The following is a 49,670-nucleotide window of genomic DNA, read 5'->3' on the forward strand; positions in this document are numbered from 1 at the left end:
CCAGCCAGCACGACGACTTGATAATCTGGATGGGTTTTTAGAAACTGCGCGATCGCATCTGCCATTGTTTCATCCCACAGCACTTGGGCAGTGAAAAATCGCTCAAAGTTGGCGCTGGAACCATGACCGGCTACTTGATGTTGTTGAAAAGCCTGTTGTACCATTTGGCGATATTCAGTGTTATCGGTACGAATTTCAGCATCTGGTGGAATATAGCGCCGTTCCGCGGCTGTCAGGCTTGCTAATCCTTGTCGGGCAACTTTGCGGGTGACTTCGCTGGGAGTATTTAAGGCTAAGACAGGCAGTTTCTTTTCCTTAGCAAAACCCAGAATTGGGGCGTAATATTCCCAAGAAAAACCCCAGCGTTTTTTATATTCACTTTGTTCGATTAGCTGAGTTTCTGTTATCTTCCCCGCCAGATAGCGATCGAGTACGCCTTGATAGGGACGCTGGAACATCTCCATTGCAATGGCAATTTTCCGATTTCGTCGATAGAGTTCCTGAATTATCTTCAGTTGAGCTTGGTGATCTTCAGGGCTATCGTGGGTTTCCCCTAAATAAATGACGTTTACCTTTGCAAGTTGTTGCAAAACTTCGGGTGCAGTATAGCTTTGCTGCGTTTGAGGGCTGGAGATTGTTTGGGAATAAGCAGGCAAGGCACAGAGGAGGAAAATCAACAGCGACCAAGCGCAGAATTGGGTGAATGAGTATTTTTTCATAAAGATATTGTGGCAGGAGAGCATCCCGATCGGCTTGCTTATTTCCAGCTACACGGAAAACCCGTTCTCTTGGGGAAAACGGGTTTCTTGACGTTCAGTTTTTGCAACGATTGATTTAAACCCCTTCAACTTCCGCTACCATCAACAGCGTCTTCAGTACAGAATCTGGGTTTAAACTGATCGAATCAATCCCCAGTTCTACCAAGAATCGAGCAAATTCCGGGTAGTCGCTGGGCGCTTGACCGCAGATACCAATTTTGCGATTCGTTTTCTTAGCGGCAGCGATCGCCATCTTCACCATCCGCTTCACTGCTTCGTTACGTTCGTCAAAAATATGCGCCACTAACGCAGAATCCCGATCTAAACCTAACGTTAGCTGCGTTAAGTCGTTAGAACCGATGGAGAAACCATCAAAAACTTCGGCAAATTCTTCAGCCATAATTACGTTACTGGGCAACTCGCACATCACGTAAACTTGCAAACCGTTTTTGCCTTGTTCCAAGCCATGCTTCGCCATCTCTGCTAACACCTTGCGCCCTTCTTCGGGAGTGCGGCAGAAAGGAATCATCGGGATAACATTTGTTAAACCCATTTCATCTCGCACCCGCTTCAAGGCTTGGCACTCTAAAGCAAAAGCATCGCGATAGTTTTCATCATAGTAACGAGACGCCCCTCGCCAGCTAAGCATTGGGTTTTCTTCTTTGGGTTCAAATTGCCTGCCTCCCAAAAGATTAGCGTATTCATTACTCTTGAAATCGCTCATTCGCACAACCACTGGATTGGGATAAAAAGCGGCAGCAATCCTTGCGGCTCCTTGAGCTAACTTATCGACAAAATATTGAGGTTTATGTTCATAAGCTGCCGTCATTTCCGCAATTTTTTCTTTAGCTTCTACATCCTCCAATTTGTCGTAAGAAATCAAAGCTAAAGGATGGGCTTTGATGTGATTAGCAATGATGAATTCCAGCCTAGCTAATCCTACCCCATCATTAGGAATCGCTGAGAGGCTAAATGCTTCTTCAGGATTGCCTACATTCATCATAATTTTAGTGCGAGTGCGGGGTAGGTTCTCCAGCGGAATTTCTTGAACTTCGTAGGATAATAATCCGGAATAAACCCGTCCTTCTTCTCCCTCAGAACAAGAAACCGTAATTTCTTGACCTGTTTTTAAAATATCTGTACCATTTCCGCAACCCACAATGGCTGGAATTCCCATTTCTCTTGCAATAATTGCCGCGTGACAGGTACGCCCCCCTTTATTCGTAATAATCGCGCTAGCTTTTTTCATGATTGGTTCCCAATCAGGGTCAGTTTTATCAGTGACTAAAACTTCCCCGGCTTGGAACAAATCAATTTTGTTCGCATCGAGAATTACCCTGGCTTTGCCCTGCCCGATTGCCTCTCCAACGCTACGCCCTGTTAGTAAAGGTACCGCCTGCTGCCCTCCTACCAGATGATAGCTACGCAGAACTGTTTTACTCTTTTGCGATTGCACTGTTTCTGGGCGAGCTTGGACGATGAAAAGCTCATTAGTAACGCCATCTTTTGCCCACTCAATATCCATCGGCATATCTTTGCCGTGGACATCGCTGTAATGATTTTCAATCAAGCAAGCCCACTCGGCGAGTTGCAAAATTTCCTCATCGTTAAGGGCGAATTTCCGTTGATCGCTTAAGGGCACTCGCTCATTCTTAGTGATTTTACAGCCCCCCTGATCGCACACTAATTTGAATTCTTTGCTGCCCAGTCGTTTGTCAATAATTGGGCGGAATCCATCTTTTAAGGTGGGCTTGAAAACCAGATATTCATCGGGGTTGACTGCCCCTTGAACTACATTTTCCCCTAACCCGTAAGCGGCTGTAATTAAGGCGGCATTTTTAAAGCCGGTTTCGGTATCAATCGAGAACATGACACCAGAGGAGGCTAAATCCGAACGCACCATTTTTTGCACGCCGACGGAAAGCGCAACATCAAAATGGTCGAAGTTCTTGATGTGGCGGTAAGAAATCGCACGGTCGGTAAATAGGGAGGCAAAGCATCGATGACAAGCTGCCAAAACTCCTGGAGCGGTTTGAACGTTTAGGAAGGTTTCTTGTTGACCGGCAAAACTAGCATCGGGCAAATCTTCAGCGGTGGCAGAGGAGCGAACAGCTACATCCATGTCAGAGCCATAAAGCTTGCACATCTGTTGGTAAGCTGCGGTAATTGCTGTCCGTAGTTCCTCAGGGAAAGGCGTATGCATTAACAATGCTCGTGCCTTTTTTCCGCGTTCCCGCAGGTTGTCGAGGTCTTCAACATCCAAGTCAGAAAAGAGCGATCGCAGCTTGTCTTCTAATCCCGCTGATTGAATGAAATAGCGGTAGGCATACGCCGTTGTGGCAAACCCGTTGGGAACATTGACTCCCTGGCGGGTTAACTGCTGAATCATTTCCCCTAAGGAAGCATTTTTTCCGCCTACCAAAGGGACATCGATAATTCCAACTTCATCGAACCAGAGAATTAGCGATCGCTCTTTGGATAAGTGCAATGACCTTTCTGCCGCTGCTGTAACCATAGCTTTTTCTCCTTTTGTAGCTTTAGTCTAGCGATGGCGAGGCTGAGAATGGGTAAATTAGATCACTTCTTCATTAATTTTGTAATTTCTTTGGGATCACTGCGAAATCAGCCGGTTTTGGTTATAATTTCCAGAGATTAAAGCTGCCAATTAGCAAAAATGTCCTCAATAACAGGTCGGAATAAAGCTTAAAGAATTCAGGATAAATACTGAGGGATCGAGAATAAAGGTAAACAGAGTTTATGACTTTCGCCTTTTCTGCTCAAACTTTTTTACTGTTTAATTAATTATTCCGATTTCCAGCCAAGTCCTTGTAGGCTGAGAATTGTTCTCTTGATTCCTTACCGAGGTACAAGGCAAAACGATAAAAGCCTCCCTATCTTCTTGCACGCACAACAAAATAGCAGACCAAATGGAAAAAATTCCCCCATCTCTGTGAAGTTCGGGGGTAAGGAAGGAGCTGTTGTAGAGCAATCAAAAAGGGTAGGCGATCGCGTTTGCGATCGGAGATTGGGAATGTTACAAGCGAGCATGCCCTGTATTGCTGAGATACGCCCCCACGTTTCTAGCGTGGGGCTACATAAACGAAGTTTGCCGGGAGCAGACTAAGAATTTTAGCCTGCTCCCGGCAGATGTTGTCCTCGCAAGCCCCACCCTTCAGGGTGTAGGCACATACATTGGGATGCTCCCAGTTAGCAGTTCCCTATCACCCAAGTACCACGTTTCCAATCTCCAGGCACTTGTCTCAAACTTTATATCTCAACCGGGTTACTTTCTATTTGACGATGGCTTGATTGAACAGCGATCAAACCATTCCTGGTAAGTTGCCTGATGTTCTGCGTCTTCTAGAATGATTTCCACTCGGACTTTGGCACACCCATGCCCACGCTGATGCGCGATCGCATCTAAAATGCGACTGGCTGTTCTCGGCGAATCGAAGTCACCTCTGACTGTTGGCTGAGTGTCAGTTGTAGATTTAGCGCCGAAACTAGCTGCTTCAATTAGCTCAAGACCTGGAATTTCTCCTTGCCCTAAATCAATTTCTGCAAGTTGTTTGTGTTCGGGGCTGATTTGTTCAACAATTAGAATCTCTCGGCGGACTGGCACTTCTACCATGCGCGTTTCGATTTCTTTGCGAACGATCACTTCACCGACTTTATGTTTGTTACTATCAATGACTAATCGTTCTTCTAACAACCGGAAGATTTCTTCCTCGACAACTTCTGACTCTGTACTAAAAGTATTAGAAGCATCCTCTGGCATACTAGTTTGCTCCAGTTCTTCGGGGTGATTATTTAATTCATCTGGCGTTGCTATGAAAGAAGCAGTTGAGGCATCTGTTACTTCCCACTCAGCTTTCGTTGAGATTGGTGAAGTTTCTAAAGGCTCTACATCCGTTGTTTTTTCTAAGGGTACATATTCAGGCAAATACTGGGTTTCCGCTTTGCTAATGTCTACAAACAGAGTTTTTGTAGACGAGTCAACCTGCTGGATATGCTTGCTTCGGATGAGAAATAATGGGGCATTTTGATTTAGCCCTTCTTGAGATATCACTAAGTTCAGCTGACGGTCTGAATCGAGATTTACATCCTTCACCTTCCCTAACAGCAAGTTTTCCCGATCTCTGACTGCAAAAGATTTAAGTTTACTTTGCAATTTATTTAGCAAGACATTAATTCTGACATCGTTTCGCCTTGCTCCTTGCCCTTGTGCTAGCATTTGATGGTTCATTTTAAAAACTTCCTAAACGATCTTGAAGCAAAATTCGATTTTTTATTCCATTTATGAACGGGTGTTTATATAGATAACAAGCAAGTCCTCATCCCAGTTTGAAGTTTAGATTTTGGATTAGGCATGGGGAAAGGGGATCTTTACCAGGAGCATATTCGCTTTGTTAGTAACGAATTTTCGATTGCGTTGTGTGACTAATCGTTACCCAACCGACAAAAGACAATGGTAATACAATCCCATATCCGCCATTTCAAAATTTGCAGCCCTTTTCCTAAACTCAAAAGTTTCTAGCAAGACTTGACGAATAAACACCCGATAATGCTTAAGCGTTTTATTGAAAATTAGGTGGTTGTATAGTTGGCATCCATCCAACAGCGAGGTAGGCTTTCCCCAGAAGGAAAAATTAATTCTTTCTTCTCAAAAGAAGCTTTTTCCTGTTCCTCCTGCCCTGCTTGATCTCGCCCAGAAATTGCATCATTATTAGGGTTGAACAGCTCCTCAATATCGAGAACTTCTATCAAATCGCCGGTTTGTTTGTTTTTGAGAAACATGAAGACTTTCTAAATTAGGTTATCAAGTGCAAGTTAGTGGTAGGAAAACCCTACCTCTAAAGGTGCAGGCAGAGCTAATAATTTGCCCTGCCTGCATGGTTTTTACTCGCTTAAATCATCGGTGACTTAATCGCTCGTTGGAGGGCTTCTTAAATCCGATCGGAAGGTAAGTTAGTAGGGCGGTTAATAGTAGCTTGCCCGTCCGTATTCACATCTAACTCTTCACGACGAATCGTTTCTTCTGCGTCAACTGTTTCGTGATCTACAACTTTCTTAACTCTGACTTCCTCACGCACAAAAGCTTCTTTGTGAATGTCAGGAGTTTCTTCGTAGATTTCCACGCGGGCAACTTCCCCTTCGCGGAAATCAGCTTCGCCAGGAGTTACGGCTGTTCCAGCATCTGCTGGAGTAACTCGCTCAATCACCACTCGCTCTTTTTCAACTGGTACTGACACTCGTGCAGTTTCGGTTTCAATGTGCTTACCAACCGTAACTTCCCCGGTTTTAACGCGAGTTTTGTTAGCAATCAACCGCTCTTGGTACAGTCTGAGAGTTTGATGATCCCGATCGTTCAGTCCGTACAAATTCGGCTCTTGCTGATAGTTGTAGGTACTCCGATCGTAAGCGTCAATGTTAGGCGTAGCCGCTGCATAGGAGGTATCAACAACAGGTGCTGCATCAACGTTAGCAGAGGTAGCAGAGGCTCCAGTAGAGGGAGTGCGATAAACGCCTCTTACCCGTTCTTCATAGTCGTAATCAGTCCTGGTAGCTTCGTTGAACTCTGGTAAAGCTTCTGCTTGCTCTCTGGTCATGCCAATGGCATAAACCCGATCCGTGTTGTAATCGATTCGCGAACGACCAATTGGTAGTAAAACTTTTTTGCCAAAAATCCAAAAGCCTAGGTCAACAACTAAATAACGGAAATGACCTTCTTCATCAACTAGAACATCGCTAACGGTTCCAATTTTATCGTCGGTACTACTTTCTGAATAGACCCCCATTCCATGAAGGTCATCTCCTTCAAAAGTCTCGCTGTAGTTTGGATCAAAGTCAGTGAGTTTTAAAAGAGGCATGGTTTTGTTTCCTCAAAATTATTTCTATATTGGCGATTTTATTAATTTTATTAAGTGTTTCCATCTCCCTAGCGACTGAATTAACTCGCGTTAAGTAACTCCTGCAAAAATTAAATCAAAGGATTTCAATATTTAAACTTGAGTTATTGAAAATGTAACTTGGTGGTTGAGCTTGAGTTTTTTAGGCAGTAACTGATAGCTAAAAATATTAAGAAATATTAATTAAGAGCAAGTTAAGATAAACAAATGCGTATTCCTAAGGGCTGAAAAACAAGTAAGAATTAAATCAGAAATAGCTAATAGTATCTAAGAAGTTCAAAAATTAATCTGCCTAACGGTAGAAAATGAGGATGTATAATCAGTCGTGGTTCAAGCAGGTGCAAAAGCACCGTGTGATCGCAGTCATTCGCGCACCGCAGATGGAGCTGGGTCGCCAAATGGCTCATGCGGTTGCGTCTGGGGGAATGCAGTTGATTGAAATTACTTGGAATAGCGACAACCCCGCAGAATTGATTGGTGATTTGCGATCGCAATTACCCGCGTGTACGATTGGCACGGGCACTGTATTAAATCGGGAACAGCTTAAAGACGCGATCGCTGCCGGTGCCCAGTTCGTCTTTACTCCCCACGTTGACCCAATCTTAATTCAGATAGCAATGGATAGCGGCGTGCCGATGGTGCCGGGGGCGCTGTCTCCAACGGAAATTGTCACCGCGTGGCAAGCCGGTGCCAGTTGTGTCAAAGTGTTCCCCGTCCAAGCGGTAGGCGGTGCCAGCTACATCAAAAGTCTGCAAGGGCCATTAGGACATATTCCCTTAATTCCGACTGGGGGGGTCACGGTAGAAAATGCTAAAGCCTTTCTCGCGGCTGGAGCGATCGCGGTCGGACTTTCCGGCAGTTTATTTCCCCAAAACTGGGAAGCCAATGCGTCGTCCTCTGGATGGGAGGCGATCGCCAAACGCGCTCAAACTCTGATGCAATTAGTGAATGACCCGACAAGCTGAGTTACGATTGAGCTAATAAAAGACCGACATTAGTTGCTCCTAGCAGCTAATCAGAGCTTTTCGCTGAATTTTTCTAACCGACCCACCGAGTGAGATGATTTGCCATGAAAAGCATCATTTCTGCTAATTTGCTGCATCGCCCAGTTGCATTTTTTGCTGGGGCGGTGGTGGCGCTTACGGCTTTGGATGCTGCTTTCGCACCCGCGATCGCTCAAACAAAGCAGCCGATTGTGGCTGCAAAAATGCAGGAATTGCAACAATCCGATCAACGCTGGATTCAGATTGACCTATCTAAGCAACGACTGGTTGCCTGGGAAGGTGGAAAACCCGTCTATGCAGTGGTTGTTTCTACCGGCAAACGTTCAACTCCCACTCGCACCGGCACGTTTGCGATTAAATCGAAACATCGGTCTGCCAGGATGCGCGGGGCTGATTATGATGTTCCGAATGTTCCTTACACGATGTATTACCACGGTGGTTATGCCATCCACGGTGCTTATTGGCATCGCCGGTTTGGAACTCCCGTTAGCCACGGTTGCATCAATGTAGCCGTTAATCATTCTAAATGGCTATTTAACTGGGCTGCGGTGGGGACGCCCGTCGTTGTCCATAAGTAAGAAGGAAAGTAAATAAAAATAAATAGTTTTTTTGGCTCTAGAACCCTCTTTTATGGAAAAATCTGGAATAGATTCCCAAAATCTATCTAAAGATGGTTTTAGCTAACTATCAGATAGGGAAACCTAACCTTAGCTACTTTCCTAGACCCGAAAGTGAGGTGTGTCATTAAAAGCCAAATTTGCTTTGCTTGGTTACGTCGTTCTGGAACCTTCTGGGCAAGTATTGCCCTGATCTTTGCGACTTTGTTTTCTTGGTCAACGCCCGCTCTGTCAGCATCAAAGTCAGTCAGGGCAAGGGAGACAGCCGAACAGCCATCGACGAGAAGATCGGTGCGATCGCGCAGAGCCATGCGGAAGCGCATCCGAGTTCGGAGAACAGCCGCCAGCAACAGGGTTCGCCGAGGCAGAAGAATTGCCAGCAACAAGGCTCGCGTTCGTAGAAGAGTCGCCAGCAACAGGGTTCGTCGTACAAGAGTCGCCAGTAACAGTCTTCGCGCTCGGCGATCGCAACGGCGCTGGATTGAAGTAAACCTTTCAAAGCAACGGTTAATTGCCTGGGAAGGTGGAAGACGGGTTTATTCTGTCCGAATTTCCAGTGGTAAGCGCTCCACCCCCACTCGCGTCGGGACTTTCAGGATTCAATCAAAGCACCGCACGGCTCGGATGCGAGGAAGAGACTACAACGTTCCCAATGTGCCCTACACGATGTACTACTCCGGCGGCTATGCCATTCATGGAGCGTACTGGCATAACCGCTTTGGTACCCCAGTCAGCCACGGCTGTGTCAATGTGCCAGTCGCTCAAGCTCGCAAGTTGTACAGCTTCGCCTCACATGGCACAAAGGTGGTTGTCCGTCGTTAAGGGGTAACGGGTAATATCAAATGCGTCATCAAAGAACCCCACCCCCTCCCCGCAAGCAGGGAGGGGAGCCGGAGCCGGAGTGGGAGCGGGAGCAAAAGGCGATCGCTCTCTAGGTGGTGGGTTTCTTCTTAATTGCGGGTAATTAACCGGATCAAACCTAGCTCAGCTCAACGACCGGCTGATTGTCCAATAAAGTTTGATTGGTCAGCAGGTCTTCAACGGTGATTCGCAGGAAGCGATCGCGATCGACGCGAAACAGAAGTTTAATGCGATCGCTTCCTGGATACCCCGGTGGTGTCAAATTGGCAATGGTACGGGCACCCTGGCGGTCGTTGAGGGGTTGTACCGATGTCTGGTCGCTGCCCAAACGACGAGTGATTAAGCGATCGCCATCGAAATACACTTCAGTTCCACCTGTTTCAGCACCTAACTCTCCGACAATTAATTCGATGCTGGGTTGGTTTTCCACCGAAGCACCTAGAACTAATTCCACAGGTTGGCTCATCGGGTAAGCTTGGCCTGAATTAATCAGTTGATGCCAGTTATGGCGGTTATTCCGGCGATCCCAGTAGCGGATGCCATAGCTGTGGTAGAGAAAATCTTGCAGTTCGACGCCTTGACTCAGTTGCAGGGCACCTTGCGCGATCGCTTCAAACGGGCGATCGCAACGAATTTTGCTGGAGTCAAAGTATTGCTGCACCCACGTCTGTACGGCGGGGATTTGTACAGTCCCGCCCACTAATAAGACAGCATCAATATCTGACACTTCGATGCCTTGCCGACGCGCTTGCTGCAACACTTGAGTCATTGACTCGTCTAAGCGAGCAAAAAATTGGTGTTCTGTGAGGATGGCTTCAAAGCGATCGCGATTGAGTTCTAATTCGTAACTCTCAAAAGTTTCATCATTAAAATAAACCTCGTTCGCCTCGGTTTGCACAGATAACTGAATCTTTAACCGTTCTGCCAGTCGTGTCGTCAAAGGTGTCGGCTTCAATCCCTGAGTTTTGGCAAAATAATCAACAACCCAGTTGTCCAGATCCGAACCGCCTAAATTTTGTCCAGCTTTCGCTAATACCCGCGCAGTTTTTGCCTTCTGTCCGGACTTTTCAGCTAGCTGTTTTTTTCCCCATTTGAGAATAAAACCCAGTGGCTTCTGAGTTTCTGTCATATCCAGCCGCACCAGGGAAAGATCCAGCGTCCCGCCGCCAAAATCTACCACCAGCACCACACCCCCATCTTTCATTCCATAGCCCAAGGCAGCTGCTGTCGGTTCATCCAACATCCGCACTTGTTCTACTGGAAGAGTTTGGCATACCTGCCCCAGCCACTTGCGGTAAGCTTCAAAACTGTCTACTGGCACCGTTAATACCAGAGACTGTCCGACGTCGGGGTTAACGGCATTGAGTTTCTCAATCAGGTGGTTGAGGAACCATTGCCCGACTTGCTCAAAAGTAACGAACTGTCCATCCAGTTCTGGGAGAAATCCCTGAATATCAGCACCAATGCCTCGTTTAAAGCTGCGGAAAAAGCGGGCATCGGTGGTGAGGTCGAGACCGCGATCGCGTACAGCTTGCCCCACCACCACCGTCGAGAGTGCCGCATCCTCAACATAGAGCAAACTGGGAATTAGGGGGGGATTCTGCCCAGCGATGACCGATAACCCAGGTAAACTCACGGTTTCTGGTTGCTGGAGGGCTGGATTCCAGCGAGCGATAACCGTATTGCTAGTTCCAAAATCAATTGCGATCGCCATTCAGCTTCACACCGACAAACCGGCATCACGTCCTCAAGGATTTTATCAACGAATCTCCCTGTTTCCCTTCAAACTCAGTTTTCCTGCTTTTTTTGTCTAACTTAAAGGCTACTAAACCTCTATGCTGTCGAGGTTATAGCTTTTTTAGTAGTTTAATATACATTTTCTTGCCTTTTGTCGATTTCTCTGGTATTTTAACAACTCCCTCTTTGGACGCATGGCAAGTAAAAGAAACATTTTTTAACATAGAAGTGTCAAGGGGAATGTCAGGAGTTATCAAAAGTCCTCAAGCCCTTTAATCGCTAGATGACCATTCAGTATTTTTAGAAAAAGGGCTGAAAAGATGAATAACCAGCAACCAACAGAAGCTGCTAATTTCTTAGCAAACTTCAAAATTGGTCTATGGTTCTTCGGTATTTCCTTCTGGCTATTTGGGATTACCGATAGAAGTATTGCTTCATTATCAGATGGATATCTTTCTGTCATTGACATCGCGCAACTAGGCACGGCGACGTTTTTCTTTGTAAGTTGGTTGCTTTTAAAGCCAACCTCAAGGCAAAAGCAGGTTTAAGACAGGTGGCATTCGGAGGGTTTTTCCAGAGGGTATCGAGTGCCATTGGCACTTGATGAAGTAGACGATCCCAAATGCGATCGCTTCTATACAAGCTTCCAAGCACCATTAGGAGTGCTAAAGCCAAGCATAAATCAATAGAAAAATCTCAATCTTTTGAATTATTATGTCTAGCAATATTCTTCAAAACACTGATTTTAAACTCATAAACAATAATCAATACCTAGAGATTTCTCTATTTATCACCAACTTCAAGAATGGAATTTGGGTATTTGGAATTCCCTCTTGGCTATTCGGACTCACCGATAGAACGGTTGCTTCCTTTGCTGATGGCTATTTATCAGTAATAGAAGTTATCCACTTATTTACAGCTTCTTTTTTCTTCCTAAGTTGGCTGTACTTAAGACCCGATCAAAACTTAACGGGCGATAGTTTAGGCACAATCCAAAACTACCAAGGCGATGCAAATCCTTACCAAGATGAAGGATATTTATCTACAGTTCAAGATAGAATGCTTGAATTGCAAGAGCAGCATCAGCATATGATAGGGCAGGAATATATTCTACCTTTTCCCTACGTCTGCCAAATCTATCATTTATTAAATTTAAAACATCTGGAAAGTATTCACAACTTTAGCCTGAATAATTTACGGGTTATTAATGTGAGTCATTTCCAGCCTACAGCCATCGGTGGAATGGTGAAATTTCAAACTGTTTTAGATTCTCCAATCAATCCTTTAAGAATTTGGAGACAACCAATCGTTGAAGTGGACTTAACATTGCATAGTCCCTATACGGTTGAACTCAGCATTCCGGTTTACAATGGCAAAAGGATCGTTGTAATTTTCAATGCCATTCCGCTCAGCGACACCGAACATAAGTTCCTCGTAGACATTTACAGTGACTTAGAGTGGCCCAGACCTTTATTGCAATTTATCTTGCATTTTGCCTCTTGTTTGACACTCTTTGAAGATTTGCCTTACCTACAGAAACTAGCTGAAAGAAATATACAGCGGTTGGTCAGCTTAAATAGGGTTTCAAATCATGAAACAATGTGGCTCTTTCAAAGATTTGTAGACCTCTACGGTTCGAGTATAGAATCCTCGGAAACCAAAGCAATTAAAGCGATTGATGCGTCGCAAGAAGCTACTCTTTTAAGCTAAGACAGCGGAATCTAAGGGGTGCTGGGTTTCGTTTCAAGGGTTCAGGCTACGGAATTTCGGCTAAAGATAGGTGCTATTCAGGTTCAGTTGAATGGCACTGATTTCAGTCTTAAACTAAGGCTCTAAACTAAAGTTTGGGCTGAAAGCTCGTAACCCGTCAAAACGGGTTCAACGCTCACTCAGTCAGTTTAATTTAGCTTGATATTGCTTCTGGGTGTGGAATTTATCTCCAGGCTCATGGCGGCGGTTCTATTCAGATTCAGTTTCTTGCTTGTTGCACAAAGTATCCAGCAAACGGGATCTATCTGTTTGCAAGTCAAATAAATGTAACCCAAACTTCTCTGATAGTTCCTCAGACACCTTTATTCCCCTGACGCTGCTGCCGTGCGAGTCTAGCGGGGGTGAAAAAATTGCAATGCCCATTTGCTGTGGCACAACCACAATCAGTCCGCCCGATACTCCACTTTTAGCGGGAAGACCCACTTTATACGCCCACTCTCCGGCAAAGTCATACATCCCGCAAGTGTACATGACTGTCAAAATATCTCTGATATAACGGGAATCAACCGCACGCTCCTGGGTGATCGGGTTCATGCCGTTGTTCGCGAGAGTCGCTGCCATCACTGCCAAATCGCGGCAATTCACCATCAAAGAACACTGCTGGAAGTACAAATCCAGTGCCTCGTCAATTTTCGCGTCGATCATGCCAAAATTGAGCATCAGATGCGCCATTGCTCGGTTGCGATGCCCGGTCGTTCGCTCTGACATGAACACGGACATATCAATAAATAGGTTGTGTCCAACGTAACGCTGAAACATATCCAGCATCCGGTTTAAGCGCTCAGTTGGTCCCACTCCTTTAATTAAACTGGTGGTAGCGATCGCTCCCGCATTTACCATTGGGTTATAGGGTCGCTTTGAGGATTCATCCAGCTTAATAATGGAGTTAAAAGCATCGCCAGTGGGTTCCACTCCCACCCTTTTTACAACGTAATCGCGCCCATGATCTTCCAGCGCCATTCCGTATACAAATGCTTTGGAAATCGACTGAAGGGTGAACAACTGTTCCCAATCGCCAATTTCATAAACTTGACCATCCACGGTAACAATACATATCCCGAACCAATCCGGATTTGCCTTGGCGAGTTCCGGGATATAGTTTGCCAATACACCTTCATGAATTGACTTGTACTTGGTGTGCAAGTCGTTGAGAAAGTCTTGCAGGATGGCACTTGCCATTGGTAATTGGTAATAAGGAATGGGTAATCGCTAATTGTTTCGGGTGACATTAGCGATTAGAAATTAACGTAAACTTGCCGCCGCTTGTTTGATGGGTTCAAGCAAATCTAACGGTACCTGAAGCATATTCAGCGCACTGCGATCTGGAGTTTTTGGATCGGGACTGGGGCCATGATAATCGCTGCCGCCTGTCATCAGTAAGCCATATTCAGCGCACAACTTTTTGAGATTTTGAATTTCTTTGGCGCTGTGGTTGGGATGATAAACCTCAACGCCCATTAACCCAGCAGCAACCAATTCTTTCAGCACTTCCTTCACATCACCGCCTCGGAACAGGTAGGGATGCGCCCACACAGGCACGGCACCGCAAGAACGTAACATGGCAATCCCTTCAACAATCGAGAATTTCTCGTAATGCACATAAGCTGGTTTATCATCCCCCAGCAGACGATCGAAAGCTTCCCGCGATGACTGAAAATAACCTGCTTTTACGAGGGCAGTCGCAATATGAGGACGCCCTGGTGCCATGCCTTCGCCTAATTCAGGTAACTGAATCGGGTAGCCTAATTCTGCCAATTTAGCGACCATTTGTTGCGATCGCCGTTTCCGTCCTTCTAGGCGATCGCTTAAAGGTTCCCGCAGCTTCTGTTCATCCGGGTAAAAGCCCAAAATATGTAAGGAACAATTGTTGTGAACGGTGCTGAGTTCCAATCCGGGGACAATTTCCAGGTTATGCAGTTTGGCAGCAGCAAACGCCTCATCCCAGCCATTCATCGTATCGTGATCGGTGATAGCAAGGGCGCGGACTCCGGCACTCATCGCCGCGTTAACGAGTTCGCTGGGTGTGAGGGTGCCGTCTGAGTATGTGGTGTGGCAGTGTAGTTCTAGCATTCTTTAATTGTCGCTTGATTCACGCTCAGTAAGATTGTGGCGGACTAAACTCAATCGAAAGATGTCTTGGCAAAACTCTAGCGCTGTTTTCAAGTCGCTGGTTTGCTGAGGATACGCAACTTCTGGACGAGTAATAACCACTAAGGGAATGCCTAACTCTGCGGCAACTTTGCGCTTGATCTCTTCTCCCCCAGCCGTTCCTGATGCTTTCGTAACCACAAGGGAAATGTCCCACTGTCGCCACAGCGCCATTTCCAATTCCGCAGAGATGGGGGGGCGAATCGCAATCAGTTTATCGGGTGTAAACCCTGATTGTAAAGCTGCTTCCAGCGCTGTTACGGAAGGAAGAATTCGGGCAAATAAAGTAGACTTTTCTTGCCAAGGACGGAACCGGGACAAGCTTCGATAACCAATTGTCAGTAGCACCCGTTGCCCTTGTAGGTAGTCTCCAGATAAAAGCGTGTCGAAACTATCTAGCTCTATTACCAGCTGCTTCTGTAAGCTTGCATCAATAACCGGACGCTCGTAGCGGAGATAGGGAATCTGTTGCTTTTGGGCAGTTGCGATCGCTATCTTGGAAATCTCCGCCGCATAGGGATGAGACGCATCCAAAATCGCCACAATTCCCTGCTCTTTTAAAAACCAATCCAACTGCGCTGCATCCAGATAGCCCACCCAAATTTGCAAGGAGGGTATTGATGGATACAGCGTTCTAGCGGCTTCTGTAGTGACAGTAACAATGCAGGGTAGATGGAAACGAGCGATCGCTTTTGCTAACTCAGCACTCTCCTGAGTGCCCCCAATTAGCCACAGGCGTTGCTCAAAGGATGAAGAATTCATTGTTTCTGATTCATCCCTCACCCTTTATCCTTCTTCTATCCCTTGAGTGCTTTTCTAAAGTTCTGACGATAGGATTTATTGCCAATTATCAAAGCAGGCCATAACAGAGCCAGAACGAGCCGACCTTGGCTGAAATTCGTTCGGCGGAACCCCTTCCAGAATCTCCATCCGCCGTATCCATAAGCCCCTAGAAATAATAAGCCTAATAACGTACCCATTCAAACAATCCTCATTAACCCATTAAAACTGACTGCATTTTTGTCGCCACCAGCAACTGTTAATCTTTCCAACACTGTTTGAGACATCCACCTTGGGCAGTTCCAGAAGATTAGAACATTCTGCTTCATCTCTCAAGTGTAAGCTAGACTACGCAATTGATTCCGGCTACACGGCAAAGTAGCATTGATTCAGTTCTAACCTATCCGAGGTTGAGTTGTAGCTGCACCCTCAAGATGTAACAAAAGCAATTTTCTGGATTGAGGAGCCAGCAGATACCAGCAATCAACGAGATAATTAGGGAGTCGCCGCTAAATTTAACATCTGCTTTAAAATGAAAGCCTTAAAGGATTTGCCCAGAGTCAAGGCTGCACTCTAATCTTATGAGGGATACCTTAAATTTCAAGGGTATAGGAGACTAAAAGACAAGACTTAGGTCAACTTAAATCATCAAGGTCACGCCCGTACCATAACAAAGAATCTGGAGGACTTATGCGAGCAGTGCTGATGGCTGGCGGTTCGGGAACGCGGCTGAGACCGCTGACGTGCGATCTTCCCAAACCGATGGTGCCGATTCTGAATCGACCGATTGCAGAACACATTATCAATCTGCTCAAGCGGCATCAGATTACAGAGGTTATTGCCACTCTGCACTATCTCCCTGATGTCATGCGAGACTACTTCCAGGACGGCAGCGACTTTGGAGTGCAGATCACCTATGCGATTGAAGAAGACCAGCCTTTAGGTACGGCTGGTTGCGTCAAGAACATTGCTGAGTTACTAGATGAAACCTTTTTAGTCATTAGCGGCGACAGCATTACTGATTTTGATTTAACACAGGCAATTGAATTTCACAAAAAACAGAAGTCAAAAGCAACCCTGATTTTAACCCAAGTTCCCAACCCGATTGAATTTGGCGTAGTAATTACAGATGAAAAACAGAGAATTCGTCGGTTTTTAGAAAAGCCTTCTTCTAGCGAAATTTTCTCCGATACTGTCAACACCGGCACCTACATTCTGGAACCAGAAGTCCTGCAATACCTCCCCAGCAATCAAGAATCTGACTTCTCGAAAGACTTATTCCCATTGCTATTGGAACAAGACGAGCCGATGTACGGCTACGTTGCCCAAGGATATTGGTGCGATGTAGGTCATTTAGATGCTTACCGAGAGTCTCAATATGATGGCTTACATCAAAAAGTTAAATTAGACTTTGCTTACGAGCAAGTGTCTCCCGGACTGTGGATAGGTCAGAACACTCATATCGACCCATCAGCCAAAATTGAAGCGCCTGCACTGATCGGGAATAACTGCCGGATTGGGGCACGAGTGCATATCGAACCAGGAACCTCAATTGGTGACAATGTGACGATTGGAGCTGACGCAAACTTGAAGCGTCCAATTGTCTGGAATGGAGCGATTATTGGCGAGGAAGCGCATCTGCGGGCTTGCGTAATTGGCCGTGGTACCAGAGTCGATAGGCGATCGCACGTTTTGGAAGGAGCCGTCGTGGGTTCGCTCTCTACCGTTGGGGAAGAAGCGCAAGTTTCGCCCCAGGTGCGTGTTTGGCCTAGCAAACAAATTGAATCGGGCGCGACATTAAACATTAACTTGATTTGGGGTCACACGGCTCATCGCAATTTGTTTGGGCAACGCGGTGTGAGTGGGTTAGCGAATATCGACATCACTCCAGAATTTGCTGTCAAACTAGGTGCAGCTTACGGTTCCACATTAAAGCCCGGTTCCCAGATCACCATCTCCCGCGACCAGCGGAATATTTCCCGCATGGTCAGTCGCGCTTTGATTGCGGGTTTGATGTCGGTGGGTATTCACGTGCAAAACCTGGAAGCAACGGCAATCCCAATTTCCCGCACCGTCATTCCCACTTACTCGGTTGCCGGAGGTATCCACGTGCGGGTGCATCCAGATCGACCCGACCACATTTTGATCGAATTTTTCGATCGCAAGGGCATCAATATCTCGAAATCCCAAGAGAAAAAAATTGAGGGAGCTTATTTTAAGGAAGACTTGCGGCGAGTCCAGATTCAAGAAACTGGAAATGTCGCCTACCCCAGCCAGGTGCTAGATGTTTACAGCACGGCGTTTGAGAACCATCTAAATACGGGGGCAATTCGTAATTCAGGCTCGAAGGTAGTCATTGACTACGTTTATGCAGTTTCAGGAGCCATCCTGCCGCAACTGTTGGCAAAATTTGGCTGCGATGCTGTGGTACTGAATGCCAGCTTGAATCAAACGGGACTGGCTGCGGCAGAACGAGAAGCGTTGCTTAATCAGCTGGGTCATGTGGTAGAAGCGCTAAAAGCAAATTTTGGCGTCCAGGTATCAGCAAACGGAGAACAGTTAATTTTGGTGGATGAATCGGGTACGCCGATTCGCGGTGAAATGTTGACAGCGCTGATGGTTAACATGATTCTCACCGCACATCCCAGAGGAACGGTGGTGGTGCCGGTGCATAGCAGCAGTGCGGTAGAACAGATTGCTCGTCGCCACGATGCTAAGGTGATTCGCACGAAGGCAAATCCCACGGCGTTGATGGAAGCGTCTCAAGCGAATCCAAATGTGGTACTGGGTGGCAGTGGGGAAATGGGCTTTATTTTTCCACAGCTGCATCCGGGGTTTGATGCCATGTTCTGCATTGCCAAGATGATGGAGATGCTGACGATGCAAGAGCGAAATCTGGCGGCAATCCGCGCCGATCTCCCCCGCGTTTACCACAAGAGTTACACGGTGCGCTGCCCCTGGACGGCAAAAGGAGCCTTGATGCGCCATTTAGTAGAAACCCACCCAGCCGAACATCTGGAATTAGTGGATGGAGTGAAGATTTGCAACTACCAGGATGATAGCTGGGTACTAGTGTTGCCGGATGCGGGTGAGCCGCTGGTGCATATCTTCGCCAATAGTAATGACCGGGATTGGGTTGATGAAACCTTACGGGAGTATCGCGGTCGGGTTCAATCGTTTGTTGACCAAGAGGAAGGTGTGGAGGAAGTTAAATTGCAATTGGTGTAGGGTGTTAGGTAATCGGTAATCGGTGAAGAGCGATCGCTCCTTCATCCTTGGTTATTCGCTGATGACGAATGACGAATTGCGAATAACCAATTACCCGTTACCATACCCACTTTTGGGTCTTCTTTGGTACATTTGTTCTATTATGAATGAGACCGCTCGGTTCAGCGCGAGGATCTTGGAGTTATGAACAGCTGCATTTTAATGGCGGAGATTATCAGGGAACCGCAACTTCGTTACACGCCGGATACCCAAACGGCGGTTACGGAGATGATGGTACAGTTTCCTGGACTGCGGGCGGAAGACCCCCCGGCAACGGTGAAGGTCGTCGGCTGGGGCAATTTAGCGCAAGAAATTCAGGGAAGTTTCAAGAAGGGCGATCGCGTCATCCTTGAAGGTCGCCTGACGATGAACACCATTGACCGACAAGAAGGTTTTAAAGAAAAACGCGCCGAGTTGACGGTTTCCCGGATTCACAAAGTGGCAATCGATACAGATTTTGACACTTCGGTAGCCGAATCGGCTCCTCCCAGCAATGTCGTTCCAATGGGGTCGCGTCGTCCTAGCTCCGCACCCGCTGATGACAGCGATGGGGGAATGTCTGGAGACTTCCCAACAGAGGAAACACCGCCCAGTCGCGTTCCCACACGAACGGGCAGCCGTTCTACCCCACCGCCTCAAGGAGATATCGACGACATCCCCTTTTAGCCGTTATGGGTCATGAGTCATTAGTCTTTGGCAACATATTCATGGCTAAGGGCTAATCACTCGTAACTAATCGCTATTTGTGAAGATAATCGCCCAAAAAATCAAAGGGATCTTCGTCATCCCAGCAAGGTTCAGGCCACAGCCAGATGAGGTTGTGGTTAATATCTGCTTCAATTTCCTCACTGTCATCTCGTTCAAATAGCACTGCCAGTGCTGTCACGTCTCGCTCTCGCAAAGGCATGAGCGATGCGCCTTGAGTGCCTAAGTCATAGCTTTTCTTGGTTGAAAGGCCATAGGATATCAGAGCGTTTTCCCCAGCCACATAGCGCGCGGAAGGCTCGCTCTCAAGCTTTGACCTACAGAGGGCGAGTTCTAGGGGGAAGGTGGTGCTGTCGTTGCTAGATGAAGGGATAAGCATGGGTGCATACCGTAACAGCGTGGCAGCAGCTATATAAGCGAAGCGATCGCGCAAAAACCTAGAGCAGTCTTTCAATTCTGCGTAGATTCTGCGTAGAAGTGCTTCGCCTTCGCCTTTCCCGGCGGCAGAACGTTTTGCTTTCCAGCCTTGTTTTGCTTGCCGTTCCGGTTGCCAGCGATCTTTCTGATCCGTCGCAGTAAATGCACAACCCCTTACACCACAAAAGAGCGTAAGACCCCTTAATCAAGATAATTACTTTCTGGGTAGGAAGTTGTATTCTAACTTTCTGCTCTGCAACTGTCTATCTATCAATTTATGTAGGCACAAATTATCTAGGCACAAAGTAGTGCCACTTCTACAAGGCAAACTAAGCTTTACAAAAATTTACAACTAAGCCCTAATTATGAGGCGAACTCTGAGGAAGTGAAGTAATTTTGTTTAAGTAGCTCTGTTCACTCCTCCTCAAAAAATAGCCTGTGTTTCAACTTTTATACGTTCTGGTTCATGCAATCCAGCCAGTTTTAGTACCTCTATGCTTTTTGTGTGCGTGGATGTTGCTCCTTTTGATTGGCTGGAGTTTATTTAGTACGATCTCCGCGAGTTTTACCAAAGCGAAGCAAATGCACAGCGTACCCTGTACCAATTGCCGATATTTTACCGGCGATTACCGGCTCAAGTGTACCGTGCAACCCAGTATTGCCCAGACTGAAGAAGCGATTAACTGCTCTGACTATCGTCCAATTCCGGGTTTTTCGTTCCATTCTCAAGACACAATTTGACACTGCTCGGCGTAAACGCGCGAGATTCTTTCTTCAACCAGTCGATTTGCTCGTTGATGTCACCACCCGCGAGTAGAGATCGGTCTGTCCGAAAGCGTTAATTCCGGCGTGCCCCGCCGTATTTAAATCAATACCTGTTTGCCTTAAAGCTTTAGCCAAAATGTTTAGTGCGGCGTTGTGGTCGCGGTCTAATACAGTTCCACAGCCACATACATGAGTCCTGACTGATAGCGACTTCTTAACTGTCGCACCGCAGTTAGAACAATCTTGGGATGTATATTGAGGAGCAACAGCAACTACTGTTTTTCCGTACACCTTCCCTAAATACTGCAACCATTGGGCGAACTGTGACCAAGCTGCATCACTAATGCTTTTGGCAAGCTTGTGGTTTTTCACCATATTCTTCACCTGCAAGTCTTCGTAGGCTACGAAATCGCTAGATTTCACCACGCACAACGCCGTTTTTACGGCGAAGTCTTTACGCTGTCTACTGACTTTTAGGTGTTTTCTTCCTAGCCGATTAATGGCTTTCCGGCGGTTGGCTGATCCTTTCTTTTTCTTAGAAACTCTTCGTTGCAAGCGCTTCAGGGCTTTCTCGCTTTTTTGAAGATGGCGAGGGTTTGGAACAGTTTCTCCTGTGCTGTCGGTGTAGAAATGGGCTAATCCCACATCCAGCCCAACCGCTTTGCCCGTAGGAACGATTTCTTCTACTCGTTCTACATTGATGCAGAACTGGCTGTAGTAGCCGTCAGCGCGACGGATTACCCGCACTCGCTGAATCTCTTCGGAAGCGTAGAAATATAGGTCGCGAGAGCCGACTAACTTAAACGTTCCAGCTTTAAAGCCATCCGTGAAAGTCAAGTGTCTCTTATCGGAAGAAAGCTTCCACCCGCTAGTCTTGTACTCTACAGAGCGAGTACACTTCTTGAACTGCGGGAATCCTTTCTTCCCAGGCGAGTTCGCTTTGCAATTAGCAAAGAAACGTTGAATTGCAATCAGGGCGCGTTCAGCCGAGGCTTGACGCGCCATTGAGTTAAGCTTGCCTGCCCAATCAAACTCTTTGGCTAATACAGCACATTGTTTGTAGAGGTCAGAGAGCTTAATTCCTTGATTGTCCATCCAGTACCGGAGTGCTTTGTTGCGGATAAACTGCGCGGTTCGGATCATGTCGTCAATGACCCGATACTGCTCATGTCTACCTTTTAACTTGAACTCTAATACAATCATGGGAATATCCTACTGTGTTTATAGCAACTTATTGCTATAAACACAGAAAAATTGCCTTAGAAGGACGGGGCTTTAAACCCGTAATTTTTGGGTAAGATTACTGCGGGTGTTTTTTTACTCTCTGAATCGAGAATGCTAATTCAAAAGCTCCATGACTGCGAAGAATTTATTGCCGGTGATGCCACTCAGTTGAGGGAGTTATTGCATCCAGATAAACAGCCGGTAGAATTGCGTTACAGCTTGGCTCACGCGATTCTGCCGGTGGGACAAACTTCGACGCCGCACTCGCTAACAACTTCCGAGGTTTACTACATCCTTAGCGGTGCTGGTGAGATGCACATTGATGAAGAAACGCAGTTGGTAGAACCTGGAGATATGGTTTATATTCCGCCGAATGCCAAGCAATTTATTCACAGTTGCGGAACTGAACCGTTGGTGTTTATCTGCATTGTCGATCCGGCGTGGCGTAAGGAAGACGAAACAATTTACGACGCTTGAGTACACAAACGCAGGCAAAATTTATAATTTGCCTGCTACAGACATTTTGTTGCAAGCGATCGCATTACTTTTGAATTGCTTCCTGGCTCGGAAATACCTGATTCATTCAATTTAAATCTTTAAAACAACAACAGCACTCCAACCAGACTCGCTAAGTGATTTCCTCTTATGGGCAATTCGACGTGGAGTTGCACTAACTTAAAAAGTTTAGTTGTATCGCTCCCTAGTCACTAGCTTAGGAAATATCAGCCTTCTGGATGAGTGCTGCTGTTGTGGGATGAGACAGATGTTAGATGAAACAGCGTTTTTACCTCTCAAGTCGTATGTGAACCGCGCTGTAGAATCTGTCAGGGAAGCTGTTTAGCTTCATATTTTTACTTTAGCAGGCATTTTCAGAAGCACCCGTAAATGAAACCAAAATTCATGTTTTTGCAGGGAGATACTATTCAGATTATGAAACAAAGTTAAGTGGGAATCGCGGGTATGCAAGGATACGAGCGCGATCGCATCTACGAAACCCATACAAGCCCGTAGCGGAGAATCCTAGGGCGATAGGAACCTTCGGAACGTGGATTAAGTAGGGGCATGGCGCAGAAAAAGCCCCTACCCAAAAAATCGGAGGTTAATCAATCAACCGTTAACCGCTCATTACGAATCTTCAATCGAGGTTGGCTAAGTTCACCTTGGCTTCTGGAGCCTGGTAGATACCACCAGAAACTTGTAACTTCTGTAAAAACTCTTGCGTTAACTTAAGGAATGCTTTAGAGCCAGATGAATTGGGGTTGTTGAGACTCACCGGGGTAAAACTATCAACTGCCTTAGAGACATTTACATCCATTGGAATGCGGGTTTTGAAAATTTGAGCCGGGGTAAAATCTTCAGTAACTCGCTGCATCACTTGCTGGTAATATCTTCCACTCAGAATGTTCCCTGACATAATAAAGACAATTCCCATCAGGCGGAGATTGAGTAAGCCATCCAAATTATGACTTTCTTTGAGCTTATTAATCCGTCTTTCTAGCAGTTGAATTCCTACAACGGATAAAGGTTCTGGTCTAGCTGGCAGCAAGTAGAAATTACTAGCGACAATCCCACTACGAGTCAAAAGATTGTAGCCAGGAGCGCAGTCCAGAATAATGAAGTCGTAATCTTTAATTATCGGCTGTAAAATCCCTCTGACTAATTGCTTTTCAAACTCATTCCAAACTTGAATGAAGTTACTATTTCCATCCCTTAGCGCTCTTTCATGGAGCATTTCAGACACTAAAAATTCATCGTAGAGATCGATATCCCCCGGCAATAAATCCAGCCCTTTAACTGTGCAAACGTAAGGCTGAATAATATCTTGGATTGAAAGATTAGTTGGAAGATCGGGTTTAACTGCTTTATAAACCAGCTGTCTCAACGTGCGTTTCTCTTTCCGGCTCTTTCCAAAGTCCTGTGGGGACATCAGGCTGAGCGTAGCACTGATTTGCGTGTCTAAATCGACGACTAGAACCCGTTTCCCATGATGTTTGGCTAAACAAGTCGCCAAGTTGACACTGAGAGTCGTCTTACCGACGCCGCCTTTCATGTTTACCGTTGCAATTACATATCCCATTTGTTAGCTCCTCTCAAGCCTACGCCCCGCTAAATACAAAGCGAATCGCAGTCACTCAATCCCTGGTCAACTGTTACAGCCTTAATAATAATCTTGGATTCGCCGTCGTAAGGCAATAGCGCGATATGAGAGTTGCGACGATTTGGGATCGCGGTGTTCCGTTCGTCAGGTACATCGCCCATTAAAGCGGAATCTCTCCAGAATAACGATAGCAAGCGCGATCGCTTCTCTTACCCTACAGCGTTTGCCAAGCGATCGCGCTTAAATCAACTCTCCCAGATTTCTGAAAATTCTGTAAACTTTTATAAATAAAGCAAAAGAGCAATCAATATCTATGACAACTAATAGTGGATTTGGCAAAGTTCAAAAAAGCAAAAAAACTCCCAAAAACTCCGCCAAACGCGCCGAAGCCTCCAAGCAGTACGACAAGATGAAGGGGGACGGAGTACCAGAATTCAATATTTACATTCGCATCCAAGGTAAAAAAAACTGGTTTCCAGTCGGTTCCCTGGCGGTGAATCGCACCAGCAAAATTAATCAAGCCATCTTCGACACTCAGGAAGACTTACGCCAAGGAGCCTTCCGTCTGTTTCCCGTCCTCCGCAAGAACCAGAACAATTTGGAATACGGCTATCGTCTCAAGGGTTCTGAATATGCAGATGAGCCAATCCAAGTTGCCGTTCCTCCTCAGCCATCTGTACCAAACGCGATCCAAGCAACGCTCGATAAGTTGAAGAATCGCTTCTCTGCTCTCCTGAAACGCAATTAATTTATTTAGTTGAAGGATGCGATCTCTCGTTTAGGATGTCCGTAAGCGCTACTCGCATAGAATATGCCGTTCTTAGCGGCTGTTTGCGTAGCCGGGAAGAAAACGCGATCGCATCCAACTCACTTCTGCCACTGCCAGTTGAGCAGACGCTAAACTTTAAAAGGAACTTGACCCATGTCCTTAAGAAGCGGTCAATACCCTAATACGAAAAACCTCGCTCTGAGGACAATCAGATAGGTTTAAGGTTTCAATGAGTGCCGTGGAGAGGAAGAACACAATTGAACTTCAACCCTGAGCTTTGCCGAAATGAGAGTGAAGTAGAAAGTAAACTCATCGTTCAATATCTGCTGCCACAGCTAGGATATACTCCAGAAACTTGGCATCAAGAGATTGCCGTTGGCAGTATTCGATTAGACTTTTTGGCATTTGCAGCGCAAGTCATCCCATTTGTGTTGGATGACAACTCGCCATTAAGCGTTGTAATGGAAGCAAAGCATCCCAATCAAAACTTAAATAGACATACTGGCAGACTCAAGCGCTACTTAATGAGTTTGAATGTAGAATATGGATTGTTAACAAATGGCAAGGAACTCAGAATTTATAAAAAAAATCAGGATAATATTCAGCTAGTATTTCACTGTTCCGGCAGAGAGATTAGCTCTAAAATAGACAATATAAAAACTATTATTGGTAGAAATAACTTAAATGAAAAAACTACTGAATATCCAACCAATATCAAAATTAATCTTGAAAACGCTCAAAATGAACCTTTGTTAGAGGAAAAAACATTACAACCTGAATTAATTAATTCTCAACTCAGATCCACACCAATTATTCAACAAAAAAGGCAACATACTGTGAAAACAATTGCGGTTTACCACAACAAAGGCGGCGTAGGCAAAACAACAACCGTTGTTAACCTAGCCGCTGCTATCAGAAAGAAAGGCAAAAAAGTCCTGATTGTTGACTTAGATAGTCAAGCTAACACTACCTTTGCCGCAGGTTTAGCAAAATTTGATGATGAAGAACTAGATGAGCTAAAAGATTGCAATGTTCGTCATCTATTGAGGTCAGAAGAGTTTTACCCTATAAACGAAGTTGCTAAGAAATCTCAGTATAGTAACCCTGAAATTGATGTGTTGCCTTCCCACATCAGTTTAATGCAATACGAAATTGAGCTAAACCAACAAGATTCTAGTAAACTAATGCTCCTGCAAAAACTAAAAGCAGTAGAGGCTCAATACGATGTTGTAATTATTGATACGCCACCATCTTTAAACCTTTATGCCAGAATTGCTCTAATCACCGCTGACTATCTAATTATTCCTTCCGATCTAAAACCCTTTGCTAATCAAGGGTTAGTAAACGTCAAGGATTTTGTTAAAACAAATAATGAGTTCAGAAAATTTCTCAATAAACCAGCTATTGAAATATTAGGTGTTCTTCCTAGTAAAATATCTACGAATTCAAGATTTGTTCAATATACTTTACCACGGCGCTTAGAGGTAATTCCCAAACGCTACGATTTGAAAGTAATGGAAAGCGTTATTTATGAAAGAGAGGAGCTGGCAAAGTGTACCGAAAAAGTTCAGATTGTAGGTAACATGGAAATACCAGATCCAATCTCGGTGCTTGATTTCAAGCCGGATTCTACCTCCGCTCAGGAATTTAATTTACTAGCAGAAGAAGTTTTGCGAGCAATAGGACTAACTGTATGAAATTATCTACTTCGCTCGTAGGAGTAAAAAAAATCAACTCTAATGTTCCTCGTTCAGAATTTTCAGAGGATGAGTTAAATCTGACTGCTGAGTTAATTCTAAAAGCTGAAGGTATTATTAATCCTCTAGTTATTCGCAGAACCAGTCGGGAATCCTATGAGGTAGTTAACGGACACTTTGAATACTACGCCGCTGTTAAGGCTCGTGAGATAGATCCCCGTAAAGGAGAAATGATTGGAGCTTTCATTATTGAATCAGAAAATGAGGAAGTTCTCATGGATCAGATTAAAGTCCTGAGAAATCGAGATTTTAATAATGAATCCCAAGTTGCTGACACACAGCCTTTAAATACGGTTGAATCATCAAATAAGGTAATACAATTTGAAAGTTTATTGCCTGAAATTGAAAGTTTGATAGATAGAAAACTTCAACTGATTAGCAGCAGGATCAGCGAACATATTGATGAATTTGTTCAAAAAATTGAACCGCTCCTGAATCAGCCAGAAAAAGTAGAACAGAAGGAAGGTGATAAGACTCCAATTGAAAAACCAGACTACGATATAATGAAACTTTCGCAGTTAAAATCAATCGCGAAAGAACGGAATATAGAAGGACGTACAAAAATGACAAAAAAAGAGCAATTTATTACAGCTCTTAACAAAGCTGATGCAAGTCGAAAGTAACTAATAACCTCATTATTTAACTTGGTGAAACGCATTAAACGCGGTGTTTCGCCAGCTAGCTGGGAACAGCGATCGCTCCAATTAACTTCCTCATCAATTAGCCGCTTCTCGAACTTGCTCAGCGTAATCTTTGGGGCGAATTTTACGAAAAGTTTGAAGAGCGAATTGCCGCAAGCTGGTAGGCAAATAAGACAGCACGATCCCAAACGTTGCTTGACGCGAACTTCCCAAAATTTGACTAGATTCTTGCAAAAGTTTGCGTCCTTCTAAAGTTTCGCCATTTTCAATCAGTCTTAAACCCAGCGCTTTCCGGGTTCCGGCAAGTTTATTTAATCGGGCTTTTTCTAATTGCTGCTCCGGGAATTTGTAACTATTTAGGCAGAAGGATTTTGCTTTCAAAAAGTGAATATTTTGTTTTAGGCTGGTTTGCCCCCCGTGCATTCGATATTCCATGAGGAATTCTGGTAGGAAGTATCCATTCTTGCCTGCGATCGCTAACCTCACCAGTAAATCAAAATCCTCACAACCATCTGCTTCCGGGCGCATATAATCAACTTCTTTCAAACACTCCATCCGAAAGAGCGTAGAACCAACCTGTAAGCTTTGTTTTTGGAAAGTTTCCGTAATTAAATCCGGAATCATTCCCTCGTTGAGTTTGTCCTTCCCCCACTTAGCAGAATTTTCTAAAGTAGCTGATTCATTTCTTTCCCCTCTGGCATCTATAATCCAGTGGTTTGTACAAACAAAATCTATGGTTGGATTAGCGTCTAAAACAGCTACCGTTTTTTCTAAAAATTCAGGCGTTAATGCATCATCATCGTCAAATTTAATAAAATAAGTTCCACCAGCGGCATCAAAACCAGAACGCATATTTCGGCTGCGCTTAATATTAACCGGGTGCCGGATATAGCGAATTCTCGGATCGTTCCATTGACTCACTACTGCTGGGGTGTCATCAGTAGAACCATCGTCACAGATGATTAGTTCAAAATCTGTATAAGTTTGAGCCAGTACGCTATTTACTGCATAAGGCAACAAATTAGCTCGATTGTAGGTAGGGATGGAAATGCTAACTTTGGGCATAAGCTGAAGTTGTTACTGATTATTTTTACGCAGTAGAGACACGCTCTGGCAAGTCTAGTATGAGGCGAAAGTCTATAGTATCGATATTATCCCTCTCCGTAAAATCTAACCAAACGCTCAGTCTACGATGAAGATTTTAATGCTCTCTTCCACCTTTCCCTATCCGCCAACACGGGGGGGAACGCAAGTAAGGACGTTTAATTTACTCAAGTATCTCAAGTCTAGCCATGCGATTACTCTAATTACGCAGCGCAGTGGAGATGTTACGGACGAAGAAATAAAAGGACTGCAAGAGTGGGTGGACGAGTTGGTGGTTTTTCCGCGCCCACAGGAAAGTTCTCAAGGAGGCGTGTTGGGGAAACTGCGGCGCTTCAGTACGTTTTTGCAGGAGGGAACACCCCCCAGCGTGCTGTCTCTCTACTCGCCAGAGATTCAGAAATGGGTGGATGAAGCAGTTGCTGCTGGCAAGTTTGAGGCGATTACTTGCGAACATTGCGTGAATGAAATCTATGTGCGTCCTGAGTGGCGGCGCAAGGATGGGAAAACCTCAGCGCTGCGGACGCTGGTAAATATTCATAGTTCTGTCTACGGGACGTGCAAGAACCAGCTGGAAACGGGGACATCTGAGAAGCCATTGCGAGACAAGCTGAATTTGCCGCTGTTGCGCCGCTATGAGCAGCGCTACTGTTCTAAATTTTCGGCAATTGTGGTGACGACGGAGGAAGATAAGCAACAAATTCAGGAATTTAATCCCAACGCCCACATTCAAGTGATTCCGAATGGGGTAGATTTTACTCAGTTTCCCATGCGTTCTGCCGATCCGGGAGGACACCGATTAATTTTTATTGGGGCGATGGATAACACGCCGAATATTGATGCGGTGCGCTTTTTTAGCTTGGAGGTGTTCCCGGAGGTTCAGAAGCGATATCCGGATGCGACGCTGGAACTGGTGGGCGCTCGTCCTGGAACGGAAGTTGTAGATTTAGGGAAGCGTCCTGGGATTACGGTTACGGGGCGCGTGCCTTCAATGGCAGAGTATTTGCACAAGTCTTGCGTCTGCGTGGTGCCGATGCGGACAGGATTTGGGATCAAAAATAAAACGCTGGAGGCAATGGCAGCTGGGGTGCCCGTAGTGGGGAGCGATCGCGGTTTGGAAGGATTAGCGGTGGACGGGGAAAGTGTGCCGTTACGCGCGTTACGCGCTAATCGGGTGGAAGAGTATGTGGATGCGATCGCTAAGTTGTTTGAAGATGCGGATCTCAGAGAGCAGTTATCGAAAAATGCGCGATCGCTCATCGAAACCGAATATACGTGGGAAAGCGCCGGATCTCGTTACGAACAGGTACTGCTTTCACCTTAAAGCCCTCGTTAACGGGAAAGTAGAATTTCTCCCTCCTCGTGCCTCTCTCTATTCCCCGCTAGTGAGGGAAGACAAGCAAGAAGGAAGGATTAAATGTTTCCCAGTAAGCTGCTTTACGCCGCCTTAGCCGCAGGGCGTCCTCGCTTCGATAGAAGTTAAACCCTTGCGCTGGTACCACTCCTCTCAACCTAGCAAGAAGCGGGCCGGGGGGGCGTTCGCATCTCTAAGCATCGCCAGGATTGAGCTGCATCATTTTCCAGGTAGTAAAAGTTCCAATCGGACTCCACAAAACATAGGGAACTAGCAACAGAGACGCCCAACCGGAAATCGGCAAGACTGTTAGTGCCAGAATTAAACCTAAAACGGAACCAATTGCACCAATAATTGTGCCAACTTTGAGACTGCGTAACCTCAGCATCATAGGGTTGTAGGCGACAATTGCAATTTCTACTAAAAGATAGAACGCCATTAGTCCCCAATTTTTGGTGCGTTCCCAGACAATATAAGCTGACCAAGCACCGCAAATAAAAACCACTGTCCAGATCAGTGGAATTAATGGCTCAAAAGTTAGCCACCTGGGTCGTTGCAGGCGTTTGAACCACTTAACATCATTTGGCGTAATGATGTTACTCCCCATCGCCACTAAAAGAGTCACGCCCCCAATCACCATCCAAGATTTAATAACCATTCCCCTTCCCTTCGCTCCACCAGACCTTGCAAGCCCTTTGTAGCGATTGTGTCAAGTTCAGGAGGAACCTGTAATCACCCCCTAGTCTGAAACTAAGTAGTGATCGCGCTTAATTTATGTTCTGGGGAGTTGGGAGGGCGATTGCTGGTGTTGTGGTTGGGGAATGCGATCGCTACTATTCTAGCGGTGTCTATTTGCTGTGTAGCAATATCTTGATGAGTGACACATACAATATAGAATGTAGACGATTTTTCCCTAAAAAATTATGACTGTTCGCTCAAACCAACCTCCTGTAGAAAATTTTCCGGCAGTGATGTCAAGACTTTATAGTCAGTCTGAGGATGTCAGAATTGCTGCGCTTCCTGAAATATTGCAATACGGTCAGCTAGGGAAAGATTTATTAATCAAAATCATCGAAACCGAAAAAGGAGCGTTACTAGAATCAGCTTTTGAATTATTTATCGATGTATCAAGCAAGAAATATGAGCAATTAACTATAGAACTAAATAAGTCTAATGAATCTTTAAATGATGTTACTAAAAAAATAGATAAAGAAATTAGTCAATTAAATTCTCATGTTAGCCAGTTGGATAAAGAAATTAATCAATTAAAGTTTCAGATTAACCAGTTGCAAAAAGAAATTGAAAATTTAGAAAACAATAAAAATAGGTTAACACAGAAAAGTAATGAATTGAGCCAGTATAGACTCCATGAAGAAGCAAAAGAAAAAGATAAAATTAAAGCTCGTATGAATTATGTCATAAAAAAAGGGAAGAAGTAGAAGAGGAAATTCAAAAAACTTTCTCACGACTTAACATTAGTAGCCAATCTAATATTAAGCAAATTTATACTCTTCAGTATCATCCTCATTTTTTGCCTAATATAACTATTTTTATAAGACTCAAAATTATAGTTTCAACACAGCTTGAGATAGAAACTGATAAAATTACTTTAAATACAAATTTTGCTCACGCTCTTAGAGCTGATGAGCTTGATGGCAAAGAAGTTATATTAGCTATAGAAGAGGAGTTCGATATAGAAATTACTGATGAATATATATATAATTATACAGGTTTAAGTGGTTATCCTAATTTCACTATGAAAGATATTTTTGAATATATAATTTCTCATAAAAAGCAGAATATAGAGGCTATCTAGCTATAAATTGGGGATAATTAAGTATAGTATTTGCTGCTACTCCACTAAGATATTTTCTGCCTCACCCAAGCGCGAAATGACTTCAATAAGGCAATTTCTCCCATAGTTTTACTTTGCTCGATAAAATTACTGATTTCAGTTACCGATACGATGGGAAAGGCAATGCTGTATTCGCACTCGATATATTTTCCTTCTGTTAGCTGATAGAATTTTAAATCTCGTCCGTTGTATCTCCAGAGTTCAGTGACACCCAGCGCTGAGTAAATCTCAAACTTGTTAACAGAACTGCTGGTAATATCGATTTCAATTGCTAAATCTGGCGGCAGATCTGTTTCTAAATCCAGTTTTTGCTTACCTCTTACGGCTGGTTCGTTTTGGATATAGTAACAATTATCTGGTTCTATGCCTCGATTGGCTATTTTTCTCTTCAAAGTAGTAGAACCAGCGCTTTTAATTTCTATTTGTAATTCTTCAGCTAAGGCGAAGATTAAGCGGTCAAATTGTATTTTGGGGTTTTCATGTTCAAAAAGCGGGGTCATAAGTTCTAGAGTGCTTCCGTCATAAGCAAACCGCCAGCCTCTATCCTCACCTGTTTCTATCAGCAAGGCTTCTAAAGTTTCCCAGCTAATGTTGGGTAGTAAGGTTCTTTGTTCGGCTGGAGTTGAGGTGATAATCATCACTAAATTCGCCCAATTATTAATAGTGGATAAGGTGGGCATTACACTTAAAGAGGCGGTTGAAACCGCAGCTACACAGACAAAACCTGCCTACGCAGGTTTCAAAACCTTGTGTTTCTTTAAGTCCGCGCAGGCGGACTTCGTTTGTGTAGCCGCGAATTACATTCGCCAGGGCTTAAGTTAACTTAGCCGAAGATACTGCCAAAAAATTCGACAGCTTCTTTTAAAGATGCGATGAAAAGATCAATCTCTTCGCGGGTGTTGTAGAAATACAAACTTGCCCGTGCAGTAGATTGCACTTTCAAGTAACGGTGTAAAGGTTGGGTGCAGTGGTGTCCGGCACGGATGGCGATGCCAGCTTGATCTAAAATGGTAGACAAGTCGTGAGGGTGGACATCTCCAGCGGTGAATGCAGCCAGCGCGGCTCTACCTTCTCCAGTGCTGGTGGGTTGTGGCCCATAAGTTTTGATTTCTGGGATTTGCTGCAACTGTTGGAAGAGATAAGCTGTTAACTCGGCTTCGTAGGTATGGATATTGTGCATCCCAATACCACTAAGATAATCTACAGCTGCACCGAGCGCGATAGCTTCCCCAATTGAGGGCGTTCCGGCTTCAAACTTATGCGGCAAATCTGCATAAGTAGCATGGTCGAGAAATACATCTGCAATCATCTCCCCACCGCCTAAAAAGGGAGGCATGGAACGCAGCAAATCTAGCTTACCGTAGAGGAAGCCAATCCCAGTCGGAGCGCACATTTTGTGACCGGAGGCGACTAGCCAATCGCAGTCTATGGCTTGCACGTCTAACACCATGTGAGGTGCAGCTTGGCAAGCGTCAATTAAGACTTTGGCACCGTATTTGTGAGCAATTTCGGTTATCGATTTAACTGGGTTAATACATCCCAATGTGTTAGAGACATAAACAGTGCTAACCAGTTTGGTTTTGTCGGAAATTAGAGATTTGAAGTGTTCTAAATCAAAAATTCCGTCTGGCGTTAGTTCTACAAATTTCAGCACCGCGCCCGTTCTTTGCGCCACGAACTGCCAAGGAATTAGATTGCTGTGGTGTTCCATTACGGAGAGGATGATTTCATCCCCTCGCTGCAAATTGTTCATTCCCCAACTGTAAGCGATTAAGTTAATCGCTTCGCTGGCGTTGCGGGTGTAGATAATTTCTTGACGCGAGGCAGCATTTACAAAAGCAGCAACTTTGTCTCTAGCACCTTCGTAGGCATCTGTGGCTTTGGCGCTGAGGGTGTGAACGCCCCGATGTACGTTTGAATTGTACTGCTCATAGTAATCCCGAATGGCGTTTAACACCGCCAGAGGTTTTTGGGATGTGGCGGCATTGTCTAGATAAACTAGGGGTTTGCCGTTGACTTCTTGGTGCAGAATTGGGAAATCTGCACGGACTTTATCGGCTAGTGTTCTATCTTTGGTAAGAGTCATGGGTAAAAAGGTAATGGGTAATTGATAATTGGTAATTGGTAACTGGTAAAAGTTATTTCTTCAAAATTACATTACTTATTACCGATTACCTATTCCAGACTATTCGAGGGTTCTACAAGCGACACATCGAGAGAGACTTGTTTGCAGAGATGCGATAGGAATCTGGTTGATAATTTCTATCGCAAAAGCGTCAACTAACAAGTTGTTAGCACTCACCTTGTCTAAACCACGACTTTGCAGGTAAAAGACTTCCTCATCATCCAACTGACTTACCGTGGCACCGTGAGTACATTTCACGTTATCGGCAATGATTTCCAGTTGGGGTTTGGTATCGACTCTCGCTTTAGGCGACAACAGCAAGTTACGATTTAATTGTCCCGCATCCGTCAATTGTGCTGCTTTGGCAACTAAGACTTTACCGTTAAATACGGAATGAGCCTTGTCAGCCACAATACACTTTTGTAATTGACGAGTTGTGCTGTGGGGATGGTTGAGAATAATCGCGCTGTGAGTATCGCCAATCTGTTCCCCAGAGATCATGGTTAAACCATTGAGGGTAGTTTCAGTTTGTTCGCCCAACTGATAAATTTCTAGGTTGTGGCGGGATATTTTGCCACCCAAACTCACTGCATTGCAAGTGTAGCGGCTGTTACGAGATTGCGCGATCGCACTCTTGCCAATATGAAACGCTGCGCCACTATCTCGTTGAATCCGGTTGTGGCGAACTTCAGCATTTTCTTCTACCCAAATCTCTGTAACCGTATTGATTAAATACGGATGAGTTTTATCCGCACACCAGTCGCCGACTGGCAAATAATCTTCTATTAGGGTTACTTGAGAGTTAGATTCAGCGACGACCAAACAGCGTGGCTGAGATAGGGTAGGGCGATCGCTAAAAGTAGACAGAAACAGCAAATGAATCGGTGTTTCTACTACCACATTCTTCGCTACCCACACTACAGCAGCATCAGTTAAGCCTGCTGTATTTAAGGCGGTGAATACCTCATCAAAACCCTTTTGTTGGGCAAAATAATTATCGATGCGAGTGCGATAAGTTATTGGCAGTTGGGCTAAATTTCCGGCAAATATCCCATCTGGCAGATTAGCAACAGATGACAGCGCAGGTGCATAAACACCGTTAACGAAAACTAGACGACTTTCGGCTGCTTCTGCTAAAGTCAATCCTTCAATTGCTGACTGGGATACATCCGCAGATTTCGCAGCTTGGAAAGACAACTTTAACAAAGCCGAGATGTCTGTGACACGCCACTCTTCATCGCGGGTGGTGGGAAACTTGAGATGAGGTAGCCAGGAAGCAGCGCGATCGCGTAATTCTTGCAACCAGCCAACCATCTCTGGATCGAGTACCTGTAATTCTTGACTGCGAGACAAGTTTAACAACTCAACCAGCTTGGCATCTCGATTAGCCGCAGCAGACTTTAACCCAACTTCTTCTGGATTGGGAATAGAAGTTACTTGAATTGTCATTTTGCACCCACCTCAGCTGCTTCTTCTTCCCTTACCCACTCATAACCGCGAGATTCCAATTCCAACGCCAATTCTTTACCACCACTGGTAATAATTCGTCCGGCTTCCATGACGTGAACGAAATCTGGCACGATGTAATTCAGTAGTCGCTGATAGTGAGTAATCACCAGCATCGCATTCTCTGCATTTGCCAGCTGATTCACACCATCCGCCACAATCTTCAGCGCGTCAATATCTAGCCCTGAATCCGTTTCATCTAAAATGGCTAACTTTGGTTCTAGCAGTGCCATTTGCAGAATCTCGTTCCGCTTCTTCTCACCACCAGAAAAACCTTCATTTACACTGCGGCTAAGGAAAGCAGGATTCATCTTTACCACATCCAGCTTTTCATGCACCAACTCATCAAAATCAAAAGCATCCAATTCCTCTAATCCCTCAGCCTTGCGACGGGAATTATAGGCAACTCTGAGGAAATCCACATTACTAACACCAGGAATTTCCAAAGGATATTGAAACGCCAAAAATATCCCAGCCCTAGCGCGTTCTTCTGCTTCCATTTCTAGAAGATTTTGACCTCGGAAAATTACCTCACCGCCCGTCACCTCATACGCCGGATGCCCAGCCAAAACCTTAGAAAAGGTGCTTTTTCCGGAACCATTTGGTCCCATAATGGCATGGATTTCTCCCGCCTTTACTTCTAGATTCAAACCCTTAAGAATCGGAGTTTCATCAACATTTGCCGTGAGATCCCGAACTGATAGGATCACCTCACTATTTTCAATAATCATCTTTCCTCTCTTTTTCCTCTATGCCCTTAGCGTCTTCGCGTTTTTTATTCTATTTCAGCCTAAAAGTAGGCAATGCCCGCCTTACCTTTTTGAGTAAAGAAATTCAACCGTAGATAAACACAGATAACACGGATAATTTATCGGCGTTTATCTGTGTTTATCTGTAGTTTCATTTATCCCACACTGCCTTCTAACTTCATGCTCAACAACCTATCAGCTTCAACAGCAAATTCCATCGGCAGCTGATTAAACACATCCTTACAGAAGCCGCTAATCATCATCGAAATAGCATCTTCTGCGGAAATGCCCCGCTGCGAGAAAAAGAACAGCTGTTCTTCCCCAATTTTTGAGGTAGAAGCTTCATGCTCCACTTTCCCGGTGTTATTCTGCACCTGGATATAAGGGAAAGTATTCGCTTGGGCATTATCGCCAATCAGCATCGAGTCGCACTGAGAATAATTTCTCGCACCCTTTGCCTTAGGGCCAATTTTCACCAAACCGCGATAGCTATTTGCCGACTTACCCGCCGAAATTCCCTTGGAAATAATCGTGCTGCGGGTGTTTTTGCCGATATGCACCATTTTGGTTCCGGTGTCGGCTTGCTGCATATGATTCGTGAGGGCAACAGAGTAAAATTCACCCACAGAATTATCGCCAACTAACACGCAACTTGGGTACTTCCAGGTAATCGCGGAACCCGTTTCTACCTGCGTCCAAGAAATCTTAGAATTGACTCCCTGACACAGCCCGCGCTTGGTAACAAAGTTGTAAATACCGCCTTTGCCATTTTCGTCGCCGGGGTACCAGTTTTGTACCGTGGAGTATTTAATTTCAGCGTTGTCGAGGGCAACCAGTTCCACCACAGCCGCGTGCAGCTGGTTGGTGTCAAACATCGGTGCTGTGCAGCCTTCCAGATATGACACAGAGCTGCCTTCTTCGGCAATAATTAGCGTGCGCTCAAACTGCCCTGTATCTCCGCTGTTGATGCGGAAGTAGGTGGAGAGTTCCATCGGGCATTTGGTGCCTTTGGGGATGTAGACGAAGGAACCATCGCTAAATACGGCTGAGTTGAGGGCGGCGAAGTAATTATCTGCTACTGGCACAACGCTGCCGAGGTACTTCTGCACCAGTTCTGGGTGTTCCCGCAAAGCTTCGGAAATGGAACAGAAGATCACGCCGTCTTTGGCTAGCTTCTCTTTAAATGTTGTGGCAACTGAAACACTATCAAAGATGGCATCTACGGCAACGTTAGACAACCGCTTTTGCTCTGAAAGCGAAATCCCTAGCTTCTCGTAGGCTTCTAACAAAGTTGGATCGACTTCATCTAGGCTACCCAGCTTTTTGGGCTTTTGCTTCGGCGCGGAGTAGTAGATGATGTCCTGGTAGTCAATAGCCGGATACTTGACATGAGGCCAAGTTGGCTCTGTCATCTTCAGCCATTGCCGATAGGCTTTGAGGCGAAACTCTAGCATGAACTCCGGTTCTTCTTTCTTGGCGGAGATCAGGCGAACAACGTCCTCACTAAGTCCGCGAGGAATGCTATCTGTTTCAATGTCTGTGACAAACCCGTATTTATAGGGCTGATTGACTAAGGTTTTAACGCTAGCAGTCATAGATAAAAGTGTTCTCGCGTGTTTGTTTCGGACAAATCTCTCAGGATGGCAGGCTCAGGGCATGGGCGTCCGGAGTAGATCGCCCAGTCAAACTGCAACTACAATAGTAAAACAACAGGCTTGTTGCTTTACTTAATTCTATTTTAAAATACTTTAGCAACATAGATGTTGTCAAAGTCCAGTAGGAATTTTACCGCAAGACGATGGCGATTACTCAGCAGCCTTCCACCAAACAGGACATCTTGCAACATTTACTGAAAACAGGTCAAGCCACGGCTCAGGAGCTGGCTGACGCCTTTGAGGTAAGTCCGCAGGCGATTCGGCGTCATCTGAAGGATTTGGAGACAGAAGGGCTAATCGTGCATCAATCGGTGCCTGCGGCGATGGGACGCCCGCAGCACGTCTACGAGCTGAGTCAAGAAGGGCGCGATCGCTTCCCCAGTCGTTACGGAGAGTTTGCCGTTGATTTCCTAGACACCTTGACAGAAACGCTCGGTTATGAGCAAGCCAGTACCGTGTTGCGAAAGCACTGGGAACGCAAGGCGATGGAATATCGAGTGAGACTGGGAAGGGGCAATTTGCGCGATCGCGTTGCCAAATTAGTCGAACTCCGCAAAGCTGAAGGTTATATGGCAGAGTGGTATCCTCTGGAGGAAAACGATACTCAATTTATATTGGTAGAGCATAACTGTGCCATTTCCCACGTCGCCTCGTCTTTTCCCAGCGTTTGCGGACATGAATTAGAAATGTTTGCTGCTGCTCTGCAAGATTGTAAAGTAGAACGGACGCACTGGATTATTAACGGAGAACATCGCTGCGGCTATTTAATTAAGGAACAGTAACTAAAAATATTTATGACTCAACCACAGCAACCATCAGAACAATTTTTGACATACGAAGAAGCGGTTAAGGTAGATTCAGCACTGCTTCAAACTCATGAAAAATTTATAACAAGATTAACTATTTCATCTCTAAGAGTGTTGAAACACATCGCCGAAGAGTACGGTGTTGTTATTGAAGATTTAACACCTGAGCAGATTATCACTTGGTTTGAGAAGGATTCAAAAATTAGGCGCGAACAGGGAAGCGATGCCGCATTTTTGAAGTGGTAATCTTAGTTGCTGCGTATTTCTGACGCAGAAATATAGTTATAAACAAGCTCAATAAACGGATGTACCTCTCTTCTCCAGGAAGGGGGATTTTTATTTTTATATAGTTCCTAGATACTATTGACTTAATTATGGCAGTACATATATAGTGTTTTTTCGACCAAATCACATTAAATTTCTGCCACATATAAGACCAAAAAGAATGGCAATTCACGAACTTAGTTTTCAATCTATAAAGCCAATCGCAGCACTTTCTTTCTACGCTCATCGGGTGGACTTAAACCAAGCGATCGCTCCCAATCAATTAGCCTCAGAACTAGGTAAGCTAGCTAGCTGTCTGCGTCGGGAAAAGAGAATACCTGTAGTAGCCGATACAACAGAATTTTGCTTGCTGAGTCCTTCCCAACTAAAGAGTAATGGTTCCTTTCAGATTTTGTCATTTTTAGCTGTAGACATAACTGCCCCTAAATATCGCCGTCAGTTAGAGCAGATTCTGAATCTAGGCGTGAGCGATTACTTCCGCAGCCGGGGTTTAAGAGTGGATGCTTACGAGCGCGAGGTTTTTTTGGAGACACTAAAGATTTCAGAGGAGATTGAAGCACAGCGATTTATTAAATGGAATCTGCGTATCGATACCGACAAATATGTATTCTTTTCCATCGACTATAGCAACTCGTATCACAGCCGTTACACGCTAGATGAACGTGAGTTATCAAGTTTGACTCCTGACCAGCAGCTAGTTCACAGCTATGATGGAAAAAGCTGTCGCTATGTGGGATTAGCTGGATTTACAGTCTCCGATATTCAAAGCGGATTAGGTAATATCAGCCTACTGGAGTACCATCGCCGCAAAGGAGAAGTCTCTGAACAAGTTCTCAGTGCCATTCCTCCTGAAACGCCTGCTATCAACGTCAACTACGGTTCAAAGGGAGAAGATTTGATCTACCCCCACATTTCTCATTTGCTCAAAAAAACATTTACCAAAGATGACGTTGAGGCTAGAGTATTTAATGCTCAAATTTGGTCTATTGATAAGCGATTTAAAACAGCCATCCAGGAAATTGGGCATTTAAATGACTCCCTAGGAATAGACATACCTGGTCAAAAAATTACTTTTAACACGGCTCCATATTATCCAGATCCTCAAAGAGACTTTCCTGAAAAGCATAAAAATAATCTCGATTTTGGTAAAAGCTGTTTTGGCAGCTACCCCACCCAAGGGCTAAGAAAAAAAAGATTACTAGAAAAGCCAGAACAGATAAAAATTGTGGTTTTTCATCCAGAAAACTGGAAGGTTATTGAATGGTGCGAAGAGTTTGAGAAATTTGCAGCAGGTTTCGGCATTCAATTTATATTGATACAAGACGATTTTTTTGAATATTACTCTTATCGTATAGGTAACACTTTAGAAATTCAGCGAAAATGCCGTGATTTAGAAAAATATGACCTAGCACTAATATTTGTACCGGATAAAGAAGAATTTATATTAAACCCCAAATTTGATCCATACCCCATATTTAAACGAGAATTTGTTAAAGCTATGTTGCCTTCTCAGGCAATTGAAGAAAGTACACTAAAAGCTAAGTTTGAAGATAATACAGGTTACAATCTGTTGTTAGGAATATTGGGGAAATTGGGCTATTGCCCTTGGCAACTTAAACATATGCCTGGAGAAGCACAAGCTTTTCTGGGTTTGGATATTGGGCGCAAAGATGGTGTAGCTGTTGGTGTAGCTGCATTTATTGTGAGTCCGCAAGGGAAGGTTCTTGGGTGGTTCCCTGCCAACTTTCAGAGTCACCGGGAAACTTTTGATATTACAGCTTTACGCAGTATTATTTTTGATTTAATTAACCTTTATGAAGAAAGAAATCAAACTCCCCTTAACCATTTAGTTATTCACCGAGATGGTTATTTCCAAGCAGATGAACTTGATTTGCTAGATGAACTTATGCCGGAATTAAGCCAAGCGGGAATACAGAAATTAGATGCAGTGGAAATTCTGAAGTCTGGATATCCTCGTGCTGGGCAGTGGAATGAGAAATCCAAAAAATGGGAAAATCCCCGTAGAGGATTAGCATGGCCTATTTCGGAGACTGAAGTTGCTCTGATGACCACAGGTAAAACAGAAATAAAAGGGGGAACTAATTTTGTTCCACGTCCGATTATCGTACGACGGCGACGTGGTGAAACCAGACCTGGATTCTTAGCTGCTCAAGTTTACTGGCTGAGCGAAATGCATATTGGTTCGACCCAAACAATCCGCTTGCCCATTACAACTTACTATCCTGATATGGCTGCTGAGTATGCTTTGGAAGGGCTGTTGCCGACTGGATTACAAAAGGGTTGCAAGTTGCCTTTCTAGTCGCTACGTCTTTATGCTACAAAGTTTACTTTCACTTATAATCACTCGCATTCTCCCCAAATTTAGCTCAGTAAAAACTAGCCTAGAATGTGACTACTGCGCGATCGCAACCAAAAAGGTGGAATCTGAAGCAAGTAGCAGTGAGTCAATAGATCGGATACTGGCTCAAACTGGCATGACTAAGGATGAATTAGCTGCGAATTAGCTGATATTTTTGATACAAGTAAACCGGTTCCCTATGATGCTAGTAGTTGACGCTAAACTCTTTGACGCTAGATAAGGGTGTGCGTAAAAACATCATTATCCCAAAGGTGGTTGTATCCTTAACTCAGATAATCGGAGAAAACTACCTTGAGTCTAAAGCTTTATTTCCTCCGCCACGGACAAACAGACCGCAGCCGAGATAATGTTTTCTGTGGTTCCATAGATCCAGATTTGACGCCAGATGGACTAGAGATGGCAAAAGCTTTTGCTGTTACCTATCGTTCCCTACCTTGGAATGCTATTTTTTGTAGTCCAATGCGGCGTACCGTAGCAACTGCAAAACCGCTGTGTGAAGCTGTGGGGATGCAGATGGAATTGCGGGACGGTTTGAAAGAGATTAACTATGGTAAGTGGGAAGGAAAAACTATAGAAACCGTTGACCGGGAGTATCACGATGATTATATTCGCTGGACTGCCGATCCTGCTTGGTATCCGCCGACTGAGGGAGAATTAGCAGTAGCGATCGCTCACCGTTCGTTACAAGTGATTGAAGAAATCAAGCAGCGGTTTAACAACGGCAATGTTTTGATTGTTGCACACAAAGCGACTATCCGAATTATGCTGTGTAGCTTGCTGGGAATTGATGTCGGACGCTTTCGTTTTCGCTTGGGATGTCCGGTGGGTTCGGTCAGTATAGTGGAGTTTGGCGCTCATGGGCCATTACTTCATGCTTTAAGCGATCGCATTCATTTGGATGAGCGTTTGCGTACCTTACCCGGTACATGATTTATTTGTAAGTTACCTAGTGATTAGAAATCACGGCTATACAAACAAAGTCTGCTTTCGCAGATAACATTAAAACCTGCGGAGGCGGGTTTCGTCTGTGTAGCCGCGAATTTCATTCGCCAAGGTATATTAATGTAAGATAATTTCTCCATGATTCCTACTATTTCTACAGTACCAATTCAACAATTAGCTTCAGGCGATCGCCTCTCGATTCAAGTTTATAAATTTATTGGTGCTAACCCTGGTAAAAAAACATATTTACAAGCCAATCTGCACGGTGCAGAGATTGTTGGCAATGCTGTCATTCACCAGCTAATCGAGTTTCTGGTTAGTATCAAGGATACCCAGCTTAAGGGTGAAATTTGGCTAGTTCCTGTTTGCAATCCCATCAGTACCAATCAGCGGACTCATTATTTTTCCACAGGTCGATACAATCCCAGCGATGGCAAAGACTGGAATCGCATTTTCTGGGACTATGAAAAGGAATGTGAAAATTTAGAAGAATTTACAAAACATCACATCAATCTTGAGGTTGATGCTATACAGAACGAATATTTTAAGCGTATTAAAACAATTTTTGACAAGCTTTTAGAAAAAATCAAGTCTCCCAGTGGAGCGCCTTTTAATGAACGATACCGCTATCAGTTACAATCTTTGTGCTTGGATGCTGATTATGTAATTGATATTCATAGCTCGTCTAATCAAGCGATAGATTACTTATATGGCTTCCACCGTAGAGAAGAAAGTGCCAAGTATTTTTTACTTGAGCGTGAAATTTTACTGAATGAATATGATGGAGATGCTTTTGATGAAGCTTTCCTAAAGCCTTGGTTAGCCTTAGAAAATCAGCTCGAAACTCTAGGAAAACCGATAGTTTTTGATAAAGAATCTTGGACGCTAGAACTGGGTTCGGGAATGCAAATGAATCCGGAATCAGTGGAGAAAGGAGTCCAAGGCATCAAAAATTACTTAGCCCAGAAAGACGTTTTATCGATTCCTGATTTTCCTTTACCGCAAACTGCATCCCACAAAGTAACTTTTGTTTCAAAAAGCACCCTAAAAAAATATTATGCACCTAGGGGAGGAATGATCCAATCGAGAGTCAAACTAGGTGCTTCAATCGAGGCTGGGGAAAGGCTTTATCAAATTATTAGCTTTAATAAAGAGGAATTACCAAAATTAATTGATGTTTGTGCGGAGAACGCTGGTTTAGTCTTTGATATTTCGACGAATCACGCAGTTAACGAAGGAGAGTATGTATTATCAGTGATGTAGGGGTTTTTAAAAACGCAAACATGATGGAAGATGGGACGACGACAAACGCAGCAGTTAATAAAGGCGAGGGAAATATCCTAGACGAGTCAGGAATTTTCAGCATTCCGAAAGCCCCGGAAGGATATAAATCGGGCTTCATTGGGATTATTGGACGCCCTAATGTGGGTAAGTCTACATTGATGAACTATATGGTGGGGCAAAAAATTGCCATCACTTCGCCAGTGGCGCAGACGACACGCAACCGACTCCGGGGTATCGTGACGACGCCAGAGGCACAGATGATTTTTGTTGATACCCCAGGAATTCATAAACCGCACCACCAGTTAGGGGAGGTGTTGGTGAAAAATGCCCAGATTGCGATTGAGTCGGTGGATTTGGTGCTGTTTGTAGTGGATGGAGCGGTAGACTCTGGAGGAGGCGATCGCTATATTGTCGATATTCTTAGCCGCACCAAGACGCCAGTGATGTTGGGGATGAACAAAATCGACCTGCGAACCTCAGATTCCCCACAAATTGATGAGAGTTATACGCAGCTAGCTGAACCCTACAACTGGCCGATTGTGAAGTTCTCTGCCGTCACCGGAGAGGGAGTTGAGGCGTTGCAGCAATTACTCAGCGATCGCCTAGAACCAGGGCCATACTATTATCCTCCTGATTATGTTACCGACCAGCCGGAACGCTTCATCATGGGGGAACTGATTCGAGAACAAATTTTGCTGCTAACCCGCGAAGAAGTTCCCCACTCAGTCGCCGTTACGATTGACATGGTGGAGGAAGAACCAACGATTACTCGCCTTCTGGCGACTATCTACGTTGAACGCGACTCCCAAAAGGGGATTGTGATTGGCAAAGGCGGAACGATGCTCAAAGCGATTGGTAGTGCCGCCCGAGAACAAATCCAAAAGTTAATTGCGGGGAAAGTTTATCTGGAGTTATTTGTGAAAGTGCAGCCGAAATGGCGGCAGTCTCGACTACATTTAGCAGATTTGGGGTACAGGGTGGAACAGGAATAAACCGCAAAGACGCGAAGGACACGAAGGAAGAAAGAGAAGAAGAAAACTCTTCTTTTTCTTCCTTCGCGCTCTATAGCGCTAACGCGCATGGCTCCGCTAGTGCGTCTTTGCAGTTCCTCAAATCCCCAAACGTTGATAAATCTCGTCTAAATGCTGCAAATGATGCTGCGGAGCGAAACACGCCTCAACTTCTTCTGAAGAAAGATGCTGTGTAACGCGGCTGTCTTTAGCAATCAAATCGTGGAAATCGCCATCGGTCTTATTCCACGCTTGATGGGCGCAAGACTGCACCGTTGCATAGGCGTCCTCGCGGCTCATTCCTTTTTCTACCAGAGTGAGCATGACTCGCTGGCTGAAGACAACGCCGCCGTAGCAATTCATATTCCGTTCCATGTTTTCGGGATAAACCAGCAGGTTTTTCACCAAATCGGTTATTTCCGCTAACATGAAGTGCGTTATGGTGCAGGAATCGGGCAGGATCATCCGCTCCACGGAACTGTGAGAGATGTCCCGTTCGTGCCAAAGGGCGACATTTTCCAAAGCTGCAACAGCATGACCCCGGACAACTCGTGCCATTCCCGTTAATCGCTCCGAACGAATCGGGTTGCGCTTGTGCGGCATCGCAGAGGAGCCTTTTTGTCCTTTAGAGAAGAATTCTTCGACTTCTAGGACATCCGTGCGTTGCAGGTTGCGAATTTCGACAGCAAATCGCTCAATCGAGGCAGCCACTAAAGCCAAAGTTTGTACAAAATCGGCATGGCGATCGCGCGAAATTACTTGCGTCGATGCTGTATCCGGTTCGAGTCCCAGTTTTTGGCAAGCGATCGCTTCAACTCTCGGCTCAATATTGGCGTAGGTTCCTACTGCACCGGAAATCTTGCCAACGGCAATTTCTTTGCGAAGACGCTGAAGGCGATCGCGCGATCGCAATACTTCTGCCAACCATCCCGCTAGCTTAAAGCCAAATGTAATCGGTTCCGCATGAATGCCGTGCGATCGCCCAATCATCACCGTATTCTTATGCTGCTGCGCCTGCTGGCGAATTGCTGCAATCAAATCTTCCACCCCTGCCAGCAACACATCCAAGCTGGCGACCAGTTGCAGCGCCAAAGCTGTATCCAGCACATCCGAACTGGTTAATCCCAGGTGAATGTAGCGCCCCGCGTCGCCTACATATTCATTGACGTTTGTCAAGAACGCGATCATATCGTGGCGGACTTCAGCCTCAATTTCCAGCACCCGCTTCGGGTCAAAATTAGCTTTCGCCTTAATTTCCTCAACCGCCTGGGTTGGAATATAACCCAGTTCAGCTTGGGCTTCACAGACTGCAATTTCAACCTGGAGCCAAGTTTTCAGTTTATAGGTGTCAGTCCACAAGTTGCCCATCTCAGGCAACGTATAACGCTCGATCACAGCAAGTGTCGCAGAATACAACCGTTTTATTGTACAACTGACGGTCAGATATGCCGCGACTCAAAAAATGCTTCTTGTCGAAAAATCCCTAATTTGATTTATTAAGGAGTTAAGGATGACTTGTAATTTTCTCAATTTGAATTCTTTATCTGTCTTTTTAGTCACCTCGGTAACAGTAACAGCAATTATCAGTACTGCACCTTTAGTAGCGATCGCCGATCCATCAGAAAATTACCAGACTCAGGGTAGCAATTCTAACAAGGCGATTTCGCACTACGCACGAGGGATTGCTCTTTATGACAAAGGAGATAAGCAAGAAGCCATTGAGGAGTTTAACCAGGCACTTCAGCTTAATCCTAATTATGTTGCAGCTTACTTATATCGAGGTAAGTCCCGCCAGGATTTAAAAGATTATCAGCAAGCAATTGAGGATTACAACCAAGTAATTCAGCGCAACCCTAATTATGTTTTAGCTTACTTAGAGCGAGGTACTTCCCGTACATTTCTGAGAGACTATCAGGGAGCAGCAGAAGACTATAGTCAGGCAATCCGCCTTTCCCCAATGAATTTCTTTGCCTACGATTATCGAGGATTGGCTCAGCAACGGGTTGGAAATTATCAAGAATCAATCAAAGACTTCGATCGAGCTATCGAAATTAATCCTGATTATGCCTACGGTTATTACGACCGAGGAATTTCTCACCGCAGTTTAGGAGACAAGAAAAAGGCATTTGAGGATTTTCAAAAAGCTGCTAACTTGTTTCAGAGGCAAGGAAATAAAGAACAGTATCAAAACCTGCTGGAAGAAATTAAGAAACTAAGATTGTAATGCATATTTTGTGCCTTTTTCAGGGCAAAAACTCATCTTAATTACTGCATTCTATCGAATATGCAATACTAAATTGCTTCGGCAACATAATGGGTCTTGAGGTCTTCATCTCCGTTGAAATGGCAAAATTAAGGTTAATTCAAAAAAATGCGATTGCTAACCTCCCTTTACCACTACTTCTTTATCTATAAATCTGTTCGTTCGTGCTGGTAATCGTCGCGCACAAATCACTTCATTGTTAACAGAAACAATCTCTAGCCCTCTTCTGGCTTGCGACAGATGATGGCATGAGGACACTCCTGTTCGATGATGACTTGGATGATGTTCCAATCTCCACCTGCAAGCCCGCAGGACATACCAGAAGGAATATAAACCGGAAGAGCATTCTCGGTTGACCAAGCATTAACTTGCTTCAGTCCCGTCCGCACCGCTTCATAGTCAGTGTAGATAATACCTTGAGCAGGGTTAGCACGACCATAGTTCCACTGTCCTGCCAAGTTGCAAACGTATAAGGGTGCATCTGTAACCTTGACAAATTGCACCATTCCCAACTGCCATTGACCCTTATACTTGTGATAGTCTTCGTAGACAATAGGCCAGCGATCGCGAATTTGTAGAGCCAAACCTGCTCCCATGCGTCCCTGACAATTCACCTGATGACAGATAACGCCACGCTCTACTTCAAGAATGTCCTGGCTTATTGTTTCCATATCACTGCATTCTATCTATCGTGCGGTACTGAATGGCTTCGGCAACGTGGTGGGTTTTGAGGTTTTCATCACTAGCTAAATCGGCAATAGTACGCGCTACTTTTAAAATGCGATCGCTGGCTCTGGCTGATAACCCTAATTTGCGAATGGCTGCTTCTAATAAGTGGCGAGAAGCATCATCCAGTTGACACCATTGCCGCAGATGACCACTTTGCATCTGAGCATTGCAACGCACAGATGAATCGTCTTTAAATCGAGTATGAGCGCGATCGCGTGCTGTTTCTACTCGTTCCCTGACAGGTGCCGACTCTTCCCCAGTCGGTTGTTGCGTAATTTCCTCTGGCTTGAGGCGATTCACTGCAACTTGCAAATCGATCCGATCCATCAAAGGGCCAGAAAGCTTTGCCCAGTATTGTTCTCGCTGTCGAGGGGAACAGGTGCAAGCTTGAATCGTATCGCCAAAGTAACCGCACGGACAGGGATTGGTACTAGCAACTAAAGTAAACTGAGCCGGAAACATGACCGATTGGCGAGTGCGGGAGATAGTGACAAAACCATCTTCAAGCGGCTGACGCAAGAATTCCAGCACATCTCGCTTAAATTCTGTAAGTTCGTCCAGAAATAAAACGCCCCGATGCGCTAAAGATATTTCTCCCGGACGCGGAAAACTACCGCCACCAACCAGGGAGGGGCCAGAAGCGGAGTGGTGAGGACTGCGGTAAGGGCGATCGCTTACTAGCGATCCTCTATTCTTAAGTAACCCTGCAACTGAGTGGATTTGAGTCACTTCGAGGGCTTCGTCAAAGCTTAACGGCGGTAATATCCCCGGTAAGCGCCGCGCTAGCATCGTCTTCCCACTTCCCGGTGGTCCGACAAACACTAAGTTATGTCCACCAGCCGCCGCAATTTCTAGGGCACGACGGGCAAAGCTCTGTCCTTTTACATCCTTTAAGTCTGCACTGCTGAAGTGGGTTTTAGCTAACTCCTCTCTACCATCCACCTGCACTGGCGAATAACGCTCTGGCTCATTGAGAAAATCAGCCACTTGGGACAGATTTTTGAAACCGTAGACTGCTAGACCTTTGACAACAGCTGCTTCCCGCGCATTATTAGCTGGAACGACTAAACCTGCGATTCCCATTCGTTGGGCAGCGGCGGCAATTGGCAGCACCCCGGCAACCGGACGAAGACTTCCATCTAGGGAAACTTCCCCTAAGAATAAATAATCTCCTAACAACTGGGCACTCACCTGCTCAGACGCCGCCATGATGCCCACACTGATGGGCAAATCAAAGCTGGGGCCTTCCTTTCGTAAATCCGCAGGTGTCAGATTTATGACAATTTTTTTCATCGGAAAGGCATAACCCGCATTCTTCAGTGCCGCCTTCACCCTCTCCTTCGACTCCTGAACTGCGGTGTCGGGCAATCCCACCAGCACAATTCCCGGCAATCCTCCCGATACATCGACTTCAACCCCCACCTTCACCGCATCGATACCGACGATAGATGCACTCCAAACCCTAGCCAGCATGGCAATCTCGCCCCACTTTTGTTTGATGATGCTGTTGGTATTTGCCGTAGTCCAAACCCGTTTTCATTTAGAAACCAGGTTTGTAACAAGTTTTATGAGAAGCCAACCAACAGAATCTTTTATTAGAGTTCCCGCGATCGCGCTTAGCTTTATCGTTCGGGCTTAAAATGGCTGCAAGCACAGCTAATCACCGAAATAACCAAGCAACATGAGTGAAACGACAGGAACCATCTTCAGCAAGATAATCCGCCGCGAAATCCCCGCAGACATTGTGTATGAGGACGATCTGGCACTTGCCTTTAAAGATATTCAACCCCAAGCCCCCATTCACATCCTCGTGATTCCCAAGCAGCCGATTCCTCAGCTTGCCGATGCCGATTCTCAGGATCGCGACCTCCTGGGTCACTTGTTACTGATTGTTAAGAATGTTGCAGAAAAAGCCGGACTCGACAACGGCTACCGCGTTGTCATTAACACCGGCTCGGATGGGGGGCAAACCGTACCCCATCTACATTTGCACATTCTGGGCGGACGCCAGATGAAATGGCCTCCAGGCTGAATCAGGAAGCCGAAAAAATTTTTGTTGAAAAAGCTTTACAAAACTCAATAGATGAGTTAATCTTGAAAACAAGGTAGAGAAATTACTACCTCGAACCTAGAAAATTCAAAGCAATCATAAAAACATGACCACAACCTTACAAAGACGCGAAAGCGCCAACGTATGGCAACGGTTCTGCGATTGGGTCACATCAACCGACAACCGCCTGTATGTAGGCTGGTTCGGCGTTCTGATGATCCCAACCCTACTGTCTGCCACCATCTGTTTCATCATCGCCTTCATCGCCGCTCCTCCCGTGGACATCGATGGCATCCGCGAACCCGTAGCTGGTTCCTTGATGTACGGCAACAACATCATCTCCGGAGCC

45 protein-coding genes and 2 pseudogenes (1 of these 47 only partly in view) are annotated in these 49,670 nt (G+C 45.1%); 25 read left to right on the top strand and 22 right to left on the bottom strand.

Annotated elements, in window-relative coordinates:
* The 5 genes from NDA06_RS07110 to NDA06_RS07130 all read right to left on the bottom strand — a co-directional run.
* Positions 1-719: the 5' portion of a ChaN family lipoprotein gene (locus tag NDA06_RS07110; RefSeq protein WP_190985170.1), read on the bottom strand. Its footprint begins 166 nt before the window's first position; only the first 719 of its 885 coding nucleotides appear in the window; its start codon is at positions 717-719; its stop codon lies beyond the left edge, outside the window.
* Positions 720-834: 115 nt separating this feature from the next.
* Positions 835-3,273, bottom strand: a complete 2,439-nt coding sequence (ppsA, locus tag NDA06_RS07115; protein ID WP_190985169.1) for a phosphoenolpyruvate synthase — start codon at positions 3,271-3,273, stop codon at positions 835-837.
* Between the two features lie 768 nt (positions 3,274-4,041).
* Positions 4,042-5,004, bottom strand: a complete 963-nt coding sequence (locus NDA06_RS07120) for a DUF2382 domain-containing protein (protein WP_190985168.1) — start codon at positions 5,002-5,004, stop codon at positions 4,042-4,044.
* Positions 5,005-5,345: 341 nt separating this feature from the next.
* Positions 5,346-5,555 carry an acetyltransferase gene (locus tag NDA06_RS07125; protein ID WP_190412075.1) on the bottom strand — a complete coding sequence of 70 codons (210 nt, stop codon included), beginning with the start codon at positions 5,553-5,555 and terminating at the stop codon, positions 5,346-5,348.
* 149 nt (positions 5,556-5,704) lie between these two features.
* Positions 5,705-6,628, bottom strand: a complete 924-nt coding sequence (locus tag NDA06_RS07130) for a DUF2382 domain-containing protein (protein WP_190430210.1) — start codon at positions 6,626-6,628, stop codon at positions 5,705-5,707.
* A 350-nt stretch (positions 6,629-6,978) separates the two neighbouring features.
* Here NDA06_RS07130 and NDA06_RS07135 point away from each other — a divergent pair, with 350 nt between their 5' ends.
* The 3 genes and pseudogenes from NDA06_RS07135 to NDA06_RS07145 form a co-directional block, all read left to right on the top strand.
* Positions 6,979-7,632 carry a bifunctional 4-hydroxy-2-oxoglutarate aldolase/2-dehydro-3-deoxy-phosphogluconate aldolase gene (locus NDA06_RS07135; RefSeq protein WP_190985167.1) on the top strand — a complete coding sequence of 218 codons (654 nt, stop codon included), beginning with the start codon at positions 6,979-6,981 and terminating at the stop codon, positions 7,630-7,632.
* Between the two features lie 104 nt (positions 7,633-7,736).
* Complete coding sequence (locus NDA06_RS07140) at positions 7,737-8,249, top strand: L,D-transpeptidase (protein WP_190430208.1); 513 nt, start codon at positions 7,737-7,739, stop codon at positions 8,247-8,249.
* Between the two features lie 498 nt (positions 8,250-8,747).
* Positions 8,748-9,110, top strand: a pseudogene (locus NDA06_RS07145) (L,D-transpeptidase); the annotation flags it as partial.
* 157 nt (positions 9,111-9,267) lie between these two features.
* Here the strand turns inward: NDA06_RS07145 and NDA06_RS07150 are convergent.
* Positions 9,268-10,863: an Hsp70 family protein gene (locus NDA06_RS07150; protein WP_190985166.1), complete on the bottom strand. Its 1,596-nt coding sequence runs from the start codon at positions 10,861-10,863 to the stop codon at positions 9,268-9,270.
* Positions 10,864-11,206: 343 nt separating this feature from the next.
* Here NDA06_RS07150 and NDA06_RS07155 point away from each other — a divergent pair, with 343 nt between their 5' ends.
* Both NDA06_RS07155 and NDA06_RS07160 read left to right on the top strand, forming a co-directional pair.
* Positions 11,207-11,434, top strand: coding sequence for a hypothetical protein (locus NDA06_RS07155; protein WP_190412080.1), 228 nt, complete (start codon positions 11,207-11,209; stop codon positions 11,432-11,434).
* A 166-nt stretch (positions 11,435-11,600) separates the two neighbouring features.
* Positions 11,601-12,596, top strand: a complete 996-nt coding sequence (locus NDA06_RS07160; RefSeq protein ID WP_190412081.1) for a hypothetical protein — start codon at positions 11,601-11,603, stop codon at positions 12,594-12,596.
* A 249-nt stretch (positions 12,597-12,845) separates the two neighbouring features.
* On the opposite strand, the gene glsA is transcribed toward NDA06_RS07160, so the two are convergent.
* From glsA to NDA06_RS07175, 3 genes are all read right to left on the bottom strand, one after another.
* Complete coding sequence (gene glsA / locus NDA06_RS07165; RefSeq protein ID WP_190412082.1) at positions 12,846-13,835, bottom strand: glutaminase A; 990 nt, start codon at positions 13,833-13,835, stop codon at positions 12,846-12,848.
* A 63-nt stretch (positions 13,836-13,898) separates the two neighbouring features.
* Positions 13,899-14,726, bottom strand: coding sequence for a PHP domain-containing protein (locus NDA06_RS07170; RefSeq protein ID WP_190985165.1), 828 nt, complete (start codon positions 14,724-14,726; stop codon positions 13,899-13,901).
* A 3-nt stretch (positions 14,727-14,729) separates the two neighbouring features.
* A complete protein-coding gene (locus tag NDA06_RS07175; RefSeq protein ID WP_190985164.1) occupies positions 14,730-15,566 on the bottom strand; it encodes a cobalt-precorrin-6A reductase in 837 nt (278 codons plus the stop codon).
* A gap of 708 nt (positions 15,567-16,274) precedes the next feature.
* Between NDA06_RS07175 and NDA06_RS07180 the strand changes: the two genes are divergently transcribed.
* On the top strand, positions 16,275-18,812 hold the full coding sequence (locus NDA06_RS07180) for a mannose-1-phosphate guanyltransferase (protein ID WP_190412085.1): 2,538 nt from the start codon (positions 16,275-16,277) through the stop codon (positions 18,810-18,812).
* A gap of 183 nt (positions 18,813-18,995) precedes the next feature.
* Entirely contained in the window at positions 18,996-19,517 is a 522-nt protein-coding gene (locus tag NDA06_RS07185) for a single-stranded DNA-binding protein (protein ID WP_190438744.1), read from the top strand.
* Between the two features lie 73 nt (positions 19,518-19,590).
* Here NDA06_RS07185 and NDA06_RS07190 read toward each other — a convergent pair whose 3' ends face one another.
* Complete coding sequence (locus tag NDA06_RS07190) at positions 19,591-20,010, bottom strand: hypothetical protein (RefSeq protein WP_190676045.1); 420 nt, start codon at positions 20,008-20,010, stop codon at positions 19,591-19,593.
* Between the two features lie 545 nt (positions 20,011-20,555).
* Here NDA06_RS07190 and NDA06_RS07195 point away from each other — a divergent pair.
* The gene (locus NDA06_RS07195; protein WP_339380631.1) at positions 20,556-20,714 is read left to right on the top strand and encodes a hypothetical protein; all 159 of its coding nucleotides are present in this window, start codon (positions 20,556-20,558) and stop codon (positions 20,712-20,714) included.
* 33 nt (positions 20,715-20,747) lie between these two features.
* Here NDA06_RS07195 and NDA06_RS07200 read toward each other — a convergent pair whose 3' ends face one another.
* Positions 20,748-21,941: an RNA-guided endonuclease TnpB family protein gene (locus NDA06_RS07200; RefSeq protein WP_190985163.1), complete on the bottom strand. Its 1,194-nt coding sequence runs from the start codon at positions 21,939-21,941 to the stop codon at positions 20,748-20,750.
* Between the two features lie 132 nt (positions 21,942-22,073).
* Between NDA06_RS07200 and NDA06_RS07205 the strand changes: the two genes are divergently transcribed.
* A complete protein-coding gene (locus NDA06_RS07205; protein WP_190440670.1) occupies positions 22,074-22,439 on the top strand; it encodes a cupin domain-containing protein in 366 nt (121 codons plus the stop codon).
* Between the two features lie 658 nt (positions 22,440-23,097).
* Here the strand turns inward: NDA06_RS07205 and NDA06_RS07210 are convergent.
* Entirely contained in the window at positions 23,098-24,039 is a 942-nt protein-coding gene (locus NDA06_RS07210; RefSeq protein ID WP_190412090.1) for a ParA family protein, read from the bottom strand.
* Positions 24,040-24,171: 132 nt separating this feature from the next.
* On the opposite strand from NDA06_RS07210, the gene NDA06_RS07215 reads away from it, so the two are divergent.
* The 4 genes from NDA06_RS07215 (at position 24,172) to NDA06_RS07230 (ending at position 27,209) form a co-directional block, all read left to right on the top strand.
* Positions 24,172-24,351 carry a hypothetical protein gene (locus NDA06_RS07215; RefSeq protein WP_206755344.1) on the top strand — a complete coding sequence of 60 codons (180 nt, stop codon included), beginning with the start codon at positions 24,172-24,174 and terminating at the stop codon, positions 24,349-24,351.
* A 22-nt stretch (positions 24,352-24,373) separates the two neighbouring features.
* Positions 24,374-24,808, top strand: coding sequence for an HHL1-like protein (locus NDA06_RS07220; RefSeq protein WP_190985161.1), 435 nt, complete (start codon positions 24,374-24,376; stop codon positions 24,806-24,808).
* Between the two features lie 278 nt (positions 24,809-25,086).
* Positions 25,087-26,526, top strand: coding sequence for an AAA family ATPase (locus NDA06_RS07225; RefSeq protein WP_190985160.1), 1,440 nt, complete (start codon positions 25,087-25,089; stop codon positions 26,524-26,526).
* Positions 26,523-27,209 carry a Rho termination factor N-terminal domain-containing protein gene (locus NDA06_RS07230; protein WP_190527627.1) on the top strand — a complete coding sequence of 229 codons (687 nt, stop codon included), beginning with the start codon at positions 26,523-26,525 and terminating at the stop codon, positions 27,207-27,209. The genes NDA06_RS07225 and NDA06_RS07230 overlap by 4 nt, the downstream gene beginning before the upstream one ends.
* Before the next feature lie 93 nt (positions 27,210-27,302).
* Here the strand turns inward: NDA06_RS07230 and NDA06_RS07235 are convergent, their stop codons facing one another.
* Complete coding sequence (locus tag NDA06_RS07235; protein WP_190985159.1) at positions 27,303-28,292, bottom strand: glycosyltransferase; 990 nt, start codon at positions 28,290-28,292, stop codon at positions 27,303-27,305.
* A 127-nt stretch (positions 28,293-28,419) separates the two neighbouring features.
* Between NDA06_RS07235 and NDA06_RS07240 the strand changes: the two genes are divergently transcribed.
* Positions 28,420-29,652 carry a glycosyltransferase family 4 protein gene (locus tag NDA06_RS07240; RefSeq protein WP_190985158.1) on the top strand — a complete coding sequence of 411 codons (1,233 nt, stop codon included), beginning with the start codon at positions 28,420-28,422 and terminating at the stop codon, positions 29,650-29,652.
* A gap of 223 nt (positions 29,653-29,875) precedes the next feature.
* Here the strand turns inward: NDA06_RS07240 and NDA06_RS07245 are convergent, their stop codons facing one another.
* Entirely contained in the window at positions 29,876-30,340 is a 465-nt protein-coding gene (locus NDA06_RS07245) for a TspO/MBR family protein (RefSeq protein ID WP_190985157.1), read from the bottom strand.
* Positions 30,341-30,605: 265 nt separating this feature from the next.
* Between NDA06_RS07245 and NDA06_RS07250 the strand changes: the two genes are divergently transcribed.
* Positions 30,606-31,121: a hypothetical protein gene (locus NDA06_RS07250; protein ID WP_190985156.1), complete on the top strand. Its 516-nt coding sequence runs from the start codon at positions 30,606-30,608 to the stop codon at positions 31,119-31,121.
* Positions 31,122-31,213: 92 nt separating this feature from the next.
* Entirely contained in the window at positions 31,214-31,498 is a 285-nt protein-coding gene (locus NDA06_RS07255; RefSeq protein WP_199324018.1) for an acyl carrier protein, read from the top strand.
* 44 nt (positions 31,499-31,542) lie between these two features.
* Here NDA06_RS07255 and NDA06_RS07260 read toward each other — a convergent pair whose 3' ends face one another.
* From NDA06_RS07260 to sufB, 5 genes are all read right to left on the bottom strand, one after another.
* Positions 31,543-32,175, bottom strand: coding sequence for a Uma2 family endonuclease (locus NDA06_RS07260; protein ID WP_190985188.1), 633 nt, complete (start codon positions 32,173-32,175; stop codon positions 31,543-31,545).
* Between the two features lie 185 nt (positions 32,176-32,360).
* The gene (locus NDA06_RS07265; RefSeq protein ID WP_190985155.1) at positions 32,361-33,623 is read right to left on the bottom strand and encodes a SufS family cysteine desulfurase; all 1,263 of its coding nucleotides are present in this window, start codon (positions 33,621-33,623) and stop codon (positions 32,361-32,363) included.
* Between the two features lie 99 nt (positions 33,624-33,722).
* A complete protein-coding gene (gene sufD / locus NDA06_RS07270; RefSeq protein ID WP_190985154.1) occupies positions 33,723-35,111 on the bottom strand; it encodes a Fe-S cluster assembly protein SufD in 1,389 nt (462 codons plus the stop codon).
* A complete protein-coding gene (gene sufC / locus NDA06_RS07275) occupies positions 35,108-35,899 on the bottom strand; it encodes a Fe-S cluster assembly ATPase SufC (RefSeq protein ID WP_190412100.1) in 792 nt (263 codons plus the stop codon). The genes sufD and sufC overlap by 4 nt, the downstream gene beginning before the upstream one ends.
* A gap of 173 nt (positions 35,900-36,072) precedes the next feature.
* Positions 36,073-37,512 (bottom strand): Fe-S cluster assembly protein SufB, encoded by a 1,440-nt coding sequence (gene sufB / locus NDA06_RS07280; protein ID WP_190412101.1) that lies wholly within the window; start codon positions 37,510-37,512, stop codon positions 36,073-36,075.
* Between the two features lie 203 nt (positions 37,513-37,715).
* Here sufB and sufR point away from each other — a divergent pair, with 203 nt between their 5' ends.
* The 6 genes from sufR to era all read left to right on the top strand — a co-directional run bounded on the left by sufR (position 37,716) and on the right by era (position 44,261).
* A complete protein-coding gene (gene sufR, locus NDA06_RS07285; RefSeq protein WP_190985153.1) occupies positions 37,716-38,354 on the top strand; it encodes an iron-sulfur cluster biosynthesis transcriptional regulator SufR in 639 nt (212 codons plus the stop codon).
* A 12-nt stretch (positions 38,355-38,366) separates the two neighbouring features.
* Positions 38,367-38,624, top strand: coding sequence for a hypothetical protein (locus tag NDA06_RS07290; protein ID WP_190412103.1), 258 nt, complete (start codon positions 38,367-38,369; stop codon positions 38,622-38,624).
* Positions 38,625-38,769: 145 nt separating this feature from the next.
* Positions 38,770-40,983, top strand: coding sequence for a Piwi domain-containing protein (locus NDA06_RS07295; protein WP_190985152.1), 2,214 nt, complete (start codon positions 38,770-38,772; stop codon positions 40,981-40,983).
* Between the two features lie 351 nt (positions 40,984-41,334).
* Positions 41,335-41,973, top strand: a complete 639-nt coding sequence (locus tag NDA06_RS07300) for a histidine phosphatase family protein (RefSeq protein WP_190688783.1) — start codon at positions 41,335-41,337, stop codon at positions 41,971-41,973.
* 150 nt (positions 41,974-42,123) lie between these two features.
* Complete coding sequence (locus NDA06_RS07305) at positions 42,124-43,248, top strand: succinylglutamate desuccinylase/aspartoacylase family protein (RefSeq protein ID WP_190985151.1); 1,125 nt, start codon at positions 42,124-42,126, stop codon at positions 43,246-43,248.
* A 23-nt stretch (positions 43,249-43,271) separates the two neighbouring features.
* Positions 43,272-44,261, top strand: a complete 990-nt coding sequence (era, locus tag NDA06_RS07310; protein ID WP_190985187.1) for a GTPase Era — start codon at positions 43,272-43,274, stop codon at positions 44,259-44,261.
* 117 nt (positions 44,262-44,378) lie between these two features.
* On the opposite strand, the gene purB is transcribed toward era, so the two are convergent.
* Complete coding sequence (gene purB, locus NDA06_RS07315) at positions 44,379-45,674, bottom strand: adenylosuccinate lyase (RefSeq protein WP_190985186.1); 1,296 nt, start codon at positions 45,672-45,674, stop codon at positions 44,379-44,381.
* A 115-nt stretch (positions 45,675-45,789) separates the two neighbouring features.
* Here purB and NDA06_RS07320 point away from each other — a divergent pair, with 115 nt between their 5' ends.
* Positions 45,790-46,503, top strand: a complete 714-nt coding sequence (locus NDA06_RS07320) for a tetratricopeptide repeat protein (protein WP_190676025.1) — start codon at positions 45,790-45,792, stop codon at positions 46,501-46,503.
* Between the two features lie 254 nt (positions 46,504-46,757).
* Here NDA06_RS07320 and NDA06_RS07325 read toward each other — a convergent pair whose 3' ends face one another.
* Positions 46,758-47,213, bottom strand: a complete 456-nt coding sequence (locus NDA06_RS07325) for an Appr-1-p processing protein (RefSeq protein WP_190985150.1) — start codon at positions 47,211-47,213, stop codon at positions 46,758-46,760.
* 1 nt (position 47,214) lies between these two features.
* On the bottom strand, positions 47,215-48,744 hold the full coding sequence (locus NDA06_RS07330) for a YifB family Mg chelatase-like AAA ATPase (RefSeq protein ID WP_190985149.1): 1,530 nt from the start codon (positions 48,742-48,744) through the stop codon (positions 47,215-47,217).
* Between the two features lie 208 nt (positions 48,745-48,952).
* Here NDA06_RS07330 and NDA06_RS07335 point away from each other — a divergent pair, with 208 nt between their 5' ends.
* A complete protein-coding gene (locus NDA06_RS07335) occupies positions 48,953-49,303 on the top strand; it encodes a histidine triad nucleotide-binding protein (RefSeq protein ID WP_190667786.1) in 351 nt (116 codons plus the stop codon).
* Positions 49,304-49,427: 124 nt separating this feature from the next.
* Positions 49,428-49,670 (top strand): annotated as a pseudogene (locus NDA06_RS07340) (photosystem II q(b) protein); the annotation flags it as partial.

The sequence above is a fragment of the Trichocoleus sp. ST-U1 genome, from assembly GCF_039961835.1.
Classification (GTDB): Bacteria; Cyanobacteriota; Cyanobacteriia; order Cyanobacteriales; family FACHB-T130; genus FACHB-T130.

What these genes read in the sequence shown, in the direction of transcription:
- ppsA (WP_190985169.1), bottom strand. Translation starts at nt 3,273, where the DNA reads ATGGTTACAGCAGCGGCAGAAAGGTCATTGCACTTATCCAAAGAGCGA.
- NDA06_RS07120 (WP_190985168.1), bottom strand. Translation starts at nt 5,004, where the DNA reads ATGAACCATCAAATGCTAGCACAAGGGCAAGGAGCAAGGCGAAACGAT.
- NDA06_RS07125 (WP_190412075.1), bottom strand. Translation starts at nt 5,555, where the DNA reads ATGTTTCTCAAAAACAAACAAACCGGCGATTTGATAGAAGTTCTCGAT.
- NDA06_RS07130 (WP_190430210.1), bottom strand. Translation starts at nt 6,628, where the DNA reads ATGCCTCTTTTAAAACTCACTGACTTTGATCCAAACTACAGCGAGACT.
- NDA06_RS07135 (WP_190985167.1), top strand. Translation starts at nt 6,979, where the DNA reads ATGTATAATCAGTCGTGGTTCAAGCAGGTGCAAAAGCACCGTGTGATC.
- NDA06_RS07140 (WP_190430208.1), top strand. Translation starts at nt 7,737, where the DNA reads ATGAAAAGCATCATTTCTGCTAATTTGCTGCATCGCCCAGTTGCATTT.
- NDA06_RS07150 (WP_190985166.1), bottom strand. Translation starts at nt 10,863, where the DNA reads ATGGCGATCGCAATTGATTTTGGAACTAGCAATACGGTTATCGCTCGC.
- NDA06_RS07155 (WP_190412080.1), top strand. Translation starts at nt 11,207, where the DNA reads ATGAATAACCAGCAACCAACAGAAGCTGCTAATTTCTTAGCAAACTTC.
- NDA06_RS07160 (WP_190412081.1), top strand. Translation starts at nt 11,601, where the DNA reads ATGTCTAGCAATATTCTTCAAAACACTGATTTTAAACTCATAAACAAT.
- glsA (WP_190412082.1), bottom strand. Translation starts at nt 13,835, where the DNA reads ATGGCAAGTGCCATCCTGCAAGACTTTCTCAACGACTTGCACACCAAG.
- NDA06_RS07170 (WP_190985165.1), bottom strand. Translation starts at nt 14,726, where the DNA reads ATGCTAGAACTACACTGCCACACCACATACTCAGACGGCACCCTCACA.
- NDA06_RS07175 (WP_190985164.1), bottom strand. Translation starts at nt 15,566, where the DNA reads ATGAATTCTTCATCCTTTGAGCAACGCCTGTGGCTAATTGGGGGCACT.
- NDA06_RS07180 (WP_190412085.1), top strand. Translation starts at nt 16,275, where the DNA reads ATGCGAGCAGTGCTGATGGCTGGCGGTTCGGGAACGCGGCTGAGACCG.
- NDA06_RS07185 (WP_190438744.1), top strand. Translation starts at nt 18,996, where the DNA reads ATGAACAGCTGCATTTTAATGGCGGAGATTATCAGGGAACCGCAACTT.
- NDA06_RS07195 (WP_339380631.1), top strand. Translation starts at nt 20,556, where the DNA reads ATGCACAGCGTACCCTGTACCAATTGCCGATATTTTACCGGCGATTAC.
- NDA06_RS07200 (WP_190985163.1), bottom strand. Translation starts at nt 21,941, where the DNA reads ATGATTGTATTAGAGTTCAAGTTAAAAGGTAGACATGAGCAGTATCGG.
- NDA06_RS07205 (WP_190440670.1), top strand. Translation starts at nt 22,074, where the DNA reads ATGCTAATTCAAAAGCTCCATGACTGCGAAGAATTTATTGCCGGTGAT.
- NDA06_RS07210 (WP_190412090.1), bottom strand. Translation starts at nt 24,039, where the DNA reads ATGGGATATGTAATTGCAACGGTAAACATGAAAGGCGGCGTCGGTAAG.
- NDA06_RS07220 (WP_190985161.1), top strand. Translation starts at nt 24,374, where the DNA reads ATGACAACTAATAGTGGATTTGGCAAAGTTCAAAAAAGCAAAAAAACT.
- NDA06_RS07230 (WP_190527627.1), top strand. Translation starts at nt 26,523, where the DNA reads ATGAAATTATCTACTTCGCTCGTAGGAGTAAAAAAAATCAACTCTAAT.
- NDA06_RS07235 (WP_190985159.1), bottom strand. Translation starts at nt 28,292, where the DNA reads ATGCCCAAAGTTAGCATTTCCATCCCTACCTACAATCGAGCTAATTTG.
- NDA06_RS07240 (WP_190985158.1), top strand. Translation starts at nt 28,420, where the DNA reads ATGAAGATTTTAATGCTCTCTTCCACCTTTCCCTATCCGCCAACACGG.
- NDA06_RS07245 (WP_190985157.1), bottom strand. Translation starts at nt 30,340, where the DNA reads ATGGTTATTAAATCTTGGATGGTGATTGGGGGCGTGACTCTTTTAGTG.
- NDA06_RS07250 (WP_190985156.1), top strand. Translation starts at nt 30,606, where the DNA reads ATGACTGTTCGCTCAAACCAACCTCCTGTAGAAAATTTTCCGGCAGTG.
- NDA06_RS07260 (WP_190985188.1), bottom strand. Translation starts at nt 32,175, where the DNA reads ATGATTATCACCTCAACTCCAGCCGAACAAAGAACCTTACTACCCAAC.
- NDA06_RS07265 (WP_190985155.1), bottom strand. Translation starts at nt 33,623, where the DNA reads ATGACTCTTACCAAAGATAGAACACTAGCCGATAAAGTCCGTGCAGAT.
- sufD (WP_190985154.1), bottom strand. Translation starts at nt 35,111, where the DNA reads ATGACAATTCAAGTAACTTCTATTCCCAATCCAGAAGAAGTTGGGTTA.
- sufC (WP_190412100.1), bottom strand. Translation starts at nt 35,899, where the DNA reads ATGATTATTGAAAATAGTGAGGTGATCCTATCAGTTCGGGATCTCACG.
- sufB (WP_190412101.1), bottom strand. Translation starts at nt 37,512, where the DNA reads ATGACTGCTAGCGTTAAAACCTTAGTCAATCAGCCCTATAAATACGGG.
- sufR (WP_190985153.1), top strand. Translation starts at nt 37,716, where the DNA reads ATGGCGATTACTCAGCAGCCTTCCACCAAACAGGACATCTTGCAACAT.
- NDA06_RS07290 (WP_190412103.1), top strand. Translation starts at nt 38,367, where the DNA reads ATGACTCAACCACAGCAACCATCAGAACAATTTTTGACATACGAAGAA.
- NDA06_RS07305 (WP_190985151.1), top strand. Translation starts at nt 42,124, where the DNA reads ATGATTCCTACTATTTCTACAGTACCAATTCAACAATTAGCTTCAGGC.
- era (WP_190985187.1), top strand. Translation starts at nt 43,272, where the DNA reads ATGGAAGATGGGACGACGACAAACGCAGCAGTTAATAAAGGCGAGGGA.
- NDA06_RS07320 (WP_190676025.1), top strand. Translation starts at nt 45,790, where the DNA reads ATGACTTGTAATTTTCTCAATTTGAATTCTTTATCTGTCTTTTTAGTC.
- NDA06_RS07325 (WP_190985150.1), bottom strand. Translation starts at nt 47,213, where the DNA reads ATGGAAACAATAAGCCAGGACATTCTTGAAGTAGAGCGTGGCGTTATC.
- NDA06_RS07330 (WP_190985149.1), bottom strand. Translation starts at nt 48,744, where the DNA reads ATGCTGGCTAGGGTTTGGAGTGCATCTATCGTCGGTATCGATGCGGTG.
- NDA06_RS07335 (WP_190667786.1), top strand. Translation starts at nt 48,953, where the DNA reads ATGAGTGAAACGACAGGAACCATCTTCAGCAAGATAATCCGCCGCGAA.